This is a genomic window from Streptomyces sp. AC550_RSS872 (genome assembly GCF_019049285.1).
GTDB lineage: Bacteria > Actinomycetota > Actinomycetes > Streptomycetales > Streptomycetaceae > Streptomyces.
Map to the genome: position 1 here is coordinate 1 of NZ_JAGMUL010000026.1, position 57179 is coordinate 57179.

At 70.7% G+C, this 57179-nt stretch carries 52 protein-coding genes (1 of these 52 running past the window's edge); 23 read left to right on the forward strand and 29 right to left on the reverse strand.

Annotated features, from left to right (window positions below; translation table 11 throughout):
- Positions 1-516: aldo/keto reductase (locus KUM44_RS11755; RefSeq protein WP_217207764.1), on the reverse strand; the 516-nt coding region annotated here is incomplete at its 3' end.
- Positions 517-642: 126 nt separating this feature from the next.
- On the opposite strand from KUM44_RS11755, the gene KUM44_RS11760 reads away from it, so the two are divergent.
- Positions 643-1272: a TetR family transcriptional regulator gene (locus tag KUM44_RS11760; RefSeq protein WP_217207765.1), complete on the forward strand. Its 630-nt coding sequence runs from the start codon at positions 643-645 to the stop codon at positions 1270-1272.
- A gap of 621 nt (positions 1273-1893) precedes the next feature.
- Here KUM44_RS11760 and KUM44_RS11765 read toward each other — a convergent pair.
- The 8 genes from KUM44_RS11765 to KUM44_RS11800 form a co-directional block, all read right to left on the reverse strand.
- Positions 1894-2961, reverse strand: coding sequence for an alpha/beta hydrolase (locus KUM44_RS11765; protein ID WP_217207766.1), 1068 nt, complete (start codon positions 2959-2961; stop codon positions 1894-1896).
- A gap of 114 nt (positions 2962-3075) precedes the next feature.
- Entirely contained in the window at positions 3076-3678 is a 603-nt protein-coding gene (locus KUM44_RS11770) for an RraA family protein (RefSeq protein WP_217207767.1), read from the reverse strand.
- Entirely contained in the window at positions 3675-4379 is a 705-nt protein-coding gene (locus tag KUM44_RS11775) for an RraA family protein (protein ID WP_217207768.1), read from the reverse strand. Before KUM44_RS11775 ends, KUM44_RS11770 begins: the two co-directional genes overlap by 4 nt.
- Positions 4366-5049, reverse strand: a complete 684-nt coding sequence (locus KUM44_RS11780) for an RraA family protein (RefSeq protein ID WP_217207769.1) — start codon at positions 5047-5049, stop codon at positions 4366-4368. The genes KUM44_RS11775 and KUM44_RS11780 overlap by 14 nt, the downstream gene beginning before the upstream one ends.
- Complete coding sequence (locus KUM44_RS11785) at positions 5046-6053, reverse strand: amidohydrolase family protein (protein WP_217207770.1); 1008 nt, start codon at positions 6051-6053, stop codon at positions 5046-5048. The genes KUM44_RS11780 and KUM44_RS11785 overlap by 4 nt, the downstream gene beginning before the upstream one ends.
- 6 nt (positions 6054-6059) lie before the next feature.
- Positions 6060-6449 (reverse strand): RidA family protein, encoded by a 390-nt coding sequence (locus KUM44_RS11790; RefSeq protein ID WP_217207771.1) that lies wholly within the window; start codon positions 6447-6449, stop codon positions 6060-6062.
- Between the two features lie 37 nt (positions 6450-6486).
- Positions 6487-7467, reverse strand: a complete 981-nt coding sequence (locus KUM44_RS11795; protein ID WP_217207772.1) for a hypothetical protein — start codon at positions 7465-7467, stop codon at positions 6487-6489.
- A gap of 45 nt (positions 7468-7512) precedes the next feature.
- Positions 7513-9426 (reverse strand): FAD-dependent monooxygenase, encoded by a 1914-nt coding sequence (locus KUM44_RS11800; protein ID WP_217207773.1) that lies wholly within the window; start codon positions 9424-9426, stop codon positions 7513-7515.
- A 210-nt stretch (positions 9427-9636) separates the two neighbouring features.
- Here KUM44_RS11800 and KUM44_RS11805 point away from each other — a divergent pair, with 210 nt between their 5' ends.
- Entirely contained in the window at positions 9637-10188 is a 552-nt protein-coding gene (locus KUM44_RS11805) for a lipocalin family protein (protein ID WP_217207774.1), read from the forward strand.
- Positions 10189-10561: 373 nt separating this feature from the next.
- Positions 10562-11281 carry a GntR family transcriptional regulator gene (locus KUM44_RS11810; protein ID WP_217207775.1) on the forward strand — a complete coding sequence of 240 codons (720 nt, stop codon included), beginning with the start codon at positions 10562-10564 and terminating at the stop codon, positions 11279-11281.
- Between the two features lie 690 nt (positions 11282-11971).
- On the opposite strand, the gene KUM44_RS46755 is transcribed toward KUM44_RS11810, so the two are convergent.
- Positions 11972-12094 (reverse strand): hypothetical protein, encoded by a 123-nt coding sequence (locus KUM44_RS46755; RefSeq protein ID WP_302185990.1) that lies wholly within the window; start codon positions 12092-12094, stop codon positions 11972-11974.
- Between the two features lie 826 nt (positions 12095-12920).
- Entirely contained in the window at positions 12921-14741 is a 1821-nt protein-coding gene (locus KUM44_RS11815) for a thiamine pyrophosphate-requiring protein (protein ID WP_217207776.1), read from the reverse strand.
- A gap of 247 nt (positions 14742-14988) precedes the next feature.
- Between KUM44_RS11815 and KUM44_RS11820 the strand changes: the two genes are divergently transcribed.
- A complete protein-coding gene (locus tag KUM44_RS11820) occupies positions 14989-15777 on the forward strand; it encodes an RNA polymerase sigma factor SigF (protein ID WP_217207777.1) in 789 nt (262 codons plus the stop codon).
- 70 nt (positions 15778-15847) lie between these two features.
- On the opposite strand, the gene KUM44_RS11825 is transcribed toward KUM44_RS11820, so the two are convergent.
- Positions 15848-16975, reverse strand: a complete 1128-nt coding sequence (locus tag KUM44_RS11825) for a GAF domain-containing protein (protein WP_217207778.1) — start codon at positions 16973-16975, stop codon at positions 15848-15850.
- Positions 16976-17099: 124 nt separating this feature from the next.
- On the opposite strand from KUM44_RS11825, the gene KUM44_RS11830 reads away from it, so the two are divergent.
- The 4 genes from KUM44_RS11830 to KUM44_RS11845 all read left to right on the forward strand — a co-directional run bounded on the left by KUM44_RS11830 (position 17100) and on the right by KUM44_RS11845 (position 21297).
- Positions 17100-17816: an ANTAR domain-containing response regulator gene (locus KUM44_RS11830; protein WP_217207779.1), complete on the forward strand. Its 717-nt coding sequence runs from the start codon at positions 17100-17102 to the stop codon at positions 17814-17816.
- Between the two features lie 163 nt (positions 17817-17979).
- A complete protein-coding gene (locus KUM44_RS11835) occupies positions 17980-18870 on the forward strand; it encodes a hypothetical protein (protein WP_217207780.1) in 891 nt (296 codons plus the stop codon).
- Between the two features lie 100 nt (positions 18871-18970).
- Complete coding sequence (locus KUM44_RS11840) at positions 18971-20218, forward strand: aminotransferase class I/II-fold pyridoxal phosphate-dependent enzyme (RefSeq protein WP_217207781.1); 1248 nt, start codon at positions 18971-18973, stop codon at positions 20216-20218.
- Complete coding sequence (locus tag KUM44_RS11845; protein ID WP_217207782.1) at positions 20215-21297, forward strand: MBL fold metallo-hydrolase; 1083 nt, start codon at positions 20215-20217, stop codon at positions 21295-21297. The genes KUM44_RS11840 and KUM44_RS11845 overlap by 4 nt, the downstream gene beginning before the upstream one ends.
- Positions 21298-21392: 95 nt before the next feature.
- On the opposite strand, the gene KUM44_RS11850 is transcribed toward KUM44_RS11845, so the two are convergent.
- Both KUM44_RS11850 and KUM44_RS11855 read right to left on the reverse strand, forming a co-directional pair.
- Entirely contained in the window at positions 21393-22013 is a 621-nt protein-coding gene (locus tag KUM44_RS11850; RefSeq protein ID WP_217207783.1) for a DedA family protein, read from the reverse strand.
- On the reverse strand, positions 22010-22783 hold the full coding sequence (locus tag KUM44_RS11855; RefSeq protein ID WP_217207784.1) for an MBL fold metallo-hydrolase: 774 nt from the start codon (positions 22781-22783) through the stop codon (positions 22010-22012). The genes KUM44_RS11850 and KUM44_RS11855 overlap by 4 nt, the downstream gene beginning before the upstream one ends.
- 84 nt (positions 22784-22867) lie before the next feature.
- On the opposite strand from KUM44_RS11855, the gene KUM44_RS11860 reads away from it, so the two are divergent.
- From KUM44_RS11860 to dnaK, 4 genes are all read left to right on the forward strand, one after another.
- A complete protein-coding gene (locus KUM44_RS11860; protein ID WP_217207785.1) occupies positions 22868-23275 on the forward strand; it encodes a hypothetical protein in 408 nt (135 codons plus the stop codon).
- Between the two features lie 186 nt (positions 23276-23461).
- Positions 23462-25585, forward strand: coding sequence for a phage holin family protein (locus KUM44_RS11865; protein WP_217207786.1), 2124 nt, complete (start codon positions 23462-23464; stop codon positions 25583-25585).
- 215 nt (positions 25586-25800) lie between these two features.
- Positions 25801-26229: an OsmC family protein gene (locus KUM44_RS11870; protein WP_217207787.1), complete on the forward strand. Its 429-nt coding sequence runs from the start codon at positions 25801-25803 to the stop codon at positions 26227-26229.
- Positions 26230-26361: 132 nt separating this feature from the next.
- Positions 26362-28233: a molecular chaperone DnaK gene (dnaK, locus tag KUM44_RS11875; protein ID WP_217207788.1), complete on the forward strand. Its 1872-nt coding sequence runs from the start codon at positions 26362-26364 to the stop codon at positions 28231-28233.
- A 97-nt stretch (positions 28234-28330) separates the two neighbouring features.
- Here dnaK and narI read toward each other — a convergent pair whose 3' ends face one another.
- From narI to KUM44_RS11905, 6 genes are all read right to left on the reverse strand, one after another.
- Positions 28331-29053, reverse strand: coding sequence for a respiratory nitrate reductase subunit gamma (narI, locus tag KUM44_RS11880; RefSeq protein WP_217207789.1), 723 nt, complete (start codon positions 29051-29053; stop codon positions 28331-28333).
- Positions 29050-29544, reverse strand: a complete 495-nt coding sequence (gene narJ, locus KUM44_RS11885; protein ID WP_217207790.1) for a nitrate reductase molybdenum cofactor assembly chaperone — start codon at positions 29542-29544, stop codon at positions 29050-29052. Before narJ ends, narI begins: the two co-directional genes overlap by 4 nt.
- Positions 29544-31178: a nitrate reductase subunit beta gene (narH, locus tag KUM44_RS11890; RefSeq protein ID WP_217207791.1), complete on the reverse strand. Its 1635-nt coding sequence runs from the start codon at positions 31176-31178 to the stop codon at positions 29544-29546. The genes narJ and narH overlap by 1 nt, the downstream gene beginning before the upstream one ends.
- Positions 31178-34882, reverse strand: a complete 3705-nt coding sequence (locus tag KUM44_RS11895) for a nitrate reductase subunit alpha (protein WP_217207792.1) — start codon at positions 34880-34882, stop codon at positions 31178-31180. Before KUM44_RS11895 ends, narH begins: the two co-directional genes overlap by 1 nt.
- Before the next feature lie 84 nt (positions 34883-34966).
- The gene (locus tag KUM44_RS11900) at positions 34967-35782 is read right to left on the reverse strand and encodes an SAM-dependent methyltransferase (protein WP_217207793.1); all 816 of its coding nucleotides are present in this window, start codon (positions 35780-35782) and stop codon (positions 34967-34969) included.
- A 44-nt stretch (positions 35783-35826) separates the two neighbouring features.
- Complete coding sequence (locus KUM44_RS11905; RefSeq protein ID WP_217207794.1) at positions 35827-36690, reverse strand: helix-turn-helix transcriptional regulator; 864 nt, start codon at positions 36688-36690, stop codon at positions 35827-35829.
- Positions 36691-36956: 266 nt separating this feature from the next.
- Here KUM44_RS11905 and KUM44_RS11910 point away from each other — a divergent pair, with 266 nt between their 5' ends.
- Positions 36957-37382, forward strand: a complete 426-nt coding sequence (locus tag KUM44_RS11910; RefSeq protein WP_217207795.1) for a hypothetical protein — start codon at positions 36957-36959, stop codon at positions 37380-37382.
- On the opposite strand, the gene KUM44_RS11915 is transcribed toward KUM44_RS11910, so the two are convergent.
- On the reverse strand, positions 37364-38200 hold the full coding sequence (locus KUM44_RS11915) for a helix-turn-helix domain-containing protein (RefSeq protein ID WP_217207796.1): 837 nt from the start codon (positions 38198-38200) through the stop codon (positions 37364-37366). The genes KUM44_RS11910 and KUM44_RS11915 overlap by 19 nt on opposite strands.
- Before the next feature lie 30 nt (positions 38201-38230).
- Between KUM44_RS11915 and KUM44_RS45315 the strand changes: the two genes are divergently transcribed.
- From KUM44_RS45315 to KUM44_RS11930, 4 genes are all read left to right on the forward strand, one after another.
- Positions 38231-38395 (forward strand): ADP-ribosylglycohydrolase family protein, encoded by a 165-nt coding sequence (locus KUM44_RS45315; RefSeq protein ID WP_254389401.1) that lies wholly within the window; start codon positions 38231-38233, stop codon positions 38393-38395.
- A 473-nt stretch (positions 38396-38868) separates the two neighbouring features.
- A complete protein-coding gene (locus KUM44_RS45320) occupies positions 38869-39006 on the forward strand; it encodes a hypothetical protein (RefSeq protein WP_308402586.1) in 138 nt (45 codons plus the stop codon).
- Between the two features lie 96 nt (positions 39007-39102).
- Positions 39103-39405, forward strand: coding sequence for a 4a-hydroxytetrahydrobiopterin dehydratase (locus tag KUM44_RS11925; RefSeq protein ID WP_217207797.1), 303 nt, complete (start codon positions 39103-39105; stop codon positions 39403-39405).
- A gap of 5 nt (positions 39406-39410) precedes the next feature.
- Positions 39411-40154, forward strand: a complete 744-nt coding sequence (locus tag KUM44_RS11930; RefSeq protein ID WP_217207798.1) for a class I SAM-dependent methyltransferase — start codon at positions 39411-39413, stop codon at positions 40152-40154.
- On the opposite strand, the gene KUM44_RS11935 is transcribed toward KUM44_RS11930, so the two are convergent.
- A complete protein-coding gene (locus KUM44_RS11935; RefSeq protein ID WP_217207799.1) occupies positions 40141-40599 on the reverse strand; it encodes a hypothetical protein in 459 nt (152 codons plus the stop codon). The two genes, KUM44_RS11930 and KUM44_RS11935, sit on opposite strands and share 14 nt — an antisense overlap.
- Positions 40596-41093, reverse strand: a complete 498-nt coding sequence (locus KUM44_RS11940) for a hypothetical protein (RefSeq protein ID WP_217207800.1) — start codon at positions 41091-41093, stop codon at positions 40596-40598. The genes KUM44_RS11935 and KUM44_RS11940 overlap by 4 nt, the downstream gene beginning before the upstream one ends.
- Positions 41094-41132: 39 nt before the next feature.
- Between KUM44_RS11940 and KUM44_RS11945 the strand changes: the two genes are divergently transcribed.
- Both KUM44_RS11945 and KUM44_RS11950 read left to right on the forward strand, forming a co-directional pair.
- Positions 41133-42095 (forward strand): YafY family protein, encoded by a 963-nt coding sequence (locus tag KUM44_RS11945; protein ID WP_217207801.1) that lies wholly within the window; start codon positions 41133-41135, stop codon positions 42093-42095.
- Between the two features lie 155 nt (positions 42096-42250).
- Complete coding sequence (locus KUM44_RS11950) at positions 42251-42853, forward strand: DUF4352 domain-containing protein (RefSeq protein WP_217207802.1); 603 nt, start codon at positions 42251-42253, stop codon at positions 42851-42853.
- Between the two features lie 71 nt (positions 42854-42924).
- Here the strand turns inward: KUM44_RS11950 and KUM44_RS11955 are convergent, their stop codons facing one another.
- Positions 42925-45594 (reverse strand): cellulose binding domain-containing protein, encoded by a 2670-nt coding sequence (locus tag KUM44_RS11955; protein ID WP_217207803.1) that lies wholly within the window; start codon positions 45592-45594, stop codon positions 42925-42927.
- Positions 45595-45804: 210 nt separating this feature from the next.
- The gene (locus tag KUM44_RS11960) at positions 45805-48720 is read right to left on the reverse strand and encodes a glycoside hydrolase family 48 protein (RefSeq protein WP_217207804.1); all 2916 of its coding nucleotides are present in this window, start codon (positions 48718-48720) and stop codon (positions 45805-45807) included.
- Positions 48721-49086: 366 nt separating this feature from the next.
- Between KUM44_RS11960 and KUM44_RS11965 the strand changes: the two genes are divergently transcribed.
- On the forward strand, positions 49087-50808 hold the full coding sequence (locus tag KUM44_RS11965; RefSeq protein ID WP_217207805.1) for a glycoside hydrolase family 6 protein: 1722 nt from the start codon (positions 49087-49089) through the stop codon (positions 50806-50808).
- Between the two features lie 84 nt (positions 50809-50892).
- Here the strand turns inward: KUM44_RS11965 and KUM44_RS11970 are convergent, their stop codons facing one another.
- Positions 50893-51663 carry a phytanoyl-CoA dioxygenase family protein gene (locus KUM44_RS11970; RefSeq protein WP_217207806.1) on the reverse strand — a complete coding sequence of 257 codons (771 nt, stop codon included), beginning with the start codon at positions 51661-51663 and terminating at the stop codon, positions 50893-50895.
- Positions 51664-51809: 146 nt separating this feature from the next.
- Between KUM44_RS11970 and KUM44_RS11975 the strand changes: the two genes are divergently transcribed.
- Both KUM44_RS11975 and KUM44_RS11980 read left to right on the forward strand, forming a co-directional pair.
- Positions 51810-52709 (forward strand): trans-aconitate 2-methyltransferase, encoded by a 900-nt coding sequence (locus KUM44_RS11975; protein WP_217207807.1) that lies wholly within the window; start codon positions 51810-51812, stop codon positions 52707-52709.
- A gap of 228 nt (positions 52710-52937) precedes the next feature.
- Positions 52938-53654, forward strand: a complete 717-nt coding sequence (locus tag KUM44_RS11980) for an SDR family oxidoreductase (RefSeq protein ID WP_217207808.1) — start codon at positions 52938-52940, stop codon at positions 53652-53654.
- A gap of 4 nt (positions 53655-53658) precedes the next feature.
- Here the strand turns inward: KUM44_RS11980 and KUM44_RS11985 are convergent, their stop codons facing one another.
- A complete protein-coding gene (locus tag KUM44_RS11985; RefSeq protein WP_217207809.1) occupies positions 53659-54354 on the reverse strand; it encodes a glycoside hydrolase family 75 protein in 696 nt (231 codons plus the stop codon).
- 121 nt (positions 54355-54475) lie between these two features.
- On the opposite strand from KUM44_RS11985, the gene KUM44_RS11990 reads away from it, so the two are divergent.
- Positions 54476-55087, forward strand: a complete 612-nt coding sequence (locus KUM44_RS11990; protein WP_217207810.1) for a hypothetical protein — start codon at positions 54476-54478, stop codon at positions 55085-55087.
- An 80-nt stretch (positions 55088-55167) separates the two neighbouring features.
- On the opposite strand, the gene KUM44_RS11995 is transcribed toward KUM44_RS11990, so the two are convergent.
- Both KUM44_RS11995 and KUM44_RS12000 read right to left on the reverse strand, forming a co-directional pair.
- Positions 55168-56001 (reverse strand): aldo/keto reductase, encoded by an 834-nt coding sequence (locus tag KUM44_RS11995; RefSeq protein WP_308402588.1) that lies wholly within the window; start codon positions 55999-56001, stop codon positions 55168-55170.
- Between the two features lie 103 nt (positions 56002-56104).
- On the reverse strand, positions 56105-57179 hold the 3' portion of the coding sequence (locus KUM44_RS12000; protein WP_217207811.1) for a long-chain fatty acid--CoA ligase. 752 nt of this gene lie beyond the right edge of the window; the window shows 1075 of its 1827 coding nt (coding positions 753-1827); the start codon falls outside the window, past its right edge; the stop codon is at positions 56105-56107.

Sequence of the window (57179 nt, forward strand, 5' to 3'; positions counted from 1 at the left end):
GACCGGGGTGACGGCGTGGGCGCGGCGGATGTACTGGGGGCCGACGTTGCTCAGGCCGAAGTACTTCACCTTGCCCTCGGCGATCAGTTCGCCGACCATGCCGGCGACCTCCTCGACCGGAACGTCGGGGTCGGAGATGTGCTGGTAGAAGAGGTCGATGTGGTCGCTCTGGAGGTAGCGCAGGCTGTTCTCGGCGACCTTGCGGATGTTCTCCGGGCGGCTGTCGAAGCCGGAGCCCGGCGGCTGGGCCGTCATGTCGAAGCCGAACTTGGTGGCGAGGACCACCTCGTTGCGGAAGTCGCGGACTGCCTTGCCCAGGAGGATCTCGTTGCTGCCGGTACCGGCGCCGTACAGCTCGGCGGTGTCGAAGAAGTCGATCCCGAGTTCGTGGGCGCGGCGGATGGTCGCGATGCCCTCGTCGTCCTTCGAGGCGCCGTAGGCCATGGACATGCCCATGATCCCCAGGCCGAGTGCCGAGACGCGCAGACCCTGAGAACCCAGATTGCGGTGCTGCATGAGTTCACTCCCTCAGTGTTTTTCGCCGGCTTCACCCGCAGAGGCCAAACCGAACTGTTCTGTTTGATCCTACGCGCCGACCGCCCGGATGCCAAACCAAACGGTTCGGTGCTCTATCCTGGGGCTATGTCCCAGTCCCGCGATTCCGGCCAGACCGCAGCACTCGCAGGAGCCGCCGCGGGCGGTGACACCACGCGCGAGCGCATCCTCACCGCTGCCATGGAGGAGTTCGCCCGCCACGGCATCGCCGGCGCGCGCGTGGACCGCATCGCCAAGCTCGCCAGGACCAGCAAAGAACGCGTCTACGCCTACTTCCGCAGCAAAGACGCGCTCTATGCCGCTGTCGCTGCACGGGAGTACGTCGTCATCGCCGAGGCCACCCAGATGGACCCGTCCGACCTGCCTGGCTACGCGGGCCGCCTGTTCGACTACTTCGTCGCCCGACCGGACCACCACCGCCTGATCACCTGGGGCCGCCTCGAACTGCCGGGCACCAGAGCCGTCGCCGACGATCCCTCCCAGGCAGTGATCGCCCGCAAAATCGACCAGCTCCGCCGGGTGCAGCAGGCCGGACAACTCGACCCCGCCTGGGACCCGGCCGATGTCCTCGCCCTCGTCAACCAGATCGCCATGACCTGGGCGTCACAACCCGAACTCAGCGAGGCCGCCGCCGCACACGCCGTGGACCCCACCACCGCCGCCCGCCGCGCCGCGGTGGTGACCGCTGTCGAACGGCTTTTCCCTCGAGCACGCTGAGGTTCCCCAGACCGGCGGCAGCCCTGTCCAAACGGCGTTGGCTGCCTTTGCCGCTCACGAATGCCATGTCGCGGCCGTCGGTGAGGAGTCGGGCGATGGTGGTCTTCCCAACCCGGGCGGCCCCGCAGGAATCTCGCGGCGTTCATCGGGCTCTGGGGCGGTCGCCTCTCGGCAACTGCTCGGCGGCCAGGTCGTAGGAATCCCCGACCGCGTCGGTGATCAGCCGCTCGGTGATGCCGGGGCCCGGCGCCAGTGAGATCCAGTGGCGTTTGTCGAGGTACCTGCGTCGTAGGACTGGACGAAGGGGTCCTCGGCGCGCACGGTGCAGGAGGCGCGAACCCTCGCGGGACGCAGACCTTGACCGGTCCATACCTCGTCCGGGCGCTCGTAGCGGATCACCAGCCCGCCGTCCGGACGGCGCGCTCAATGGTGTAGATGGTGCCCGAGTCGGGGGCGTCGGCGGTCGCGGGGTGGAGGCGGGAAGTGCGCGGGCCGTGATGCCGCCGAGCGCGTGCGCGGGGACCGGCGCACCCCCACGACGGTGAACGCATCGCGCCGGAGCCCCCGTTGGATCATCCGCTCTCGGGCGCACCCTATACGCGACGGAGTCCCGTGCCGGCGTCATTTCGAGGAGCTGGTCCGCGCATTCGAGCATTGACTGTCGCCTCGCAAGAACTCGATGACGTCGTCCATCGTCGCGGCCTGGTTGAACCGGAGGTCGACGTGGCGATACCCGTCGAACACGGTGAACCGGTGATCAACTCCGATCGCGTCGAGCTTGGCGGCGAAGGCGACGCTGTGCTCGTACGGGACGACGACATCCTTGGTCCCGTGCATCAGCAGACACGGGACCGTCGTGTCTGCTCGGGCCCAGTGGACCGGACTGGCGTCACGGGCGATATCGCGACGTCGAGCCGGCGCCCCGCCGATGAGCCTGGCGCACGAACTGAGAGGCGAGCGGGGATGCCCGTCGAAGAAAACGAGACGCAGCAGCGAGAACCTCGCTCGCAGCAGCAAGTCCGTGGGGGCGTACCAGAGCACTGCCCGCTGGATCGCACTGGAGACGTCCATATTGCCGTAGCGCGCGTCCTCGAATCGCGCCACTCCGTTCGTCGTTGCGAGCATGGCTGCGAGGTGGCCGCCGGCGGATCCACCGAAGGCGAAGAAGGCGTCCGGGTCGAAGCCGAACTCCGTCGCATGCGCCCGCAACCACCGGACGGCGCCTTTGATCTGGAACCCCTGCTCGGGCCAGACAGCCTCGCTTGAAAGCGAGTAGTCGACGCTTGCGACTGCGAATCCGTGGTCGAGCAGGCGGAAAACTCCTGGCTCGATCAGCTTCTTATTACCCATCCTCCACCCGCCTCCGTGGAAGAAGATGACGAGCGGCGTCTGGTGCGAGGAACCTGATCGCGGGAGGTAGATGTCCAGCGACAGCTCCTGACCGAGGTATCGGCCGTAGACCTGGGAAATGGGATCCGGGCGTGTGGAGGGTTTCGGCCAGCCCCACCGTGGTCGCGCCATCCTCGCGATCGTCGGTAGGAACCGTCCCACGTCGAGGATGACCGCGACCGCGGCGATCGCGGCGAGGACTGACCACGGCCCGCCATGCGCACGAACGGCGTCTGCACCCATCATCCGCGCAACCACCGGGTCGGGCGCGTCGCCATGCCGAGCGGGCCCTGAGGACACGTGCGCCCCTTCTTCGCAGTAGCCATGTTCATGCCTTCGTCTTTCTGCTTGGTCGTGCACATCGTGGGTCGTCTCATGCTGAAACCGACGGGCGGTCGGGACAGGACGGTGGTGTCAGGGGAGCCGGTAGATGTCGATCGTGGACTCGCCGGCCCGCAGCCGTTCGATGTAGCCGGCCTCGGCCGCCTCACGTTCGGCGGACAGTTTGCGCACCTCGTCGATCCGGGCCTTGGGGATACAGACCACCCCGTCGGCGTCCGCAACGATCAGGTCGCCGCGGCCGATCCGCCGGCCGCCGATCTGGATCGGCTCGCCGAGCGCGCCCGGCCCGTCGGGGTCCTTGCCGGTGCCCTGGATACAGACCCGCTCGGCGAAGACCGGCCAGCCCATCTCGATCAGCCGGGCCGAGTCGCGTACCCCGCCGTCGATGACGAGGCCCGCCAGGCCGCGCGCGATGGCGGCCTCGGCGAGGATCTCGCCCCAGTAGCCGTACTCGTGGCCGCCGCCGGTGTCGACGACGAGGACCTCGCCGGGTGCTGCGGCGTAGACCGCGCGGTGGAACCAGAGGTTGTCCCCCGGCACCGCGCGGACGGGGAATGCGGCCGCCTCCAGGCGCATCCCCGGGTCCAGCGGCCTGATCGACGAGGGCAGCGCGCCGACACGGCCCGCGGCCTCGTGGACGGTGGCCGAGGTGAGCGGGACGGTGCTCACGGTCATCGGGTTCCTCCCTCGTGGTGCTGGAGGTCGTGGTAGCGGAAGCGGGTCCGCGCGTCGCGCAGCGAGCTGCCGGCCTCGACGGCCTCGCGGATGGCCTGCTCGGCCCGCTCGATCTCCTCGGCCGCGTCCAGCACCTCGTCGGCGCGGGCCGCGGGGATGGCGACCAGTCCGTCGCCGTCGCCGAGCAGCAGGTCGCCTGGCTCGACCCGGATGCCGCCCACGGAGACCGGCACCTGGACGGCCTCGACGCGTACCCGGTCCTTTCCTGTGCGCATCCAGTTGCCGCGGGAGAAGATCGGGTAGCCGAGGGTGAGGCTGCGGTCGACATCGCGGCAGACCCCGTCGATCACCGTGCCCGCGACGTGGCGGCCGTGCGCGGTAGTGGTGAGCAGGTCGCCCCAGACGGTGGCGTCGAGGCGCCCCTGGTTGTCCAGGACGACGACGTCGCCCTCGCCCAGGTCGTCGATGTAGTCGCCGACCGTGCCCCGGTCCTCGCCGACGGGCCCGTACCGCAGAGTCCAGGCCCGCCCGACGAGGCGGAAGGTCCGGTCCAGCGGGGCGATGCCCAGCGCCTGCCCGGGGATGCCGAGCTTGTCGAGGGCATCGGAGACCCCCGAGGTGGACAGCGCGGCGAGCCGTGACCGGCGCAGGGCGTCCTGGTCGGCGGCCGTCCGGCCGGCGGCGGGGTCAGTCGTCAGCATCGGTCAACTCCTCGTAGGTCTTGCCCATGACGACGGACACCGGCGTGCCCGCCTCGATCGCCTTTGCCATGGCCGCTTCGGTCGCTGCGATCCGCTCCGCGGTCGCGAGCACCTCGTCGATCCGGTCGGCGGGTACGACGACCACGCCGCCGGAGTCGGCTAGGACCAGGTCGCCGGGTGCGACGGTGACCTCGCCGATCTCGACGGGTTCGTTCCAGGCGTGCTCGACGGCGCGGCCACGGGCCGTCACGGGGGTCGGAGTGACGGCGTGCACGGGCAGGCCCGCGGCCGCCGCCTCGGCGAGGTCGCGCGCGGCGCCGTGCACGACGACGCCCTCGATCCCGCGTTCGGCGGCGGCGCGGGAGAGCAGACCGCCCCAGCCCGCGCAATCGGTGCGGCCCTGGTGGGCCACGACCACCACGTCGTCGCGGCCGGACGCGTCGACCGCGGCCGTGCCGAGGTGACGCTTCGGCAGGCCGTCACCGGGAGTGGCGGTGCCGGCGTCCTGGGCGGGCGGGCCGAGGCGTACCGTGACGGCCCGGCCCGCGAAGGCACGGTCGGCCGCCAGCGGACGCAGGCCGGGCAGCACGCCGCTGATGCCGTGGCGGTCGAGGGCGTCGGAGACGGCGCAGGTGTCCAACGCGCGCAGCCGCTCGATCGGGGTGCTCATGACGCGAGGTGCTTCTTCAGGGCCGGGAACACCGTCAGCGCGTTGTCCTCGAACACGGCCTGCCGGTCGGCGTCGGTCAGGAAGCCGAAGCCCTCGATGACCGGCCTGATGTCGTCGAAGTCCCGCCCGGTCTCCGGGTTCGGCGCGCTGCCGCTGCCCGGCTTCTCCGTGCCGAACAGCACCCGGTCGGAGCCGACCAGACGCAGCAGCAGCTCCAGGGACGGCGGGTAGTGCAGCACACTGTCGAACCAGAACCGGCGCAGCGACACCTCGAACCGCTCACTGTCGGGGGACCCGCCGAGCCCGGGGTGCAGCGTCTCTGCCTGCCAGCGCCCGATCTGGTAGGGCACCGAGCCGCCGCCGTGCGAGATCATCACCCGCAGCGACGGGAAGTCGGTGAAGACTTCGCTGCGCAGCATGGAGAGGACGGCGATGGACTCCTCCGTCACGAAGTGCTCGGAGTACGTCTCGCGCTCGGAGTAGCAGCCCGCCGAGTGGATGTGGATCGGCAGGTCGTGCTCGACGAGGCGCTCCCACAGCGGGTACCAGTAGCGGTCGCCGAGGGTGGGGGTGGCGCCGCGGCCCTCGTGCAGGTCGGGGTTGATGAGTACGCCCACGAAGCCGGCCTCGACCAGCCGGTCCACCTCGGCGAAGGCGGCGGAGACCGGCTCGTCGGGCGACAGCGGCAGCGCGCCGACCCCGGCGAACCGGGTGGGATGCAGCGCGACGGTGCGGGCGATGGTGTCGTTGTTCGCCCTGATCCACGGCTCCAGCATCCTGCTGGGCTGCATGGAGCTGCCCAGGTGGAAAGGGCGCGGCGAGAGCAGCTGGAAGTCGGTCCCGACCTTGTCCATGATCGCCACGTTGCCCGCGGCGGCCTCGGCCAAGGAGTCGTCGGAGATCCGCGGGCTGCCGGAGTGGTAACCGCCGTTGGCGAGCAGCAGGGCCCGGTAGGCGTAGAGCGTGTCGGGGGCGACAAGGTGGGCGTGTGCGTCGATGATCATGAGTGGTCAGCCTTCTCCCAGCACGGCGGTGATTTCGAGCTGGATCTGGAGCGGGTCGGGCAGGTCGATACGGAGGGTGTGGCGGGCAGGCCTGCTGTGCTCGTCGGGGAACATCTCCACCCAGTGCTTGTCGATCACCGGACGGATGGACTTGTCGCGGACGAACACCGTGCACTTGGCGACATCCGCCGGGGACCCGCCGGCGGCTTCGAGCACGCGCCGCACGTTGGCGAACACCAGCGCGACCTGCTCCTCGGTACCGGGCGGCACGGCGCCGCTGTCCGGGTCGAGGGGCGAGATGCCGCTGGAGACCAGCAGGTTGCCCACGACGCACGCCTGCGGGATGGGCAGCCCGCCGTGGTGCAGGCCGGGGACCTCAATGGAGCGTCGGGCCATGATGTGACTCCTTCCGGGCGACCGGGCCCGTCGTTTCTCACTTCCAGGACAGGAAGGCCATACCGCAGCCAGTGCCTGCGGCGGAACGGATGATGGGCACGTACTCGGACCACTCGACGTCATGTCCCTCCATGGCGCCTGCCGCGGTGATCCAGTTGCGGATTTCCGACGAACCGCTGTTGAGCAGGTTCGTGGGGAGGGAGCACAGGACGTCGGAGTCCTTGGCGTGGATGGCGTCGAGCACCTTGCGGTCCAGGCCCTCGTCGACGACGAAGTGGGAGAGGCCGCCGGAGGCCAGGATGGCGATGCGGGCGTCGACCGGCGAGGCGGCGGCCGCGGCGCGCAGCGCCCGGCCGAGTTCGAAGCAGCGCTTCGGGCTCGGCTGGTTCGGCGGGTAGTAGGTGTTGAGCATGAAGGGGATCACCGGGACCGGGTCGGGCCGCAGGAACTGGTAAATAGGGAAGCCGTAGGCGTGGCCGAAGCCCTTGCCCGCGGGCGCGTTGCTCATCCAGCCGATGTCGATGCCCTGGTCCATGAGGCCCCGGACGAGGTCCTCGGCCAGGGCCGCGTGCCCGGCGAAGGTGAACTCCTCGTTCATCAGGTAGGCCATGGCGATCTCTTTGAGGAACGCCGAGTCGTGGTCGTCGATGACGCCCGTCTTCATCTCGGCGGCGGCGGACAGCGCCATGGCGGGCTGGTTGGTGGAGTCGAACAGCTCGCGCTGGTCATCGCCGATCACAAGCACCACGTCGGGGGCGACCCGACGGAAGTCCTCGCGGAGCCGGTCGAGCGCCGTCTGGCAGCTCTTCCAGTTCTCCTGCCACACCTCCATCACCCGGCGCGCGTCGAACGTGTTCCCCGCCCGGGCGGCGAGGTCGTCGAAGCTGCGGATCACGCCGGTGCGGTCGTAGAGCTCCGGGTTGTCGCGGTCCTGGTCGGCCCGCTCCGCCCAGAGGCTGGGCGGGGCTGCCAGCAGTGGGCTGTGGGAGGTCCCGGCCCCGAACACGATCTCAGCCATTTCTTCTTTCCATTCGGTCTCGGTGGTGTGTGTGGGTGGTAGGGATCAGTCCTCGACGACGGTGAACAGCCTGGCCTCACGGGAGTGACCGACGCGTACGGCCTCGCCGGCCTCGGCGATGCCCTTCAGCCCGGCGAGCGGGTCGCCCTCGGGGAGTTCGGGTGACCGGTGCAGCAGCGTGTGCACGACGCCTTCGAGGTCGGCAGCGGGGTCGGCGGGCGCTGTGGCGGAACGCCAGGCGACGTGCCGGTCCGGACGGACCAGCAGCGCCCCGCCCGCTTCGAGCCCGCAGACGGTGTGCCACCGGCCGCCGGGATCGGCGTAATCGCCGCCGTCGCCCACTCCGACTCCGACGACGGTGATCGGGTGTCCCGTCGCCCAGGCGACGGTGCGGGCGGCCTCGTGCCACGGGCAGCCGGGGGCGCCGTCGGTGAAGAGTGTGAACCCTTCTACGGCGACGAGGTCCGAGCTGGATACGGTCCAGCCGTCCGCTGCGCGCAGCCAGACGTGGGGGACGTGGTGCCCCGGTCGGGCATTGGAGGTGAAGCCGGTGGCCGTGTCCTCCGCCGGCGGGGTCCCGTCGGAGACCAGCGCACCGGTCCGGTAGGTGAAGCCCGCCTCGATGTTGAGCTGGCTGTAGTCCTCGGCGTTGTGGGCGACGGCGGCGTCCGCGGCGGCCCGTCGCCGGGCGCCCTCCTCGGTGTCGCTCGCCCAGACCGCGATCTCGGACCAGCCCTCGTCGACCGAGAGGCCCTTGCGCAGGCCCATCGCCGAACCGATCGGCCCGTGGCGTCCGGCGTTGCGCAGAGAGTGCTCGACATTGCGGATGGCGATCTGCCGACGCTCGGGTTCGTAGCTGTCGAGCAGTTCGTCGCCCGCCTGGCCCTTGAGGACCGCCGCCAGCTTCCAGCCCAGGTTGGTGGCGTCGCCGACCGCGGTGTTCAGGCCCAGCCCGCCGGTCGGCGGGTGCCGGTGTGCGGCGTCGCCCGCGAGGAACACGGGACCGATCCTGAAGCGGTCGGCCACCACACCCTCGTACTGCCAGTGGCTGATCGCGTGGACCCGCATCTCCAGGTCGGGCAGTCCGATGAGGTCGCGCACCCGCTGGGTCAGCGCCTCGGCGTCGCGGCCGATCGGGTCGTCGGGGTGCATGTGCATCCCCATGGACCACTGCGGCGAGCGCGCACCCCACTGGTCCGGTCCCAGGGCGAGGAGGACTCCTACGGGGTTGCCCTCGCCCTGCGGCTGGATCAGGTAGGTCAGCAGGGCCTCGGGGTCGGCGTACTCGCTGAGGTCTGCGGAGAAGAACACGCTCACGAGGTCGAGCAGGGCGCGCGGCCCGGACACCTGGACGCCCAGGAGCCCCGCGCAGGTACGGCCGCCGTCGGCCGCGACCACGTAACGGGCGCGGATGCGGTAAGTGCGGTCGGCGTCCAGGTCGCGGACCGTCGCGAGGGCGCCGGTGTCGTCGACGTCCAGGCCGATCAGCTCCGTACGAGGACGGATCCCGCCGGGCCATGCCTTGTGGGCCTGTTCCCAGAGCAGCGTGTCCACTCTGAGCTGGGGAAGGTTGCCGAACCGCCGGGGGCTGGCGTCGGCGTAGCGTTCCCTGTCGGCGCCACCGCCCCACGCGGGGAGGCAGCCGATTCGGCGGCCGTGCAGCGGGGTGGGCCCCGCCAGGCTCGTGTACCAGGCCACGCGGTGCCACTGGTCCTCCGGGGGCCCCTCCGCGTAGATCCGGTCGGCGATGCCGACGTCGTGAAAGGTTTCCATGGTGCGGACGTTGAGTAGATGGGCCCGCGGGAAGTGGGTGGTGAAGTCACGGCGGTCGATGACCATGCCGTGCACGCCGCGGCGGGCCAGCTCCAGGGCCGTCGTCAGTCCTGCGGGGCCGCCGCCCACGATGAGAACGGGAGTCTCCTCGTCCGCAGCGGCGGCTCGAATCAAGTTGTCAGTCACGCGGCCTCCTTGCCGTCGGACCGGCGGGTCGCCTGAGTCCTCCCAGGCGCCATCGATAATTGCATGCAAAAATTGAATGCAAAACCCCCTGCAATGTTATTACTTTACGTAACGTTCAACTACGGAGTGCATTGCCTGCAATTTTGGGTTCCTCTTGGGATGTACTGCGGCTAGGGTCTCGGCCACAGCCAATCCCCCCGCGTTCGCCCGGTGGCAGACCGTGCCTCAAAGGACGAGGAGGCCCGCACCCTCGCGATCCGCGCCCCCCCCACGCTCGATGCCACCCGGCCTTCCGCCGGCACACTCGCCACGCGCTGGAAGGTCACCATCCCGGGCGAGCACGCCAACCTGAACGTCACCGTCGACGCCGAGGACCAGGAACTGGTGGCCGGCGGGCCCCGCTACGAAGGCAGCGCCGCCGTGACCGGCACCTACGGCCACCGCCACGTCATCGGCTCCACCTACATCGAGGTAACCGCCTCGAAGTGGCCGTCTGCGGCCGCCGAACGACGACGCGGCGACAAGCCCTCCTGCCGGCTCCCACGCACCACCCAACCGCCGGCACCGGGGCCGGTAAGCCCCCCAGCGCGTACTGCCCCGTCCGACCGCACCAGCCTCGTTGCCGCTGTTCTCGGCGCCGCCCCATACGGAGCGGCGCCGAGCCCTTGTCTGCGACAGCCCTGCTCCGGGACCGGCCGTACCGCCGTCCGCCGCCCCCAGCCAGCCGAGACGCCGTCCCGCCTCCCTCGCGGCACGCCGTAGTAGCCCTCGGACCTCCGCCTTCAGAACGGCTTGCATCAGTGACTCAAGCCGGTCGACCAGCTTCTACTACCGGCGTCGTGCCAACTCGTCGTTCGCGAGCATCTCGCGCAGTCCCCCACCTCTGCCCGCAGCGCCATGCCTGGCTCGTCCTCCACTGGCGCCGCCGGGCGCCTACCCGTCAAGCCCAGGCCGGCCACTACCGCACCCGACGTAAGTCGTGAGGTGATCTTGGTTTGTGGCGTAGCAGCACCCGGGCATCCGACTTCGCGGGGGCCTGCATGGTCGTCGCCCCGCGCCGGGCTCGGGGTGCCGCTCTGTTAACCTGCTGGGAGATTTTGCATGCGAACTTGGATTCGGATTGGGGATAGAGTCGATGGCCGAGATCGGCGACACCCCACGGAAGAAGAGGCCCGGCGCGGCCGTCGACCGAGTCATCGACATGATCGTCGGCAGGATCAGCAGCGGCGATCTCGGGCCGGGGGAGCAGTTGCGCCAGGAAGACCTCGCGGAGACGCTCGGGGTGAGCCGGGTGCCGGTGCGGGAGGCGCTGCACGCCCTGGCCGAGCAGCGGGTCCTGGTGCATCTCAAGCATCGGGGGTTCTTCGTCGCCAAGCGCAGTCCGGCCGAACTGGCACAGTTGGCCCGGCTGTTGGAAATCATCGAGAACGAGGTCCTCGAGACGATCGAGTGGCCGGACGCCGAGGTGCTTGGGCAGCTCCGAGCGCTCAACGGCCGGATGCTGGCCATCGCCGGGGACTACGACACCACCGAGACCTTCGCCCTGAACCGGCAGTTCCACTTCACGATCTTCACCCTCTCGCCGCTCAAAATCATGATCGACGAGCTGGAACGTCTGTGGCGGCTCGCGCAGCCGTTCGTCGTCGCCGAGATGATGACCAGCGACGCGCGGATACAGCGCACCGAGGAGCACGAGCGGATCATCGAGCAGTTGACGCGGCGTGATCGGCAGGCCCTGCTCGAGGTCATGATGCAGCACCGCCGTCGCTCGGGACGGCGCACCGCGACGCAGGGCAACGCCCAGGGTCGCCAGATCCCGGATCCCGGCGCACCTCTTCTCGGTACGGGCGGCTGAAACGCCGTCGGCAAAAACCCGACACCGGGGGCTACGACCAGGCAGGTCGCGGCCCCGGTGCAGCACGACACTGACGGTCCACTCCTGCGCTGCCCCTGCCGCGGCGACGGATTGCGAGTGGCGAGGCCACCTTGACCAACAGGCCGCCGACAACCCGCTGTTCTGGGCTGCATTCAAGATCACCGGAGTTGCCTGAGTCGCATCTCCACACCGCTCCCTTTCGGCATGCAGTCGAGCTCGGAGCTGCCCACGCGGGAAAGATGTCGGGAAAGACGTGTCCGATGCCCGAGCTGCAAGGGCACCATGCCGTAGTGCGCCTGCCGGTGTGTCGATGTGTGAGAACGCGGTTCCGAACACCGTGACCGTGACCTCCTCCACAGCGAGGCCACCCGGGTGTCGTGCACGCGGGCGACCGGCCGGCCCCCACCGCCGCCGTCACCCGTCGAGCGCCGGCCGACCGGGATCGGGCCATCTCGGCACTGTGAGCAGGACACGCGGTGGGTGGCATCACCCCAACGACCGGAATGTCGTGCAGGAGTTCGAGTGACGGCGCCGGTGGATCACCTCAACGGTCGGGCCGTCCCCGGTCCCGCCCTCAACTCCGCTCCCACGACCCGACCTCACAGAGGAACAGGAGGAACGCGTCGGCCCACACTGATGCTGTCGGCGTCGGTACTTCTTCGGCAGCTGCTACAGGGCGGGGCGGGCTGCTTCGATGTGGTCGGCGGTGATGTTGCTGCCCGCGTTCCCGGGCCGCAGCAGCTCGGCCACCGGCTCCCCGGACCCGCCCCGGCCGTGGTCGACGAATCCCATCAGCGGAGTACCGGTGGGCTACCGGCGAGGTGTCCGCGCAGAGCGCGGTTCCTTTTCAAGTGGCCCCCGGCCCGAACCGCCCGTGCGGCTTTCACCGCAGGCGGCTCTCCAGCGATCTTCGTGTTTCTCCGTCAGCCGTCGGCGTGGATGGAGGCGTGGCAGGACTGGCAGGTCACGAGGGACTTGCGTCGATTCCCGAGCATCGCCGTCACTCATGCCGGGCGGGGCTGACTGTGTTCGGACAGGTCTGCGACGCTGCGTGCGTGGTGGACGGTGATGCCGTCCGTCGAGCCGCAGATGTCGCAGCGACCGGCGAGGAGTCTGGAGACCAGCTCTATTCGCCGGGGGCCGTTCCGGTCGTGGACTTGTCGATGATCGGAGCGGTCCTCTGCCGTCGCAGCGGAATACCGCCGAACCGTGCGACCAGGGGCTACCTGCCGGGGCGCTCGGTGGTGAAACCGGAGGCACCTTCGGGGCCCGACCGGGGTGATGACCTTGGACCGGTACTTGCGGGCCATGAGCGACAGGGGACGTTCGGGACGGGTGACCGTTCCCGGAAACCGACGGTGGCCGCGGCAAGCGGCTCTGATCCCCCTTTTTGACTTCGGGTGTCGGGCACAGGGCGATGGCGGCGGCAGAGCCGTGTGCCCCACCGGCATCCGCGAGGATCTCCAGAAAACGGGCCCTCGGCCGGGAACTGGGCCAGTCCCAGCTGTCTCGCCTCGGTGATGTCGGCGCAACTGCCCGGCCTACGTGGGTACGGCACTGAACAGTTCATCGCGCTACTGAACTGACCACTGAACTGTTTCTTGCGCAACTGAACTCTTCAGTGCCGTTCAACATCGCCCCTCTTGTTCTTGTCCCGCCCCGGCAGGAACTCCTGCATCTTCGCCTTGAACCCCTGCCTGACCATCGACCCGCGATCCGCGTCCCCCTTCAGGATCGACGAGGCCGTGGCCTCCATCTGCTCCCAGGTGGCGTGCGGCGGGATCGGCGGTACGGCGGGGTCGGTGAGGAACTCGATCACCGCCGGGCCGTCCGCCTCCAGGCCCGCGCGCCAGCCCGCCTCGACGTCCTCGGGCTTCTCGACGCGGATGCCGGTCAGACCGAGGGAGCGGGCGAACGCGGCGTACTGCACGTCCGGGAGCTGCTGGGACGGCAGGAAGGACGGGGCGCCCTCCATGGCGCGCATCTCCCAGGTGACCTGGTTGAGGTCGTGGTTGTTCCACACGGCCACGACCAGCCGCGGGTCCTCCCACAGGTCCTTGTACTTCGCCGCCGTGATCAGCTCCGCCAGGCCGTTCATCTGCATCGCGCCGTCGCCGACCAGCGCGATGGCCGGGCGGTCCGGATGGGCGAACTTGGCACCGATCGCGTACGGCACACCGCAGCCCATCGTCGCCAGCGTCCCGGACAGCGACGAGCGCATGCCGGGCCGCATCGTCAGATGGCGGGCGTACCAGTTCGCCGCCGAACCCGAGTCGGAGGACACGATCGCGTTCTCGGGGAGCAGCGGGTCCAGGGTGCGGGCGACGTACTCCGGGTTGATGGGGTCGGCCGACAGGTTCGCCCGCCGCTCCATGACCTCACGCCAGCGCGTCACGTTGTCGCACACCGTGTCGTACCACTCGCGGCCCCGCTCCTCGGACCTGATCAGCGGGATCAGCCGCTCCAGCGTCGCCTTCGCGTCGCCGACGAGATTCACCTCGTACGGATAGCGCATCCCGACCATGTGCGGATCGATGTCGATCTGCACGCCCCGCGCCTTGTCGAAGTCCGGCAGGAACTGCGTGTACGGGAAGGACGATCCGATGGTCAGCAGCGTGTCGCAGTCCCGCATGAGCTCGTACGACGGGCGCGTGCCCAGCAGCCCGATCGAGCCGGTGACATACGGAAGTTCGTCGCTCAGGGCGTCCTTGCCGAGCAGCGCCTTGGCCACGCCGGCACCCAGCAGCTCGGCGATCCGCTCCACATCGGCCCGCGCGCCGGACGCGCCCTGGCCGACCAGGATGGCCACCTTGTCACCGGCGTTGAGGATCTCGGCCGCCCTGCGGACCGAGTCGTCCGAGGGAACCGCCGTCCAGCTGCTGCGGTCCAGGCTGGAGGGGACCATCTTGAACTCGTGCGTGGGCGGCGAGTAGTCGAGCTCCTGGACGTCGCCCGGGATGATGATCGCCGTGGGCGCGCGGCGCGCGTACGCGGTGCGGATCGCCCGGTCCAGGACGTTCGGCAGCTGCTCGGGGACCGTCACCGTCTCCACGAAGTCCGAGGCGACGTCCTTGAAGAGCGTGTGCAGGTCGACCTCCTGCTGGTACGAGCCGCCCATCGCGGTGCGATGCGTCTGGCCGACGATCGCCAGCACGGGGACGTGGTCGAGTTTGGCGTCGTACAGGCCGTTCAGGAGGTGGATCGCGCCGGGTCCGGACGTCGCCGCGCACACCCCGAGACGGCCGCTGAACTTGGCGTAACCGACCGCCTGGAACGCGGACATCTCCTCGTGCCGGGACTGGATGAAACGAGGCTGGTTGTCGGCCCGGCCCCACGCGGCGAGCAGGCCGTTGATGCCGTCGCCGGGATAGCCGAAGACATGCTCCACATCCCACTCGCGCAGGCGTTGCAGGACGTGGTCGGCGACCTTGGTGCTCATGCGGGACCTCCTGGGTCCGTGGGGGACTGCGTGGCTCCGCTCCGAGTGACCCTGCGCGCCGGTGGAAAACCTGAACGGGTGTTTGCGGGCGGGGGGCGGGGGCAGGCGAAGGAACAGTGCTTCGGACCGGAGGCACGTCCGTGGGAGCGGGGATCCCCCGCCACGGGTGTGCCCGGCTCCGGTGCGCGCCCGCACTCCCACGGTGACCGTCCAAGCCAGAGCGCAACCAAGGGAGTTGTGGCGCATCATGCCCACCTCAGTGAGCGCGAAGCACCACCCGCACGACGACGCCCCCGACACCGCCGAGGACTTCCGCAGGCTCGCCACGCTGCCCGAGGGCCAGCAGCGCGACACCCTCCGCGAGAGGATCGTCGAGGCCTGGCTGCCCATGGCCGACCGCCTCGCCGGGCGGTTCCGCAGCCGCGGCGAGAGCTTCGACGACCTGCGTCAGGTCGCCGCCCTCGGCCTGGTCAAGGCAGTCGACCGCTACGACCCCGAGCGCGGCAACGCCTTCGAGAGCTACGCCGTGCCCACCATCACCGGCGAGATCAAGCGGCACTTCCGCGACCACATGTGGACCCTGCATGTGCCGCGCCGGGTCCAGGACCTGCGCAACCGTGTCCGGTTCGCCGTCCAGGACCTCCAGACCGTCTCCGGCCGCCGGCCCACGGTCGCCGAGATCGCCGCGCACGCGGACATGAGCGAGGCCGACGTCAAGGTCGGACTGGAGGCGTTGGAGAGCTTCACCGCGCTGTCGCTGGACGCGGAGTTGCCCGGCAGTGACGACGGGTACTCGCTGAGCGACGCGCTGGGCTCCGCCGATCCCGCGCTGGACACGGTCGTGGACCGTGAGGCGGTCGCGCCCCGGCTGGCGGCCCTGCCGGAGCGTGAGCGGGCGATTCTGTACATGCGGTTCTTCGGGGACATGACGCAGAGCCGGATCGCGGAGCAGCTGGGGATCTCGCAGATGCATGTGTCCCGGCTGATCAGCCGGTGCTGTAGTCGGGTGCGGGAGCAGGTTCTCGAGGCCGGGTAGCGCCGTGGGGGTGTGGGTTGTCTGCGGGGGCGGGCCGCATGTGGCTTGTCGCGCAGTTCCCCGCGCCCCTTTAGGGCGTCCCGGTTGCCGCCAGTGATATGTGGCGGGACATGATGTCCATGGCCTGTGCCTCTGCCATTGAAAAGGCCAGGCGGGCCCCGCATCTGAACAAGGTCAACACGCCCTGTACACGAGCATCGATCGTCAGCGGTACGCACAGCAATGACGTGACGTCCGCCTGTACGAGGACTGGGCCGCGTTGGAGGTCCTGGCCGAAGGCGTGCGGGTCCGCCGGCCGGACCTGGAGGGACGGAGAGCCGGTGCGTGCCGTTTCCATGACGAGGGGGCACGTGGTCGGGGACTGGGCCGCCAGGGCGCTCGCCTCCTCGTCCGAGGGGGCCAGCACCGTCGTACGGGAGAGGCCGGTCGTGCCCGTGTCGGCGATCACCCAGTCGGCGAAGCGGCCGTGGAGGACCTCGGCCGCCTGTCGGACGACCGTGTCACGGTCGCCGCGCGGTGCGGTCAGCAGGGTCGCGGTCATCTCGTCCAGGACGTCCATCAGGGACGCGTGCCGGGTGGTCTCGGTCAGATCGGGCACCTGGGTCGTCGGGTTCTCTGCCGTGGCCGGGGAGGCGGGCGCGCGGAGGTCGTCCGGCTGGAGCACCACCAGCACGGTGGTGTGCGGCTCCCCGCTCGGGCGTACGGCGGTCAGGGTCGCGTGGACCGGCACGGAAGGACGTTGCTGGAGGTGCACGGTGAGGCTGCGGTCGCCCTCGCCGCGGGCCACCGCCGCCGCCTGGGAACGGAACGCGGCCCGGTCGGCGTGGGCGAGGAACCCGGTCAGCGGCCGGCCCGTCGCATAGCCGGCCCGGACCCCGGAGAAGGACGTCGCCGCGAAGTTCAGCCGGCGCACCACCGCCTCCCGGTCCACCAGCGCCACGGGCAGCGGAAACCGCTGGAACACCGCGCGCAGCAGATGCTGTTCCTGGCGGTCGGCCGACGTCGTACGGGGCGGTCCGGCCGAGGACAGCCGCTCGTACCACGGCCACAACTGGTCGGCGACATGGTCGAGTTCGAAGATGGCCGCGTCCAGTACGGTCGGCAGGTCCCCTCCGGTCACGGACCGCGCCGCCTTGAGTTCCGCGACGCGGCGCACGAAATCCGCGAGCTCTTCACCGAATTCGTCGGTCTTCGCCATGGGAACGAACCTAGCCGGTGGCCACGCGGCGCGGGGCGGCGGGGACTCAACCGGTTCTGCCTGTTCTTCCGCTGTTTTCCCCGCGCGGGTCCGGGAACGCGCCGGGTGAGAGGAGGAGTTGAGGATGCCCGCTCACCACCCTGTGGGTCACTGGGTACACGAGTCCGCCGAAGCGGCCCTTCCGGCGCGCAGGTTGTCCGAACTGGTCGAACAGGCCGTGCGCTGCACCGCGGACTGCTGCGGGGCGAGCAGCGTGGTCGCCGAGCCGGGAGCCGAGCGGCCCGCCGCCGTCACCCATCCCGACCTCGCCGGACTCGTCGCCGTACAGCTCCGCTCCGGGGACGGGCCCATCCCGGCCGCTCTGGAACGCGGCGAGCCCGTCGACTCGGCCGACCTGCTGCGCGACGAGCGCTGGCCGGAGTACCGCGCCATGGCACTCGACTCGGGCGTGCGCTCCAGCGTCACGCTCCCGTTCCGCCGCTCCGGGCTCACGGTGACGCTCAGCCTCTACAGCTTCCGGCCGGGCGCCCTGGAGGACGCCGCCCACGGACCCGCGCGCGCCCTCGGCGACTTCGCCGCCGGCTGCCTGGTCCGCGACCGCTCCTACCGCGCCGCGCTCACCGAGCTCGACCATCTCGGCACCGCGCTGCGCTCCCGGCCCGTCGTCGACCAGGCGAGCGGCATCGTCATGCACGTCCTCGGCTGTGACGCCGACGCCGCCTTCGGCGTGCTGCGCCGCATCTCCCAGGCCACCAACCGCAAGCTGTCGGACGTCGCCGCCGGAGTGGTCAGCAGGCGTGGGCGCGGGCTGGAGCGCGACCTGGCGGCGCTGCTGAACTGACGGGACGGGGGCAGGGGGAAGAGCCCGGGGATGTCACCCGCTCGGGCGTCCCCGTCCCGCGAATGGTGCCCGGCCGCGCGCGCCCGGACGCCGGGCGGGCTGTCATGGCTGCGGGGGCACGACCGCCGTACCCCCGCAGCCGTCGGCCGAAGGAGCCCACCCCATGCGCCGCAGAGCCCGCGCCCTGTCCGTCGCCGCCCTGGCCGGTGTCGTCCTGGGCTTCGCCGCCTCGGCCGTCTTCGCGGAACCGGCCGCCGAGGTCAGCCCCGGCAGCGTATCCCCGGGCGGCAGCGTCACCGTCTCGGTCTCCTGCGACGCTGCCGACGGCTCCGCGCCCGCCACCCTCGACGCCACCTCGCAGGCGTTCGAAGAAGGCACCGTCGAGCTGAAGCGGGTCTCCGGCAACGACGAGAAGAACGCCGGCCCCGCCTACAGCGGCACCGCCCGCATCCCCCCGGCCGAGAACTTCGAGGGCGACCCCGACGCGGCCGGACCGGACTCCGCCTGGACGGTGGACGGCACCTGCCCCGCGGCGGCCGGAGGGGAGGGCAAGCCGTGGAGCGCGACGTTCACGGTGGCCCTCGACAGCGGAGGCGGGACGGGCGGAAAGGACGCAGGCAAGGACGGCGGCAAGGACGCAGGCAAGGACGGCGACGAAGAGGGCGGCATGGGCGGAGGCACGGGCGGCTCGGACGGCGGCCACGGTGGCATCGAGGGGGGCCAGGGCGGTATGGAGAGTGACCAGGGCGGCATGGAGAGCGGGCAGGGTGGCTGGGAGGGCGGCATCGGTGGCACGGACGGCGGCGGTCAGCACTGCGCCGACCCCGGTTCGGACATGACCGAACCGGGCATGACCGGACCGGGCAAGGGCGAACCCGGCAAGGCCAAGGCGGACTGCGCCGACGAGGCGACCCACCACGGCGTGCGGGCCGGCTCGGGAGGCACCTTCACCGACTCCGTACCTGCCCTGGTCGCCGGCGGCGTCCTGATCGCGGGCGCGGCCGGCGGCGCGGTGTACCGGCTGCGCCGCAAGACGCCCACCGCTCAGGTGTGACGCACGCCGACGCTGTGAGGGGCGCAAACCCCTGCGGGCGCCCATGGGGGGCGGCACGATGGGTACTCACTGAGGCACCAGGCACAGCGCGGAGGCACGGATGCGACCGACGGACCCCGAAGGCCACGGCCCCGTCCGCTACGGTCCACCGCTGCCGGGCGACGGGCTTCCCGTGCTGCCCGAACTGGCCGCCGTGCTCGCCGCCGCGGCCGGCCGATCCGAGAGCGAGCCGATCGGAGGCGGCCACGGACTCCGTGAGGCCGCGTGCGGCTACTGGGACCGGCGTGGCCTGCCGACCGAGCCCGAGCAGGTGGTGGCCGCTCCCGGGGCGCCCGCCCTGCTGCTCGCGCTCACCGCCGCGCTCGGCGGCGACGTCCTGGTGCCACGGCCCTGCGCGGCGTGGTGGGCGCCGTACGCACGCCTGTTGGGCAGACCCGTCTTCCATGTGGCGACACCGGCCGAGAGCGGCGGTGTCCCGGACCCGTACGCCCTACTGGAGACCGTTCGCCGAGTCCGGGACGAGGGCGGTGACCCGCGGCTGCTGGTGCTGTCCGTCGCCGACGACCCCACCGCCACCGTGACCCCGCCCGAGGCACTGCACGAGACGCTGGAGGCCGCCACCGACGAGGGACTGCACCTGGTCAGCGACGAGACCTGGCGCGACACCGTGCACGCCCCGCACGACACCGTGCTGCTCAGCCCCGCCGAGATGCTGCCCGACCAGGTCACCGTTGTCACCGACCTGTCCGGCGCCCACCTGCCGCCCGGCTGGCCGGCCGCGGTCGCCCGGTTCCCCGCCCACGACGCCGGGAACGGCCTCCACGCGCGCGTGCTCGACGTGCTCACCGCGCTCGGCGCCCGGATCGCCGGCCCGGTCGCCATCGCGGCCCGGTACGCCCTGGAGGAGCCCGAGCCGGTCACCGCGCGGATCGCGGCCGCCGTACGGCTGCACGCGCGCGTGGCCGCCGCCGCGCACACCGCCGCCGTGAGGGCGGGCGCGGTGGCGCGGCCCCCGCAGGCCGGGCGGCACCTGTACGTCGACCTCGGCCCGCTGCGCGCCGGACTGTCCGCGCACGACGTGGGGGACGCACAGGACCTGGAGGACTTCCTCGCCGCCCGGCTCGGCATGCCCGCGCCCGGCGGGCACCGCTTCGGCGACGACCTCGGCGCGCTGCGCGTGCGGCTGTCCACCGGAGCGCTGCTGGCCGGCACCGAGGAGGAACGCGCGGAATGCGTCACTTCACCCTCGCCGTTGGAACTGCCGCACGTGCACCGCGCGTTGATCCACTTGAAGTCGGTCTTCGACGACCTCCGTGACGAAGCTCAGCGATGGGAGCCTCCTCGATGACGCAGCAGTCCGAGTCAGCCACGTCGACCACGCCGCGTACGCCCACCCGGGAAGCCGACGCGCCGCCGGCCCCGTCCCGCTTCGCGCCTGCGCCCCCGTTTCCCCCGCTCGCCGCACCTCGCCCACTGGGCGAACGCCGGGTGTGGCCGCGGACCTTCCACGACCGTCTGACCGCCCCGCTGCCCGGCTTCAAGACCCTCGCCCGCTTCGCCCGCGAGGGTTCCGTACGGCCCGGCCCGGAGGGCCTCGCGGACATCCCGCGCCTGCCCTTCGAGCCGGGCCCGGTACCCCGCGCGGACGCCCGCACGGTCGCCGTCTCCTGGGCGGGGCACGCCAGTTGGGTCGTGCAGATCGGCGGACTGACCGTCCTCACCGACCCCGTCTGGTCCCGCCGCATCCTCGGCACCCCGGCTCGCATCACCCCCGTCGGCATCGCCTGGAGCACCCTGCCGCGCGTCGACGCGGTCGTCATCAGCCACAACCACTACGACCACCTGGACGCCCCGACGCTGCGCCGACTCCCGCGCCATACCCCCGTGTTCGTACCGGCCGGCCTCGCCCCATGGTTCCGTCGCCGCCGCTTCACCCAGGTCACCGAGCTGGACTGGTGGGAGGCGGCCGAACTGTCCGGCGTCCGCTTCGACTTCGTCCCCGCCCACCACTGGTCCAAGCGCACCCTCACCGACACCTGCCGCAGCCTGTGGGGCGGCTGGGTCCTCACCGCCCCCGACGGACAGCGCGTCCACTTCGCGGGCGACACCGGCTACGGCCACTGGTTCACCCGCATCGGCGAGCGCTACCCCGGTATCGACCTCGCCCTGCTCCCCATCGGCGCCTACGACCCCCGCTGGTGGCTCAGCGACGTCCACTGCGACCCGGAGGAGGCGGTCCGAGCGGCCCAGGATCTCGGCGCGCGGCGAATGGCGCCGATGCACTGGGCCACGTTTGTGTTGTCGGCGGAGCCGGTCCTGGAACCGCTCACGCGGGTGCGGGTGGCGTGGGAGAAGGCGGGACTGGACCGGGAGGACCTGTGGGACATGCCGGTTGGTGCCTCACGGGTGCTTGAAATCGCCGGGTAAGGGGCACGCCCCAGGGGCGCGGGGCTGTATCGATATGCGGCTCCGCCGCGTGGGCGCGACCAGCCACAACGAAGCCCGCACCCCGCAACGAAACATCACCCGGCAGATCGAACCCGCCGCCACACACTCGGCGCCACGCTGATCACCAACGTCAACGCAACCGCCGCCACAACCCCCTCCCACGGCTCACTGAACAACGACCCCCCAAGAATCCCGATCAACTGGTACGTCACAGCCCAAGCCAGGCAGGCCGGCAAGTTGCCGCGGGCGAACCTCCGCATGGGCCACTTCGCCAGCAGACACGCCAACATCACCGGCAACCGCCCCGCCGGCACCAGCCGCGACAACACCAGCACGGCCACCCCATGCGCGGCGAGCTTCTCCTGCGCCCGCGCAAGCCGCTCCTCCGGCGCCCGCGACCGGATCGCCTCCAGCCAGCGCGACCCGTTCTTCGAGCCCATCCCACGCCGCCCGAGCCAGTACAACGTCGCATCGCCCAGGAACGCGGCCGTCGACGCCGTCACGAACACCAGCGCCAGCGAGAACGGTGCCGTCTGGTGAAACGCCACCACCGCCGCCGAACTCACCAGCGCACCCGTCGGGACCACCGGCACCAGCGCCCCGATCAGCACCAGCAGGAACAGGGACGGATAGCCGATCGCCTGCTGAGTCGACGCGGTCGGCACCACCGTCGTGGTGGCGGCCAGCACCGTCACCTGGTCACCTCCGGGCGCACGCGCTCCCCGTGCGCGAGCCGGTGCACCGAAACGCCGGGGGCACGCGCCGCCGCGAGTCGCACGAACTCCTCGCCGGGCGCATGGAATTCATGGGGGCGCACGGCGTCCATGCCGATCGGCCAGTACGTGCCGTAATGCACCGGCACCGCACTGCGCGGCGCGAGCCGGGCCAGTGCCTCGGCCGCCCGTCCCGCGTCCAGATGGCCCTCCCCGAGATACGGTCCCCAGCCGCCGACCGGCAGCAACGCCACGTCGACCGGACCGACCTCCTTCGCCATCGCGTCGAACAGCCCGGTGTCCCCGGCGAAGTACGTCCTTGCCTCGCCCTCGATGACATAGCCGAGGGCGGGCGAGCGACGCGGGCCGACCGGCAGCCGCCGTCCGTCGTGCCGCGCGGGCACGGCCCGTACGGCCAGAGCGCCGACCGTCGTCACGTCCCCCGGCGTCATCTCGCTCACCTGGAGATGCGCGAGCCGGCGCAGACCCGGTACCGCACGGAGTGCGCCCCGGGGCACGAGCAGGCGGGTGCCCTGCCCCAGTCTGGCCAGGGACGGAACATGCAGATGGTCGGCGTGCAGGTGGGAGACCACGGCGACGTCCGCGCGCCAGGCGCCGGGCGGCGGCAGTGCGCCCCGGCGGCGGCGCAGGTGTGCGAGCCGGCGTGCGAACAAGGGGTCTGTCAGGACGCGCACGTTCGAATCCTCGACCGTGCAGGTGGCGTGACCCCACCACGTGATCTCCACGGCCACCTTCTTTGCCTCCTTCGCGCGACTCCCCGAAGCGTACGGGCTGGAGTAGGGTCGGCGGCGAAACCCGGAGGTGAGGGGGACGCCATGGGGTCATCCGTAGTGCGCGTGACGGCGATCGCCAGTCTTACGCCGCTCGAACAGCTGGACGCCGACCCCTTCCTGGTGGACTCCCGCAGCCAGCACGCGATGTGCGCGCGCTGGGCCGCCGAACACGGGTACGTCGTCGCGCGCGAGCTGCTCGTACGCCGGCTGCGCGCGGACCACACCGTCCTGTGGGAGGGCGTCCGCCCCGGCCTCGACCTGTTCGTGGCACCCAGCCGAAGAGTGCTGGAGAGCGCGCTGTCCTGCGTCGAGGAGTTCACCGCGCAGTGCGCGCGGCGGGGGGTGCGGGTGGAGATCGTGGGGCGCGCCGAGCCCTTGTACGACGCGCAGATGAAGGCCCGGGTGCACCGAAGACTCTCGATGCCGACGGCGGGTTACGACGGCCGTTGAACGACGCGGCGCCGTTGTGGCAGGTCGCGCCCACGCGGCGGAGCCGCATGTCGATACAGCCCCGCGCCCCTTAGGGCGCATTTCAGCCTGTCCGGCGTTTGAGGACGAGGCCCGGAGGGCCGACAGCGGGGGTCTGGGGGCGCGGCCCCCAGGGACGGGACGGGTAGGGGCGGCGGGGGCGGGAGAATGGGGACCGGGAGGTGGGCTGTGCGTGATGGGCGTTGGCGACGCGTCGCCAGTCAGGTAGGGCGGAGCGTCACCGTGTGGGCGGTCTCCACTGTCACCATGCTCGTGCTCGCCGGCGTCCTCCCCGACTTCCAGCTCCAGTCCGCCGACGGCGACAGCGCCACCAGCATCGCCATGACCGCGGCCCTCGGCGCCGGCGCCTTCGGCCTGCTGTCCGCCCTCGTCTGGCCCCTTCTCGTACGGCTCCTGCTCCTCGTGCCCGCCCTGGTGCTCGGCCTGCTGGTGTTCTTCCTCAACGGCTCCCTGCTCATCGTCGCCCTGCGCCTCGTCCCCTCCGGTGACAGCGAGGCCGCCCCCGAGACCGCCGTCATCGTCGCCGCCGTGATGTCCGCCGTCGCCTCGGCCACCGGCGCCGCCCTGGCCGTACGGGACGACGACGCCTACCGACGCCGGCTGTACCGCCTCGCCGACCGCCGCCGCAGAGCCCTGCCACCCGGCCCGTCCAGCCCCGGCACCGTCTTCGTACAGCTCGACGGCGTCGGCCACGACGTCCTCCTCGCCGCCGTCGGCAAGGACCTGATGCCCACCGTCGCCCGCTGGCTGGGAGAGGGAGCCCAAGACCCCGCCGGCCTCGGCCGACCCGCCCGCCCCACCCACCGGCTCACCCCCTGGCGCACCGACTGGTCCAGCCAGACCGGCGCCAGCCAGCTCGGCATCCTGCACGGCAGCAACCAAGACGTTCCCGCCTTCCGCTGGTACGAGAAAGCCGGCCGCGAGGTGATGGTCTGCAACCGCCCCGCCAACGCCGCCGAACTCCAGCGCCGCGCCATCGACCGCACCGGCGACGGCGGACTCCTTGCCGCCGACGGCGCCAGCCGCGGCAACCTCTTCAGCGGCGGCGCCGGCGAGCAGGCCCTCGTGCTGTCCATCGCCACCAGACGGCGCGGCCGTGAGAACCGCTCCCGCGCGGGCTACTTCGCCTACTTCTCCGACCCGGCCAACGCCGTACGCACCGCCCTGTCCTTCGTCGCCGAGGTCGGCCGCGAGATCGGCCAGTCCACCCGCACCCGCGCCCGCAAGGTCCGCCCGCGTGTCTCCCGCGGCGGCCTCTACCCGTTCGTCCGGGCCTTCGCGACCGTCGTCGAACGGGATGTCGTCGTCGCCGCGGTGATGGGCGACATGCTCGCCGGCCGCACCGCCGTCTACGCCGACCTGGTGGCGTACGACGAGGTGGCGCACCACTCCGGTCCGGGCAGCCGCGACGCCGAGAAGGTCCTCGCCCGCCTCGACCGGTCCCTCGCGTTGATCGAGAACGTCGCCGAGCACGCGCCGCGGCCGTACCGGATCGTCGTGCTCTCGGACCACGGCCAGAGCCCCGGCGAGACCTTCCGGTCCCGGTACGGCCTTGGCCTCGGCGACCTGGTGCGGGCCGGCAGCGGGCTGGCCGTGTCGCGCAGGGCGCGGCGCACCCACAGCGGCGCGGAGGCCCGCGCGGCCGTGCGTGCCGCGCTGCGCCGGCCCGTCGAGGAGGGCGGTGAACAGCGTCGCCCGTCCCGTCGCTCGGAGCCGATCGTGCTCGCCTCCGGCAACCTCGGCCTGGTCTCCTTCCCGGACGTGCCGCACCGGATGACCAGGGAGGAGATCGACGCCCGCCACCCGGCCCTGCTCACCACCCTCGCCAACCACCCCGGCGTCGGCTTCCTGCTCGTCCGCAGCGAGGAGCACGGCGGTCTGGTGCTCGGCGCGTACGGCGCCGAGATCCCGCTGGGCCGACTGGACGAGGATCCGGGGCCGTTGAAGGTCTTCGGGCCGGGCGCCGCCGACGCCGTGCGCCGTACGCACTCCTTCCCGAACGCCGCCGACATCATGGTCAACTCCGCGTACGACCCGGCCGAGGGCGGCGAGGTGCTCGCCTTCGAGGAGCAGATCGGCTCGCACGGCGGACTGGGCGGGGCGCAGGGCAAGCCGTTCCTGCTGTCGCCGCTCGCCTTCTCCGTGCCGGTCGGCGACGGCGAGGACCTCGTCGGCGCCGAGCACGTGCACCGCGTGCTGCGCCGCTGGCTGCGGGAATCGAACGGCCCTCAGGTGCCCTTGGCGGCGGAGCCGGAGGAACGGGCCGCCTGAGCCCCGGGGTTGTCAGCGGGGGGCGTGCAAGAAGTCGAGAGCGGCGCCGGTTCAGGCGCAAAGAGGCGAGCCCCTGCTGTGCGGGCAGCCGATTCCGCGGGGCCGTCGCCCGCCGTTCACCTCCCGTGGGCCGGTCTTCCGGGTGCAGTGAGCCGGAGTGTGATCGGATGGGGGCACGGACCCAGGAAACGGGCCCCCACGCGAAAGGAAGAACCGTGGCTACCACGCGCTCCGCACACACCGTCTGGGAAGGCAACCTGCTCGAGGGCAACGGTGTCGTCAACTTCGACTCATCCGGTGCCATCGCCGCGCAGCCGGTCACGTGGGCCTCGCGGTCCCAGGAGGCGAACGGCAAGACCAGCCCCGAGGAACTGATCGCCGCCGCGCACTCCAGCTGCTTCTCCATGGCGCTCTCGCACGCCCTGGCGGGAGCCGGGACGCCGCCCACCAAGCTCGTCACCTCGGCCGACGTGAGTTTCCAGCCGGGGGAGGGCATCACCGGGATCCACCTCACCGTCGAGGGGACGGTGCCCGGTATCGACAACGACGCGTTCGTCGCGGCGGCGGAGGACGCCAAGAAGAACTGCCCGGTCAGTCAGGCGCTGACGGGCACGACGATCACGCTGTCCGCGAAGCTGGCGTAACCGTTCGCCCACGCTGAGCGAGCGCTCAGCTCCCGTTTGGCACCCCTCCCACCGGTCACCCGTCCCATTGACAAGAACCCACTCAAGTTTTGTGCTGGAGTTCAAAGGGTGCCCTGGCGGAAGGGGACGGCGATGGCACGCGCGGTCGGGATCGATCTCGGGACCACGAACTCGGTGGTCGCCGTTCTGGAGGGCGGCGAACCCACGGTCGTCGCCAACGCGGAGGGGGCCAGGACCACACCGTCGGTCGTGGCCTTCGCCAAGAACGGCGAGGTGCTCGTGGGGGAGGTGGCCAAACGGCAGGCGGTGACGAACATCGAGCGCACCGCCCGATCGGTGAAGCGGCACATGGGCGACGGGAGCTGGCGCTTCCCGGACCAGGGCGACATCGACGGCACCCGCTACCGGGCGCAGGAGCTGTCCGCCCGGGTGCTTCAGAAGCTGAAGCGGGACGCCGAGTCCTATCTGGGCGAGGACGTCACCGACGCGGTGATCACCGTCCCGGCCTACTTCGACGACTCCCAGCGGCAGGCTACGAAGGAGGCCGGGGAGATCGCGGGCCTGAAGGTCCTGCGGATCATCAACGAGCCCACCGCCGCCGCCCTCGCCTACGGCCTGGACCGGGGCGAGGAGCAGACGGTGCTGGTCTTCGACCTCGGCGGCGGCACCTTCGACGTCTCGCTGCTGGAGATCGGCGACGGCGTCATCGAGGTCAAGGCCACCAACGGTGACACGCATCTGGGCGGCGACGACTGGGACCAGCGGGTCGTCGAGCACCTCGTGAAGAAGTTCAAGGGGCAGAACGGCATCGACCTCGCGGGCGACAAGATGGCGGTGCAGCGGCTGCGCGAGGGCGCCGAGAAGGCCAAGATCGAGCTGTCCTCCTCGTCCGAGACGACGATCAACCTGCCCTACATCACCGCCTCCGCCGAGGGCCCCCTCCACCTCGACGAGAAGCTGACCCGCGCCCAGTTCCAGGAGCTCACCGCCGATCTCCTCGACCGCTGCAAGACCCCCTTCCACCAGGCGGTCAAGGACGCCGGCATCAAGCTCTCCGCCGTCGACCACGTCATCCTCGTCGGCGGCTCCACCCGCATGCCCGCCGTCACCGACCTCGTGAAGGAACTCACCGGCAAGGACCCGCACAAGGGCGTCAACCCCGACGAGGTCGTGGCCGTGGGCGCCGCTCTCCAGGCGGGCGTCATCCGCGGTGACGTCAAGGACGTCCTGCTGCTCGACGTCACCCCGCTGTCCCTCGGCATCGAGACCAAGGGCGGCATCATGACCAAGCTCATCGAACGCAACACGACCATCCCCACCCGGCGTTCGGAGATCTTCACCACGGCCACCGACAACCAGCCCTCGGTCGGCATCCAGGTCTACCAGGGCGAACGCGAGATCGCGGCGTACAACAAGAAGCTCGGCGTCTTCGATCTCACCGGTCTGCCGCCCGCCCCGCGCGGTGTCCCGCAGATCGAGGTGGCCTTCGACATCGACGCCAACGGGATCATGCACGTCTCCGCGAAGGACATGGCGACCGGCCGCGAGCAGAAGATGACGGTGACGGGCGGCTCGGCCCTCCCGAAGGACGACATCGACCGCATGATGCGGGACGCCGAGGAGTACGCCGAGGAGGACCGCAAGCGCCGCGAGGCGGCCGAGACGCGGAACCAGGCCGAGCAACTCGTCTACCAGACCGAGAAGTTCGTCCGCGACAACGAGGACAAGGTCCCCGCGGACACCAGGTCGGAGGTCGAGTCGGCGGCGGCCGAACTGAAGCGGCTCCTGGAAGAGAACGCCGAGACGAGCGCCCTGCGCACCGGCATCGAGAAACTCGCCACGGTGAGCCAGCAGATGGGACAGGCGATGTACGCCCAGACCCAGCAGTCACCGACCGACGCCGATGCCACCGGCTCGGAACGGGCCGCACCGCAGGACGACGACGGTGTGGTGGACGCCGAGATCGTCGACGAGGACCGGGATACGAAGGGCGGGGCGGCCTGAGCAGATCAGGCCTTGAAGGGGCGCGGGGAACTGCGCGACCAGCCACGATGGCGCCGCAGACGAGGCCCGGCACATCGCGGCATCCCCAGCGGAGCGATCACGCATCCGTCTTCTCCCAGCCCCGCCGCTCCGGTCGGGGTCCCAACTGCCTGGGGTCCCGGCTGCGGTACACCACGTACGGCCGGAACAGGTACTGCACCGGCGCGCTGAACATGTGCACCAGCCGGGTGTACGGCACCAGCGCGATCAGTGCCATGCCGACCACCGCGTGGATCTGGTACAGGACGGGGACGCCCGCCATCAGACCGGTGTCCGGGGTGAGGGTGAACAGACTGCGGGCCCAAGGAGCGATGGACTGGCGGTAGTCGTAGCCGTCGCCGGAGGCATGGGTCAGTTTGGCGACCATGCCCATCACGATCGCCGCGACCATCACCAGATACATCACCTTGTCGTTGGCGGTGGTCGCCCGGAACACCGGTGCCCGGGTGCGGCGGCGGTAGACCAGCAGCGCGATCCCGCCGACCGTGACGAGGCCGGCCGCCGTACCGCCGTACAGGGAGAACAGGTGGTAGGTGTGCTCGCTCACGCCGACGGCGTCCGTCCAGGACTCGGGGATGAACAGCCCGGCGACGTGGCCGACCAGCACGAAGAGGATGCCGTAGTGGAAGGCGGGCGAGGCGGTGTTCAGGAGCCTCGACTCGTACATCTGGGACGAGCGGGTGGTCCAGCCGAAGCGGTCGTAGCGGTGCCGCCAGAACAGGCCGGCGACGAGCAGGGCGAAGGTGACGTAGGGCAGGACGCCCCAGAGCAGTGTGGTCATGGGCGCGTCCCCGTCTGTGCGGTCGGCAGGGTGGCGCACACGGCGGCCAGGACGGACGCGTACGGTGTGCCGAAGTCGGTGAGCCGGGTGCGGAGTTGGTCCAGGCAGTCCCGGTGCTCCAGCAGGAGGTCGGTGTTGCCGGTGCGGGCCGCGAACTCCAGGACCGCGGGCAGGAAGTCGGGCAGCTCCTCGCCGGTGAACTCCAGGCCGTGGGCGCGGTAGAGGCCCTTGAAGCGGACCAGCGACATGCCGCGCCGCCGGGTGTCCCCGTCACGCCACCAGCTCAGGTAGAGGCTGTGGCGGTTCTCGAGGTCGAAGACCTCGACGTAGTGCGCGGCCAGTTCGCCGGGCGGCGTCACGGCCGCGTGGTCGGTGAACTCCCGCAGCTGCGGGGCCGCCTCGCGCAGCAGCGGCAGACGGGCGCGGAAATCCTCGTCGGGGTAGGTCAGGCAGAGCGCGGCCGCCTGGTAGAACACCTCGAAGGACGGCATCAGGCCTCCTCGCGGTCGGCTGTGGGATCGGCTGTGGGGGTGGTGTCGGCCGCGTCGTCCGCGGTCTGGCGGCGGCGCAGGAGGTGGAAGTTCTCCACCGGGACGAGCGGCAGCAGCTTGCGGCCCGAGTCCTGGCCGAAGGGCCCGTCCCCGCCCATCCCGGGCCCGCCGTCGTAGTCGAGGCTGCACCCCTCGGGCAGCGCCGACTCCTCCAGGCGCCGGGCGTCCGCGACGGCCGCCGTCGGAATCACGTACCGGTCCTCGTACTTGGCGACGGCCAGCAGCCGGTACATCTCCTCGATCTCCCGCGCCTCCATACCCACGGCGTCCGGCACCGAGGGATCCGGCTCCTCGCCCAGGTTGATCGCCCGCATGTGGGAGCGCATCGCCGCCAGCTTCTCCAGCGAGGCCCGGACCGGGCCGATCTCACCTGCCGTGAACATCTCCGCCAGGTACTCCAGCGGAATGCGCAGGCTGTCGATCGCCCCGAACAGGTTCCCGGCGTCCTCGCCGTCGTGCCCGGTCTCGCTCAGCGCGTCCACCACCGGGGACAGCGGCGGGATGTACCAGACCATGGGCATCGTCCGGTACTCCGGGTGCAGCGGGAGCGCCACCCGGTACTTGCTGATCAGCGCGTGCACGGGCGAGCGGCGGGCCGCCTCCACCCAGTCGTACGGGATCCCCGCCTCGTCGGCCGCCCGCTGCACGGCACGGTCCTCGGGGTCGAGGAACACCCCCAACTGCGCCTCGTACAGGTCCCGTTCGCTGCGCACGGACGCGGCGGCCGTGACCCTGTCGGCGTCGTAGAGCACGACCCCGAGATAGCGCAGCCGGCCCACGCAGGTCTCCGAGCAGACCGTGGGCAGACCGACCTCGATCCGCGGATAGCACAGCGTGCACTTCTCCGCCTTGCCGGTGCGGTGGTTGAAGTACACCTTCTTGTACGGGCATCCCGTCACGCACATCCGCCAGCCCCGGCACCGGTCCTGGTCGACGAGGACGATGCCGTCCTCCGCCCGCTTGTACATCGCGCCCGACGGACAGGACGCCACGCAGGACGGGTTGAGGCAGTGCTCGCAGATGCGCGGCAGATAGAACATGAAGGTCTGCTCGAACTCGAACCGCACCTTGTCCGAGGCCTGTCTGCGCGCCTGCTCCACCATCGGGTCGAAGTCGCCGTGGGCGGGCGCGCCGGCGAGGTTGTCGTCCCAGTTCGACGACCACTCGATCTTCATCGGCTTGCCGTCGAGCTGCGAGATCGGCTGCGCCACCGGGTAGTCGTCGCCGAGCGGAGCGTCCGTGAGGTTCTTGTAGTCGTACGTCCAGGGCTCGTAGTAGTCCTTGATCTCGGGGAGTTCGGGGTTGGAGAAGATCCCGGCCAGCTTGCGGATCCGGCCGCCCGCCTTGAGCTTCAGCGCGCCGCGCCGGTTCAGCTCCCAGCCGCCGCGCCAGCGCTCCTGGTCCTCGTAGCGGCGTGGATAGCCCTGGCCGGGGCGGGTCTCGACGTTGTTGAACCAGACGTACTCCATGCCCCGACGGTTGGTCCACGCCTGCTTGCAGGTGACCGAGCAGGTGTGGCAGCCGATGCACTTGTCGAGGTTCATGACCATCGCGATCTGGGCCATCGGGCGCATCAGTACTCGACCTCCTGGCTGCGGCGGCGGATCACCGTCACCTCGTCGCGCTGGTTGCCCGTCGGGCCCAGGTAGTTGAACGCCCAGGAGAGCTGGGCGTAGCCGCCGACGAGATGGGACGGTTTGAGGATCAGCCGGGTGAGTGAGTTGTGGATGCCGCCGCGCCTGCCGGTGGTCTCGGACTTCGGGACGGCGACCGTGCGTTCCTGCGCGTGGTGCATGTAGACGGTGCCGGCCGGCATCCGGTGCGAGACGACGGCCCGGGCGACGACCACTCCGTTGCGGTTGACCGCCTCCACCCAGTCGTTGTCGACGACGCCGATCGCTTCGGCGTCCTGCGGGGACATCCAGATGTTCTGGCCGCCGCGGGAGAGGGCCAGCATGAAGAGGTTGTCCTGGTACTCGGAGTGGATGGACCACTTGTTGTGCGGGGTGAGATAGCGGACCGTCACCTCCCGCTGCCCGTCCGGGCCCAGGCGCTGCTCGCCGAACAGCTGGTTCATGTCCAGCGGCGGCCGGTACACGGGGAGCGCCTCGCCGAGCTCGTGGATCCAGTCGTGGTCCAGGAAGAAGTGCTGGCGGCCGGTGAGCGTGTGCCAGGGCTTGAGATGCTCGGTGTTGAGGATGAACGCGGTGTAGCGCCGCCCGCCCGACTCGCTGCCCGACCACTCCGGCGACGTGATCACCGGCACGGGCGCGGCCTGCGTGTCCGCATACGTGACCCGCCTGCCCTCGTGCTCGGCCGCGAGATGCGCCATCTCCTGCCCGGTGTGGGCCTGAAGCGTGCGGAAGCCCTGGGTGGCGAGGCGGCCGTTGGTGGTGCCGGAGAGGGCGAGGATGGTGTTCGCGGCCTTCACGGCCGTGTCGAGGGAGGGGCGGCCGTCGGGGGTGACGCCGTTCAGGTGCCGGAGATCCTCGACCTCCTCGTCCGGCTTGAGCGTGATTCCCTTCGCGGGCAGGCCGAGCTGCTCGACCAGCGGCCCCAGCGCGGCGAAATTGGCACCGATCGCCGTGTAGTCCCGCTCCACGACGGTCAGTTGAGGCATCGTCCTCCCGGGCACCGGATCGCACTCCCCGCGCCGCCAGTCCAGGACGACCCCGCCCGGCTGGGCGATCTCGCCCGGGGTGTCGTGCTGGAGCGGGGTCGCCACCAGGTCCTTGCGCACCCCCAGATGGTCGACGGCGAGTTCACTCAGCCGCTCGGCCAGCGCCTTGAACGTGTCGAAGTCGGTGCGCGCCTGCCACGGCGGATCCACTGCCGGGGTGAAGGAGCGGACGTAGGGATGCATGTCCGTGCTGGACAGGTCGTGCTTCTCGTACCAGGTCGCGGCGGGCAGTACGACGTCCGACAGCAGAGTGGACGACGTCTGCCGGAAGTCCAGCGACAGCAGCAGGTCGAGCTTGCCCTCGGGCGCCTCGTCGTGCCAGGTCACGTCCTTGGGCCGGACGTCCTCGGGGGCCTCCTCGGCCTGGAGGGACGAGTGTGTGCCCAGCAGGTGCCGGGTGAAGTACTCGGCGCCCTTCGCCGACGAGCCGAGCAGGTTGGCCCGCCACAGCGTCAGCACCCGCGGCCAGTTCTCCGGCGCGTCCGGGTCCTCGCAGGCGAACTTCAGGGTGCCCGCCCGCAGTTCGGCCACCACCCTCGACACCGGATCGCCGAACGTCTCGCCCAGCTCCAGCGGGTTGCGGTCGAACGTCGGGTACGACGGCATCCACCCCACCCGCGCCGACAGCGCCAGACAGTCCGCGCCCGTCATCCCCCGGAAGCGGCCCGTGCCGAGCGGCGAGGCCAGCACGTCGGCCGTGAAGCGGTCGTAGCGCCACTGGTCGGTGTTGAGGAACCAGTACGCCGTGCCGATCATCTGCCGTGGCGGCCGAGACCAGTCCGACGCCGCCGCGAGCGTCGCCCAGCCGGTCACCGGACGGCACTTCTCCTGGCCCACGTAGTGCGCCCAGCCGCCGCCGTTGCGGCCCTGGCAGCCGGTGAGCTGGAGCAGGGCGAGGAAGGAGCGGTAGATGGTCTCGGAGTGGAACCAGTGGTTGGTGCCGGCACCCATCAGGATCATGCAGCGGCCCTTCGAGCGCTCGGCCGTCCGCGCGAACTCCCGTGCGATCCGTATGCACTTGGCCGCCGGGACGGAGGTGTGGGCCTGCTGCCAGCCGGGCGTGCCGGGCGCGTCCGCATCCTCGTACGACGCCGGCCAGCGGCCCGGCAGCCCCTGCCGCCCCACCCCGTACTGGGCGAGCAGCAGATCGAAGACCGTCGTCACCAGCGGGCCGTTCGCGCCGCCGAGCTTCGTCGCCGGGACGCCACGCCGGACGACGTCCCCGCGCCCCTGCCCGTGCGCCCCGCCCTCGGTGTCGAAGCGCGGCAGCAGCACCTCGACACCCACGGCGACCTCACTGCCGTGAAGGCTCAACTGCGGCCGTATGTCACCGAGTTCGAGGTTCCACTGACCCCGGCCCGACTCGGACCAGCGAAAGCCGAGCGAGCCGTTCGGGGCGACCGCGCGGCCCGACGCCTCGTCGAGCACGACCGTCTTCCACTCGGCGCTCCCGCCCTCCTGACCCAGGTCCGAGGCGCGCAGGAACTTCGCCGGGACGTGGGCGCCGTCCCGTTCCTCCAGGGTGACCAGGAAGGGCAGGTCGGTGAACTGCCGTACGTAGTCCGCGAAGAACGGTGTCTCGCGGTCGACGAAGAACTCCTTGAGGATCACGTGGCCCATCGCGAGGGCCAGCGCGCCGTCCGTCCCGGGGTGCGGGTGCAGCCACTCGTCGGCGAACTTGGCGTTGTCGGCGTAGTCGGGGGCGACGACCACGACCTTCTGGCCCCGGTATCGGGCCTCCGCCATCCAGTGGGCGTCCGGGGTGCGGGTGACGGGGACGTTCGAGCCCCACATCATCAGATACGCGGCGTCCCACCAGTCGCCCGACTCCGGGACGTCGGTCTGGTCGCCGAAGACCTGCGGGGAGGCGACCGGCAGATCGGCGTACCAGTCGTAGAAGGACAGCATGGGGGCGCCGATCAGGGAGTGGAAGCGCGCGCCCGCCGCGTGCGACACCATCGACATCGCGGGGATGGGGGAGAAACCGGCGATGCGGTCGGGGCCGTACGTCCTGATGGTGTGCACGTGGGCCGCCGCGACCAGCTCGACCGCCTCGTCCCAACTCGCCCGCACCAGGCCGCCCTTGCCGCGTGCCCGCTGGTAGCGGCGGCGGCGCTCGGGGTCGCTCTGGAGGTCCGCCCAGGCCAGGACGGGATCCCGCAGGCGCTCCTTCGCCTCCCGGTACATCTCCAGGAGGACCCCGCGGACGTACGGGTGGCGAACCCGGGTGGGGGAGTAGGTGTACCAGGAGAAGGCGGCGCCGCGAGGGCAGCCGCGGGGCTCGTACTCGGGGCGGTCGGGGCCGACGCTCGGATAGTCGGTCTGCTGGGTCTCCCAGGTGATGATGCCGTCCTTGACGTACACCTTCCAGCGGCAGGAGCCGGTGCAGTTCACGCCGTGCGTGGAGTTCACGACCTTGTCGTGGCTCCAGCGGTCCCGGTAGAAGGCGTCCGCCTCGCGCCCGCCGGTCAGCGCGACACTGTGCAGATCGGGCGCGGGCGTGCCCGGCCGGAAGAACCTGCCCGCCTTGAGCAGCGCCGCGCCCGGCTCCGGGGGTGGCTCGGCGGGCGGGGTGGGCGGTATCTCCGTGTCGGTCACAGGCGCTCCCTTGGTTGCCCTGGTCCCTGATCACGAACCTAGGGCGGCGCGCGGGAGCGCACCCCTTCACCGCACCCGTACGGGTCAGACCTTGCGGGCCACCCCCGCGTACACGGGCACGATGCCCTCCGCCTGGGCCGCCACGTCCTGAGGCCCCGGACGCCAGCCGGACACCGGGATCACACCGGGGCCGAGCAGCTCCAGGCCCTCGAAGAAGCGGGAGAACTCGGGGAGCGAGCGGGGGTGGAAGGGGGTGCCGCTGCGCCGGAAGTGCTCGGCGGCCCTGTCGATCGCGGCGGGGTTCAGATCGGGGGTGACCTGCGACAGGATCAGATGACTGCCGGGGGCGAGCGCGGCCACGTACTGCGCCAGGAGGCCGTAGACGTCGTCGCCGTCCGGCTCGGCGCCCAGATAGTGGGTCAGCGCGACCAGGGACAACCCGACGGGCGCTTCGAAGTCCAGGGACTCGGCGGCCCGGGCCAGCAGCGCGTCGACGTCGCGGACGTCCGCGTGCACATAGGCGGTGGTGCCCTCGGCGGAGCCGTGCAGCAGGGCCTGCGCGTGGCGCAGGACGATCGGGTCGTTGTCGGCGTACACCACCTTGGCCTCCGGCGCGACGCCCTGTGCCACCTGGTGCAGATTGGGTTCGGTGGGGATGCCCGTGCCGATGTCCAGGAACTGGCGGACGCCTGCCTCGGCGACGGTGGCGACGGCCCGGTGCATGAACCGGCGGTTGGCGCGCGCCCCGCGCACCGCGCTGCTGTCCACGGCGAGGATCCTGCGGGCGAGCTCCTCGTCCACCGGGTAGTTGTCCTTGCCGCCCAGCCACCAGTCGTACACGCGGGCCGGATGCGGGCGGCTGGTGTCGACACGGGCGGGCGCGGACTCGGATCCGGTCATGCCGGGTGCTCTCCTCGGGGTCGGGTCCGACAGGGCCTGATGACTCAGCAGCCCTCGCGGAACTCCCGCAGGAGCTTCTTCGTGTGCTCGGCCGACGCGGCGCCCGTCGACATGTGGTCGAGGACCTCCAGATGCGTGGCGACCTCCGTGCGGGAGTCCAGATACAGGGCGCCGGTCAGATACTCCGTGTAGACCATGTCGGGCAGCTCGGGCTCGGCGAACCGGAACAGGCTGAAAGGCGCGTACGTCCCCGGGTGCGGGCCGGCGGCGAACTCGGCGATCTGCAACGTGACACGGTCGCGCTCGGCGAACTCCAGGAGCTTGTCCACCTGGTCGCGCATCACCTCGCCACGGACGCTCACCGGACGCCGCAGCACCGTCTCGTCCATGATCACCCACAGGTGCGGCGGGTCCGGGCGCTCCAGCAGCCGCTGCCGTTCCATGCGCAACGACACATGCCGCTCTATGGTCTCCGGCCCCGTCTGCCCTACCGTCCCGGCCTCCAGTACGGCACGGGCGTAGTCCTCGGTCTGGAGCAGGCCCGGCACGAAGTGCGGCTCGTAGGAGCGGACGATGCGGGCGGCGCCCTCCAGGCTGACGTACAGGCTGAACCAGTCCGGCAGCACGTCGTGGAAGCGCTGCCACCAACCGGGCTGGTTGGCCTCTTCGGCCAGGGTGACGAAGGCCGTCGCCTCGTCCTGAGGTACGCCGTACGTCTCCAGCAGCACCTGCACGTACGGGATCTTCAGGGCGACCTCGGCCGTCTCCATCCGGCGTACGGTCGCCGGGGCCACGCGCAGCACGCGTGCGGCTTCGTCGCGCCCCAGGTTCGCCGCTTCGCGCAGCTCCTGTAGGCGCTTGCCGAGCACCACTTGGCCCACGGTGGGCGCGGGCCGCCGTTCACTCACGCCACGCCTCCCCTACGCGCCGAAAAGTACGTCGAGCAGTGTGCCAGGCTTTGATGCGGGGATCCATTGCCATGGTCACTGCGGTCGACCGACTGCACGGCCGTCGTGGCTGGTCGCGCCCGCGCGGCGGAGCCGCACGTCGACACGGCCCCGCGCCCCTGGGGCGTTGTCGTCGGCCCGCATTACCTCGCGGGTAATCGACCCCCTTGTTCATTCGCGAGACCGTTGGGTCACCGCAATCCGACCTCGACGGAAGGTGATCCACCATGTCCGCCACCTCGCTCGCCGCGCTCGCCCGGACCTCCGACCCGCAGTCCGTGCTGCGCCGCTTCCTGGCCCTGGACGCCGTGGTGACCGGGGCGAACGGGCTCGCCTACCTCGCCGCTTCCGGGCCGCTGGGGCGGCTGCTCGGGATCGACCGGGGGCTCCTGCTCGGGCTCGGGGCCTTTCTCACCGTGTATGCCGCCGGCGTCGGGCTCCTCGCCTCCCGCGCCCGTCCCGCCGCACTCCCCGTACGGGCCGTGATCGAGGCCAACCTCGCCTGGAGCGCGCTGAGTTGCGTCGCCCTCGCGCTGTGGCTGTCGCCGACCACGGCGGGTGCGGTGTGGACCGTGCTCCAGGCACTCACCGTCGCCGGGTTCGCCGCGCTCCAGTACGTGGCGCTGAAGGGCCTTCAGGGCAGCAGCGACTGAAGGTACTTGACGGTCGCCGGGTCGGCCGGGAGGAGGGTTTCGATGGCCAGCTCGGCGACGGTCACGTCCATGGGGGTGTTGAAGGTGGAGATGGAGGAGATGAAGGACAGGACGCGGCCCTCGTGCTCGATCCGCAACGGCAGCGCGAAGTACGGGACGGGCGCGGCCGGTTCGGCGGTCCCGGACGGTTCCTCCTCCGGCACCGGGTACGCCGCCACCTCCTCGTACAGCCGGCGCAGTCGAACGGAGCGGCGCAGTGCGATCTGCCGGTCCATCTGGGCCAGCAGATGGCCGCGCCACTCCCGCAGGTTGCGGATGCGCGGGGCGAGGCCCTCCGGGTGCAGGGTCAGGCGCATCGCGTTCAGCGGGGGTGCGAGAAGGTGCTCGGGGATGCCGTCGAGCAGCATCAGGATGCCGCGGTTGGCCGCGTGGACGTCGTACATCGCGTCGACCACGAGGGCCGGGTAGGGCTCGTAGCCGTGGATCAGCTGCTCCATGCCCGCGCGGAGTGCGGCCAGCGCCGGGTCGTCCAGCGGGGTCTCCGGATAGTGCGGGGCGTAGCCGGCGGCCAGCAGCAGCGCGTTGCGCTCGCGCACCGGCACGTCCAGGTGCTCGGCCAGCCGCAGCACCATCTCCTCGCTCGGCCGGGAACGGCCCGTCTCGATGAAGCTGATGTGCCGCGCCGAGGAGTCGGCCCGCAGCGCCAACTCCAGCTGACTGACCCGCCGTTGCTCCCGCCAGGCCCGCAGCAACGGGCCGAGGCCCGGGCCGGTGGGGGCGGTGGCGGGCTCAGTGCTGCCGGACGAGACAATGGCCATGAGTACGACCGTAGTCGAGGACCGCGCCGAATGAACGAGCCGTGGACGCCGTCCCTGGCGGGCGAGACCGTGTACCGCGCCCGGGTGCCTGGCTGTCTGCTCGGCGGGGCCCTCGGGGACGCGCTCGGCCATCCGGTCGAGTTCAGCTCGCTGGAGCGGATCGGCGCGGCCCAGCGACGTCGCCCGGATCAGTGACGACACGCAGATGACCCTGTTCACCGCCGAGGCGCTCATCCAGGCCCATCGGCGCGAGCGGCTCAAGGCATCGGCGGGGGTGGGCCCTGCTGGTGCGCTGGGCGTACGAGCGCTGGCCGGAGACCCAGCGGCACCCGTGACCCGGCATGCCACACCGCCGCAGAGCGGCGCCCCCGAGGGCGGGCTCATCACCCAGGGCTGGCTGTACTCCCCCGGGGCGCCCCCAGTCGGGCTCCCGGCAACGCGTGCGTGTCCGGGGTGGCCCAGATGTACGCACCCGATCCGGGGCCTGCGCTCGACGGCAAGCCCGGCGAGGTCACCCCCGACTCCAAGGGCTGCGGCGCGGTCCTGCCCTCGGCGCCCTTCGGCCTGGTGAACTCCGCTGACGGCACCTTCGCCATGGCCGCCCGCGCCGCCCAGTCACCCACGGTCACCCCACCGGCTACTACTCCGCCGGCGCGCCGGCCGCCGTCGTGGCACACGCCGTCGGCGGCGAGTCCCTGGAAGGCGCCGTCCTGCGCACCCTGCGCCTGCTGCGGCGCCACCCCGGCCACGAGGAGACCTCCGCCGCGCTCGCCGACGACCTCGCGGCCGAAAGCGTCCGTCGCTGACCCGCCGGCCACCCGTCTGACCAGGGCCGCCGCGCCCCGGCTGTGGCAGTCTGAAGACGACCCCCATAGCCCTCCCGTTCAGGAAGGAGCGAGGCCATGCCCCTCGAACCGCTGTCGCAGAAGGAGATCGAGGACCGGCTCGCGGAGCTGCCCGGCTGGTCGCTGGACGGCGACCGCATCGCCCGCTCCTACCGGCTCCCCTCGCACTTCGCGGCCACGGCGATGGTCGTGCACATCGCCCAGGTCCAGGAGGAGCTCGACCACCACTCCGACCTCACCCTGGGCTACAACACCGTCTCCCTTACCGTGCACACCCACACCGTGAGCGCCGTGACCGAGCGGGACTTCGCACTCGCCCGCAGGATCGAGGATCTCGCCCCTGGTCACGGGGCAGACTGAAGGATGTGCTGGACTACGACAAGGAAGCGGAGCGGTACGACGCCTCGCGCGGCGGTGAGCCCAGGGCGGCGGCCGCGGCGGAGGCGGTGCTGGGACTCCTGCCGGCCGGGACGCGGCGCCTGCTCGACGTGGCATGCGGCACCGGCATCGTCACCCGGCGGCTCGCCGCCGCACGCGACGGCCTGAGCGTGACCGGCGTCGATCTCGCACCCGCCATGGCCCGGCAGGCCGCGGCCCGCCTCCCCGGCTCGGTCGTGCTCGCCGACAGCCGCCGGCTGCCGTTCGCAGACGAAGGGTTCGACGCCGTCAGCAGCGTGTGGCTGCTGCACCTGGGCCGGACGGACGACGACGTGCGGACCACCGTGGGGGAGTGTGCCCGGGTCCTGCGGCCCGGCGGGGTGTACATCACCACGGTCGACAAGGCCGCCGCCCACAACGTCGGCAGTGACATCGACGCCGTCCTGGCCTCCCGCCCGCGCCGCCCGGCCCGGGACGAGGCGACGCTCGTGGCGTCGTACGCCCTCGCCCACGGCCTGGTCCCGGCCGGGCAGGCCCGTTTCGCGGGCCGCGGTCAGGGTCGCAGCCCCCGGCGCACGGTCGCCGACCTGCGCCGCGGCTGGTTCGTCACCCTGCCGCCGGGAGGCGCGCTCGCCGACGGCTTCGCCGCCCGCCTCGCACAACTCCCGGACCAGGACCGGCCCCGACCGGACCCGGTGTTCAGCCTGCGGGCGTTCCTCAAGCCCGAGTGAACTCCATGGTCCAGTTCGGCAGCCAGGACTGCCCGTCGTCGACGGAGAACGCCTGCTCCCAGCGGGCCGACGTCGCGGAGACGCCCGACCAGACGAATCGGACCCGTACGTCCTTCCCGTCGTACGTGTCGTCGCCGTGGAACTCCCCCCGTCCGCCCTCGAACTGGCCGATGACCGGCGGGAACAGCGTCCCGCTGACACTGGAGGCCCAGTTCAGCGACCACCGCTCGGTCTCCCGGTCGAAGAGCCGCAGGGTCGCGCCCTTCGCCGACAGGCGCGGCATGTCGATCTCGTCGAGGTTCGCGGCCCCGTCGAACAGCGGCCAGCAGCGGCTGGTCGCCGGGAACTCCTCCCAGCCGCTGTCCGGGTCGAGGAAGTCGGCGCGGCGGCGGTTGAGGACATGCCAGTCGCCGTGGAAGAAGTCGAAGTCGTGCGGGCTGCTCATGTGCGGTCTCCCGTGGTTCCTTCGGGCAGGGGATCGGCCAAGTAGGCCGTCAGGTCCGGGACTTCGGGCGTGAGCATGTGCCGTACCCAGGCGTCCCTTTCGTGTTGGATCGGCGGCAGTTCCCAGACACAGCCGATCCACGGCAGGTCGGGCGCGATGAAGTGCGTGGGGTCGCGGTCCGGACAGCCCAGCACCGGCTGACCCGCCGCGGCGCCCTTGAAGTGCAGGACGTTGTCCCACACCCAGCTGTAGGCGTTCAGATAGGCGCCGTCGTCGCCGCCGCGGTGCAGCACGACGAACGTCGCCGGAGGCGTGCCGTCCGGCTCCGGCAGCAGTTCCGGCAGGATCGCGTACGCCGCCTGCTCCACCTCGGGTGCGATGCCCGCGGGGTCGGCCGTGACGTGGTAGCGCTTGATCCACCGTCCGGCCACCTCGATCGGCGGCGGTACGGTCAGCAGTTTCTCGGCGAAGGCCGGTGTCTCGGTGAGGGCCATGACGCGACGCTATGGCCACTTCACTGACATCCTGTGTCAGTGAAGTCCAGCCGACTCGTCTCCATCCTCCTGCTGCTCCAGACCCGCGGCCGGATGACCGCCGCCCAGCTGGCCGAGGAGCTGGAGGTGTCGGTGCGCACGGTGTACCGGGACGTGGAGGCGCTGGGCGCGGCGGGCGTCCCGCTCTACGGCGACGCGGGCCACGCCGGTGGCTACCGCCTCCTCGACGGCTACCGCACCCGTCTCACCGGACTCAACGCCGACGAGGCCGAGGCCCTCTTCCTCGCCGGTGCCCCCGGCCCGGCCGCCCAGCTCGGCCTCGGCTCCGTCCTGGCCGCCGCCCAGCTCAAGGTTCGCGCCGCCCTGCCGGCGGAGCTGCGCGGCCACGCCGACCGGATCAGCGGCCGCTTCCACCTCGACGCCCCCGGCTGGTACGCCGACGGCGACGAGACGCCGTACCTCCCGGCGGTCGCCGACGCGGTCTGGAACAGCCGCGCCCTGCATGTCCTGTACCGCCGCTGGCGTGAACCCACCGACGTGGAGCGCCGCCTGGAGCCGTACGGTCTCGTCCTCAAGGCGGGCCGCTGGTACGTCGTCGCGGGCCCCGGCCCGCGCACCTTCCGCGTCGACCAGATCCTCCAACTCACCCCCGCCGACGAGGAGTTCACACGCCCCCACGACTTCGATCTCGCCGCGTACTGGAGGGCGTACCAGCGCGACTTCCACGACCGGCTGTACCGCCGCGAGGCGGTGGTGCGGCTGGCCCCCGGCGTGACCCTCGACCGCGCGACCGACCACCGTACGCACCAGGACGGTTGGACGACGGCCACCGTCCCCATCGAGTCGGTCGACCACGCCCACGCCGAGTTCCTGCGCCTGGGCGCCGGCATCGAGGTGCTCGAACCGCCCGAACTGCGCGACCGGATCGCCCGGACGGTGGCCGAACTGGCCGAGAGGTACGGCATGACCACGGCACCTCGGCCGAGCGTCTTCACGCCCTGAGGGCAGAGGACCGACCGCCCGACCGGCCCGGCAGCCCCGACGTCACATCGGGCTGCCGGGTTGCTTCTTGTCCCCGGAATTTTTCGGTGAGCCGTACAACCATGCAGATTCTTCACGGGTCCTTCACATGCGTACCGCCGAAACCTGGGGAGAACATGGTCCACCACACCCGCATACGTCTCGCCGCCACCGCGGCTGTCGCTGTCGCCGCGCTCGGTCTGACGGCCTGTGGTTCCGGCTCCGGCGACGAGGTCGTCGACAAGCCGAAGGCGAAGGCCTCCGCCACGACGGAGGGCGGCGGCGGGAAAGAGGCCGCTGCCGAGGAGAGCAGCGCCGCGCCCGAGGTCGCCAAGGTCGGCGACACGTTGGCGCTCAAGGGCATGGAGGCCGGCAGCGGACTCGACGTCACCGTCGTGAAGGTCGCCGACAACGCCAAGTCCGGCGACGAGTTCTTCGCGCCGGAGTCCGGCAACCGGTGGATCGGCGTGCAGTTCCAGCTGGTCAACACCGGCACCAAGGTCTACTCCGACGCTCCCGTGAACGGGGCGAAGATGGCCGACGACCAGGGCCAGCAGTTCGGGACCGTGCTCGCCGACATCACGGCCGGCCCGTCGATGTCGTCGGACGTCCGGCTGAAGCCCGGCGCGAAGACGCTCGGCTGGGTCGTGTTCGAGGTACCGAAGGCGTCGAAGGCGGCCACCGTCACGTTCGGGATGGACTCCGGCTTCGCGGAGCAGATCGGGGAGTGGAAGCTGTAGGAGACGGCTCCGGGGGCGCGTGCCAACCGAGCGCACACGCCCCCGGACTCGCTCAGTTCCGTTCAGTTCCGTCAACTCACCGTGCAGGTCTGGTCGCCCAGCTTGAACATCGTCGGCTTGGCGTTCGTCCCCGACGAGCTTCCCGTGAAGCCGAAGCTCACGGACGACCCGGCCGCCACATTGCCGTTCCAGCCCACGTTCTTCGCGGTCACCGCCGAACCGGACTGTGTGTGCTCGGCGTTCCAGACCTGAGCGATCCGCTGCCCGTCCGCGAAGGACCAGCCGAGGGACCAGCCGCTCCAGGCACCTGAACCCGTGTTGGACAGCTGTACGTCGGCCTGGAAACCGCCCGACCACTGGTTGGTGACCTTGTACGTCACCGCGCAGGCCCCGGTCGGCGTGGGGTCCGGATCAGGGTCAGGGTCGGGGCCGGGATCCGTCGTGCCGCCGTCGGCCGTCTCGCCGTAGACGACGCCGCGCCCGTTCGTCGCCACGTACACCCGCCCGTAGACCCGGGGGTCACCCGTGATCGCCGCGCCCGTCCAACCCCACTGGTGGGCGCCGTCGTTGATGCGGGTCCAGGTCGCGCCCTTGTCGGCGGAGCGGAAGATACCGCGTACGCCGGCGATCTTCGCGCTGGTGTACAGGGTCTGGTACGACGCTCCCGGCGCCGCCCTGCCGAAGCCGATCGCGTCGGCCTGCTCGACGTTCGAGAGCTTGGTGAAGCTCGCGCCGCCGTCCGTGGAGTGCCACAGACCGTACGCCCCGTCCGTCGCACCACCCGCCAGCCACACGTCGCCCGTCACACCGGGCAGCGCCTTGAAGCGCACACTGTCCCCGCCCGGCAGCCCGGATGCCGAGGATGCCGTGAAGGTCGCGCCGCCGTCCGTACTGACGTAGAACCTCCCGGACTTGAAGCCGTAGAAGGTCTTCGGGTCGACCCGGTCCGACTCGACGATCGCCCCGGCCGGGATCCCGCTCGACGCCTGCCACGAGTTGCCGAAGCCCGCCGTGTACTGCACGCCCGTACCGGCCGGGCTCCACACGAACCGGCTGCCGTCCGCCGCCGCGGCGACCGTGCCGCCGCCGCTGACGCCCGAAGGGTCGGTCCCCGCGAACCAGTTGGCGCCGTTGTCCGTCGAAAAGGCGATGTGCGGGCCGGAGTCGAGATCGCCGACCCGTACGACGGTGTTCGGGTGGGACTCGGCGTAGTCCAGGCTCGTGGTCGAGGTGAAGTTCGGCTGGGTGAACATCATCGACGGCACCTTGGTGAGGTCCGTGTGCCGGAAGCCGCCGATGTCGCCGAGAGCGCTGAGCAGCGGGGCGCCCGAAGGCGGCGAGGCGAGGTCGTTGACGGCCGTCTCCTCCAGGCCCTGCACCATCGGCCTGATGGTGAACTGGCTCCCGCTGTCCCACTTCGTCAGGTCCTCGGTGCCGTAGATCGTCGCGCCCGTCCCGTACATCATCCGGTCCGAGTCGAACGGGTCGATCTCCAGCGCCTCGGTCATCCAGCCCAGCTTCGGCGTCTGCTCCGGCGGGGAAGGATTCGCACCCCACGTCAGCCACGGCGCCGACGAGACGTCCATCGTGTAGCGGTTGGCGCGGTCGGGATACGACGTGTAGTCCCACGCCTTCGTCCAGGTGCCGCCACTGTCCGTCGAGCGGAAGATCTGGGTGTCCGGCCACCAGGAGCTGTACGCCGTCGCCATCACCGTGCCGGGCTTCTGCCGGTCGACGGTCAGGCCGGCGAAGCCGTAGTAGGTGTCGCCCTCGGCGACCGGGCTGATGTCCGTCCACGTGCCGGTCCCCGTGGCGTACCGCCACAGCTGGCCCTTGCCGCCGTCGTACGGCCCGCCCTTGTCGCTGTAGGCGAGATAGAGGTAGCCGTTCTTCGCGTCCAGGACACCCTTGTGGGCCAGGTATCCCGTCGGCTGCCCGGCGACCCGCGACCAGGTCGCGCCCGCGTCCGTCGACCGGTACACGGCGTTGTCCTTGTCGGCGACCCCCACGTAGATGGTCCTGGTCGCGTTCCCGGACGTCCCCGTGGACTCGTCGAAGGTGACCCAGACGATGCCCTGGTTGTCGCTGGCGTATCCGCTGGTGTCGCTCGGATCCTGCACGTAGTTGCCGACGTTGGGGAAGTTCGCCACCTGCGACCAGGTCACACCGGAGTCCGTCGACCGCCACAGCCCCTTGCCGCTGGGCGCGCCCAGATACAGCACGCTGTTCTTGTTCGGATCGACCGCCAGCCGCTCGCCCATGCCACGGCCCGGCATGTTGCCGCCCAGCTTGAACGGCAGGTCCGCCTTCTGCCAGCTCGCGCCCCGGTCCGAGGAGCGCATCACCGCGCCGTTCGTCGGATCCCAGCTGTTGGTGTACGTCCCGACCGCCGCGTACACCCGGTCCGGGGCCACGGGGTCCGACGCCAGGCTCACCACCCCCGTGTGCCCCCAGTCGTCCCACCCGACCGAGTCCAGCAACGGCGTCCACGTCTTCGACGACTGCTGCCAACGGTAGGCTCCTCCGATGTCGGTACGGGCGTAGGCGAGGTTCTTCTCCTTGCGGTTGAAGACGATGCCGGGCACGAAACCGCCGCCGTCGATACGGGCGTTCTTCCAGGTGTAGGTGTCGGCGCTGATCGAGACGTCCTGCGCGGCAGGAGCGGCGAGTGCGGGCGGGGTGCCGGCGAGCAGCCCGGCGGCCAGTGCGAGTACGGCCGTGAGGATGCGGGTTCTTCGCACAGTGGGGGTCCTCTCCGGGGGATGGAGGTGATGTGGGGGGGCAAGCGCTTTCCAATGGAGGTGAAGATGGCCGGGCGATCCCCAGTGCGGGTGGGGACCGCCCGGCCAACGGGCCGGGGACGCCCTAGGGGCGCGGGGAACTGCGCGACCAGCTACAACGGACCCGCAGTCGAACACGGCCCAACACGCGGAGCGCCTGGCGGGGGCTGGTTATTCGAGCAGCTCCGCGTAAGAACCCATGGCCAACGCAATGTCCGCCTGGGCCCAGAACCGGTGATACGTGAACGACGGCGCCGCCCCGCCCGCGAGATACGCCTCGATCTTCGACCAGGCCGGATCGTCCTCGTAGAACGACCGGATCGAGTCGAAGGTCGACGACGAGTTGATCGCGTCGCCGTTCGGCATGGTGCCGGTCCAGCCGCTCGGGATGTAGACCGTGTCGTCGAAGCGGTTGTAGTCGGCGCGGGTCTCCGGGACGGCGATACCGAGATCGTCCTGGTAGTTGTCCCACATGCCGTCCAGCAAGGCCTTCGCCGTCGTCGCGGCGGCCGTGTCACCGGAGCGGTCGGCGTAGTACGTCAGGGTCTTGGCGTACGCGGCCGCCACGCCGACGTCATTGGTGTAGTCGGCGACGGTGACATGAAGTCCGTTGTTGGCACCCGGACTTGAGGCGTTCCAGGTGTCGGGCTGCCCCGACCACTGAAGCGTCGACGGGATCCGGAACGTACCGTCCGGGTTGACGGTCGTCTCGGACAGCGCCCAGTCCACCCACTTGTCGAGGACGGCCTTCGCTGCCGCGTTCCCCGTCTGCTGGTAGTACTCGGCCACCCGCTCCATCGACCAGGCCTGGAAACCGAACCACTGGTTGGACGGCGGGTCGTGGTACACAGGCTTCTCGTCGTAGTACATGCCGTAGAACGTCGACTTCCCGGCCGGCGGCGTCGCGTACCGGCCCGCCCAGCTGTTGGTCGCACCGCCCGCGATCGCGCCCTCGCTGGACTGCAACCAGCGGTAGAACTCGACCTGCCGCTCGAGGGACTTGGCCCAGTCCGCCTGCCCTGTCGCCGACTTGGGCTTCAGGTCGGCGTAGTTGGACAGGGCGTACGCGGCCATCGGGTTCTGGTAGCCGCCGTGCGCGTGGCTGGAGCCGATGCGCCAGGCCCAGCCCGCCGAGGTGTCGGTGGCGCCGCCCCAGGCGTAGTACCAGGACAGCAGGTACATCGAGGCGTCCTTGCCGGTGCCGGCCGGGCAGGACGAGGCGCCCACACAGTTGCCGACCTTCTTGAAGTACTTGTCGTACATCGCGTAGCGCAGGTAGTCGCCCATCTTCGCGGCCTTGGCCACGGTCGCGGAGATCTGGCCGCCCTTGCCCTGCTCGTCGGCCCACTTGTCGGCCCAGTACGCCGCCTGCACCGCACGGGCGTCGGCGTCCGGGGCGTTGGTGAACTTCCACTGCTTGGCGTAGGAGGCGTCACCGGTGAACAGGTCCAGGTACCCGTTCTTGCCGCCGTACTTGAAGGCGTCGCAGGTCGGCTGCGGCACCGTCTCCCACACCGACTCCTGCGCGCCGCGCTGGAAGGTGTTGATGTACGACGGCCCCGTGTCGGTCGGCCCCGCCTCGCACTTGCCCGGCGAGTTGCCATAGCCGTAGACGTTGTCGACGTCCTGGAGCCAGTGCATGCCGTAGACGTCGTCCGTGCCGTACGCGCTCTTCAGCTCACCGGCGATCGGGTCCGAACCGACCGATACCGACGCGTCGAGCTTCGCCGGGTACTCGCCCGGCGTGTCCAGCTCGGGCGCGTACGTCGCCGGCTTCGAGGCGTTGTAGAAGGAGCTGGTCGGCTGGTCGGCGTGGGTCGGGATCATGTACTTCTCCATGATCTCCCAGGCCCCGTTGAACTTGGTCCAGTCGCCCGTGACCTTGCCGTACATGGCTTGCAGCCAGAGAAGGTAGCTGTAGGCCTCCGACGTGGTCTCGTGACCGTGGTCCGGCGCCTCGACGATCAGCGTCTCCACCGAGTGGTAGGGAATGCCCTCGGGCGAGAAGTAGCCGTTCGCCGGGTTGGTGATCTTGCCGTACAGCTCCAGGAAGCGGGCGTCGTACGCCTTCGCCGCCGCGATCTGGGTCACCGTGACCGACGCCTTCGCGTGCCCGTTGGCCGTCGACTCGAAGGTCGCCGCGCCGGTGCCGGAGGAGTCGGCGGTGATGGTCACCTGCTGAGCGGTGTTCCAGTTCGAGGGGGTGAAGGTGAGCGAGGCTCCGCCGGTCACCGACAGGCCCGAGTTGCCGCCCGTGCGGGCGGTGGTGACGGTCACGTTGGACGATGGCTGGGTCGACAGCTTGACGTCGTACGAGGCCGACTTGCCCTGCTGGACGGGGAGTTGGGTCTGCGAGCTCACCACGGCCGGACCCGAGGCGACCGTGACGCCGACCGGCGTGGACTCCGCGGACGCGCCCAGGCTGTCGTACGCCTTCGCGAGCAGCGAATGACTGCCCACGGTCAAGCTGGAGACCGAGAGCGAGTACGGCGCCGTGGTGTCGGTGCCCAGCAGCGTGGTGTTGTCGTAGAACTCGACCTTGCTGACGGTGGCGTTGTCCGCGGCCGCGGCGGTGGCCGCGAGCGGGACGGCGTCGCCCTGGGTGTAGACGGCACCGGCCGCCGGGCTGGTCAGTACGGTGATGGGGGGTTGGTGGGCGCCGGTGCAACTGGTGCCGTTGATCGCGAAGTTCGCGGGAGCGGCGTTGCTGCCGCTGTAGCTGAACTGCGCGCCCGTGGTGACCGCGGCCCCGGCGGCGATCCGCGCGTTGTGGCCGGCGTTCTTCACGGTGATCGACTGACCGGACTGGGACCAGGTGCCGTTCCAGCCGTTGCCGAGCTTCTGGTTGCCCGCGTAGCTGTACGTCAGCGTCCAGCCGTCGACGACATCCGTACCGCGGTTGGTGATCGTCAGATCCGTGGTGAAGCCGGAGCCCCAGTCGTTGGTCCGGTAATCGACACTGCACTGAACGGCGGCCGCCTGGGCCGGTGTTGAACCCGTGCCCAGCATGGTCAAGGGGAGTGCCAGGGCTGCTACGGCGGCGGTCCACAGCCGTCGTACCGTTCTGCGTCTGCGTGGGGGATGCACGTGCTGGTTCCTCCTTGCGGCTCGGAGAAGTCAAGGCTTGAACCAGTGGGAGCGCTCCCATAGTGGGGAAGGGGGTGCGAGGGGTCAAGGCGCTTGAAGAGTCGAAAAGATTCGACGGATTCAGCTGAGGGAAAGTCAGCAACTCCTCTGTCCTTTAACGTCACTTGGCGCTAGCTTCATTGACACCAGTGGGAGCGATTCCATCAGTCGACGCGTCCGTAACGGCGCGCTGATCTGCAAGGAGTCGCTCATGCGACACCCCCCGCGTTCAGTACTTCCAGCCGTCGCCGGCATCTCCTCCTTGCCTCTTGCGCGCTCTGCACGGACGAACCGTCAGCACCCGCGACCAAGAAGGAACCCGCACTCATGAGTCGTACCAGAACTGCGATGCTCGCCGCCCTGGCGCTGGTCGCCGGGGCCTCGGGAACCGCGCTCGCCGCGGCCGCCCCCGAGGACATCGGCACGGCGGCGGTCCCCTGCACCGTCGACTACAAGGTGCAGAACCAGTGGGACACCGGCTTCACCGCCGCCGTGACGGTCACCAACCAGGGCTCCGCCAAGTCCAACTGGTCGGTGAAGTGGTCGTATGCCGGCAACCAGAAGGTCACCAGCGGCTGGAACGCGAAGGTCAGCCAGAGCGGCGCCGACGTCACCGCCACCAACGAGACCTACAACGGGACGCTGTCGACCGGCGGTTCGGTCAGCTTCGGCTTCCAGGGCTCCCACAGCGGCACCAACGCCGTCCCCGGCACCTTCACCCTCGACGGCGTGACCTGCAACGTCGACGACGGCAGCGGCGGCCCGACGGATCCGCCGGACCCGGACCCGACCGGCCCCAAGGTCGACAACCCGTACTCCGGCGCCAAGGTGTACGTGAACCCGGAGTGGTCCGCGAACGCCGCCGCCGAGCCGGGCGGCAGCCGGATCTCCAACCAGCCCACCGGCGTGTGGCTGGACCGGACCGCGGCCATCAACGGCGTGAACGGCCGCATGGGCCTGCGGGCCCACCTCGACGAGGCCCTGAAGCAGAAGGGCTCCGGCGAGCTCGTCGTCCAGCTGGTGATCTACAACCTGCCGGGCCGTGACTGCTCCGCCCTCGCCTCCAACGGCGAACTCGGCCCGACCGACATCGACAAGTACAAGACGCAGTACATCGACCCGATCGCCGCGATCCTCGCCGACCCCAAGTACGCCTCACTGCGGATCGTCAACACGGTCGAGCTCGACTCGCTGCCGAACCTGATCACCAACGTCACGCCGCGGCCCACCGCCACCCCGAACTGCGACACGATGAAGGCCAACGGCAACTACGTCAAGGGCGTCGGCTACGCGCTGAACAAGCTCGGTGACGTCGCCAACGTCTACAACTACGTGGACGCCGGCCACCACGGCTGGCTCGGCTGGGACGACAACTTCCCGGCCACCGTCCAGATCATCAAGCAGGCCGCGACCGCCGAGGGCGCGACCGTGAGCGATGTGGCCGGGTTCATCACCAACACGGCCAACTTCAGTGCGCTGAAGGAGCAGTACTTCACCATCAACGACTCCGTGAACGGCAAGTCCGTGCGCGAGTCGAAGTGGGTGGACTGGAACCGGTACGTCGACGAGCTCTCCTACGCCCAGACCTTCCGCCAGGAGGCCGTGAGCCAGGGCTTCCCCTCGGGCGTCGGCATGCTGATCGACACCTCCCGCAACGGCTGGGGCGGCACCGCCCGGCCGACCGGTCCCGGCGCGATGACGGACGTGGACACGTACGTCAACGGCGGCCGCATCGACCGGCGCATCCACGTCGGCAACTGGTGCAACCAGTCCGGGGCCGGGCTGGGGGAGCGGCCGCAGGCCAATCCGGCAGCCGGGATCGACGCGTACGTGTGGATGAAACCGCCGGGGGAGTCCGACGGGGCGAGCCGGGAGATCCCGAACGACGAGGGCAAGGGGTTCGACCGGATGTGCGACCCGACGTACACCGGTAACCCGCGCAACGGCAACAACATGTCCGGTGCGCTGCCGGACGCTCCGCTGTCGGGGCACTGGTTCTCCGCGCAGTTCCGGCAGTTGATGCAGAACGCGTATCCGCCGTTGTCGTGATGCGGTGACTTCGGCTGCGGGTTCGCTGTGGCTGGTCGCGCAGTTCCCCGCGCCCCTGAGGGCGTGACAGGCCGCCGGGGTTGGTCAGTTCTCTCTGGCCAGACCCCGGCGGATTGCGAACTCCACCGCCGAGTAGTTGCCGTCTGACCGCTCCAGCTCCTGTGGCACCGCCGGATGCAGGGGTGGCTGGGCCATGAATCTGGGGCGGGTGCCGTGGTGGGGCTGGGCCGCGTGGACCAGGAAGGGGTGGCAGAGGTAGACGTCGCCCCGGTTGCCGGTGGCGTGGGTGAGGGGGCGGTGCGCGGAGGCCTCGGCGACCTTCGGGCCCAGCTCCAGGAAGGAGGCGCCGGTCTCGCCGTACGGTTCCAGGACCTGCGGTACGTCGAGATGCGAGCCGATCCGGATGCGGGTCGGGGCGTCGGCCTCGGTGACCTCGCTGAACAGGAACAGCATCAGCAGCGCGCGGTCCTTGGAGCGCAGGTTCGTGTGCGGGTGCTCGGCGCCGTCGGGTGTGTAGCTCGCCTCGATGTGCCAGCCCGCGTCGTCCGGTTCCTCCTCGTGCGGGAACCGCAGCGGGAAGCTCCCCAGCGAGTAGCGCGACTGCCAGCGGTCCTCACCCACGAGCGCATCGAAGGCCTCGTGCAGGACGGGCGTGTTGACGGCCGCCGCGAACGGACCCTGCGCCATGTCGTACACCCAGTGCACGGGGTCCTTCCAGGTGCCCGGGTCCTCCGGGTCGTACCCCGTCTCCCGCCACAGCAGCCGCGCGCAGTGCTCGGCGACGCGGGGCGGAAAGGCCCCCTCGATCTTCACGAACCCGTCCTCGAGGAAGCGCTCCACCATCTCGTCGTTCATCCGGCCATCGTGGGCGACGGACGCCCGGGGCCGCGCCTCATTTTTCTTTGCCCTGTTTTTGCCGCTACGGCAAGGACAGTGGCCCCGGGGCCATGCGTCGGAGCACCCTTGCGGCATCCGGACGCGAGGACGAGAGGCGGACCACCATGGCGCACGACCACCACGGCCATCACCAGCAGCACGCGCACCCTCACCACGACCACACGGACATCGACTGGGAGGAGATGGGCCCGCTCCTGGAGACGCAGGCGGAGCTGTTCACGCCCCTGTACGAGCACGCCATGGCGTGGCTCGCCAAGCGGCAGACCGAGCCGGGGCTGGTCGTCGACGTCGGCAGCGGGCCCGGCGTCGTGGCCTGTCTGCTCGCCGACACCTTCCCCGGCGCCCGGATCGTCGCCGTCGACGGATCCGCGCCGCTCCTGGCGCGGGCCCAGGCGCGCGCCGAGCGGCTCGGCGTCGCCGACCGCTTCGGCACCCTCGCCGGTGAACTCCCCGATGTTCTGGACGAGTTGGACTACCCAGCCGATCTGCTGTGGGCCGGCCGCAGTCTGCACCATCTCGGTGACCAGCGCGCCGCCCTCGCCGCGTTCGCCGACCGCCTCACGCACGGCGGCACGCTGGCCCTCCAGGAAGGCGGCCTGTCGGCCCGGTACCTCCCGCGCGACCTCGGCTTCGGACGGCCCGGGCTCCAGGCGCGGCTCGACGCACTGGAGGCGGAGTGGTTCGCCGCGATGCGCGCGGACCTGCCCGGCTCGGTCACCGAGACCGAGGACTGGCCGGCCCTGCTCACCGCGGCGGGCCTGCGCCCCAGCGGCACCCGCACCTTCCTCCTCGACCTGCCCGCCCCCACCACGGACCGCGCCCGCGCCTATGTCGTCGCCTCCCTGACCCGCATCCGCGAGGGCGTCGGCGAGCGCCTCGACGCCGACGACCGCGCGACCCTCGACCGGCTCCTCGACCCGGACGACAAGGCGAGCGTGCATCACCGCCCGGATGTCTTCATCCTCGCGGCGCAGACCGTGTACACGGCGGTACGGACACGGTGATGCCGGTCAGCGGCACGCGATCAGCGACCTGCCGGCGGTAACGCTTCCGGTCGGCGACGCTCCTGTTCTCTCCCTCGCGTTCACGGCAGCGGTCGACCGGGCCTTGACTTCGAGAGCTCTCCAAGTGATGGACTCCCCGTCGTCCGAATCGTCGTCCGAATCGTCGTCCGAATCGTCGTCCGAATCGTCGTCCGGACCGTCGTCCGAACGGAACACAGGGGGATCACCATGACCAGCTCCATCGCGACCGAATCTCCGGTCGCGCTCATCACCGGCGGCGGCAGCGGCATCGGTGCCGCCGTGGCTCGGCAGTTGCTGGACGCCGGGTACCGGGTCACCGTCACCGGTCGCGGTGCGGCGCGACTGCGTGCCTTCGCCGCGGAACTCGGCGATCCCGAAAGGCTGTTGACGATCGTCGGGAACGCGGCCGAGTACGGCGACATCCAGGTGGCCGTGGACACCACGCTCAAGGCGTTCGGCCGACTGGACACGGTCGTCGCCAACGCCGGTTTCGCCACCCACGACTCGGTCGCCGAGGGTGACCCGGCCGGCTGGACCGAGATGGTGCTGACCAACGTCCTCGGCCCGGCCCTGCTGATCCGCGCCTCCGTCGACGCCCTCAAGGAGACCCGCGGCCGGATCGTCCTCGTCGGCAGCGTCGCGGGGTTCGTGCCCGGGCCGGGCAACATCTACGGGGCGACGAAGTGGGCGGTGACCGGGCTCGCCGAGAACACCCGGCGACAGGTGACCGAGTGGGGCATCGGCGTGACCCACATCGCGCCGGGCCGCGTGGAGACACCGTTCTGGGACAGCTACGGCAGCCTGCCCCCCGGCCATCTGCTGACCGCCGACCAGATCGCCGACTCCGTGGTGTGGGCCGTCCGGCAGCCCGACGGCGTGGACGTCAACACCGTCGTCGTACGGCCGATCGGACAGCCCAACTGACGGCTCAGCCGTTCTGAACGAACTCCCTCGCCAGCCTCTCGCCCAGCGAGACCGCCGCCTCGTGGCTCTCGATGGGCGAGACGCGGGAGCCCTTGAACAGGATGTACGTCACGCCTGAGGCGGTGCCGCCGGTGGTGGGGTCGGGGTCGATGCCGAGGGCCTCGGCGGCGGCGTAGGAGGCCTCGCCGATGATCCGCTGCGGGCCGGTGTCGCCGACGACGGCGTACAGGACCCGGTCTTCGTGGACGACGGCGACCACACCGCCACCCTGGATACCTGCCGCGGAGTGGTCCCAGATGCCGCTGACGGCGGGGACGACGACGAACGGCAGGCTGTCGGACCGCAGCGGCTCGCCGTCGGACTGGTGGAACGCCGTGTCGGGCTGGAACCACGGGTCGGTGGCCTCGTTGCACCTGGCGGTGCGCCGGCCGTCGCAGTCGATGTCCATGTCGGCCTTCCAGAAGACGGCGTCGCGCGCGCCGCACACGGGAACGGTGGCCGCGCTCGTCCCGTCCGTGCGGTACAGGCCGTTCGAGACCTGCTCGCAGGACGCCACCTTCGCCAGCAGTTCGGCCGCGCCGACCGCCTCCTCCTGTGCGAACGGCGGGTCCGGAATGCCGGACGCGACGGCGGGGAGCAGTCCGGCGGCGAGAAACGCGGCACCGCAGGCCGCGGTCAGGGTGAGGGATCGGATGCGCACGGGATGGACCCTCCTGGGTAGGAAAGTTTCCTTACTGACGCTGATTGCGGCGCCATCACCCCAGTAGAAGACTGGACACACCGAAGCTTTCGGATATCTGCCCGAGCTTCTGGGAGGTCTCATGTTCGTACGCGCCATCTACACGACCGGCGATCCCACGAAGATCGACACGGCCATCAGGGCATTGAACACACAAGGGCGGGAACTGCTGGAGGACCGTCCGGGATACCGCGGAGCCAGTGTCTTCGTGGACCGCACACTCGGCAAACTGCTCGCGGCGAGCTGGTGGGAGTCGGAGCAGGCCCGGCAGAACAGCGACGAGGTGCTGCGCGAGCGGCGCACGGCCATGCTGGAGCCGTTCCTGGGGACGGTGGCGGTCGACAACTACGAGGCGTTGGTCTTCCACCAGGTCCGGCAGCCGGAGGCGGGAGGCGGACTGCGGGTCACCAGGCTGGAGTTCGACCCGATGGACACGGATCTGCTCGCCGACACGTTCCGGGCGACCGTGGTGCCCAGGCTCGACACCCTCGCCGGGCTGGCCAGGGCGTCCCTGCTGGTCGACCGGGAACGGGGGCGCGGGCTGGTCGGCGTGGTCTTCGTCGACCAGGCGTCCCTGGCGGCGTCCCGCGCGGGCCAGGCCGCGGCCCGGCATGAAGGCGCGGCCAAGGCCCATGTGACCGTGACCGGGCTGGAGGAGTTCGAGGTCGTCCTCTCCGACGTGCGGGGCGACTGAATCGACCCGAACGCCCGCGCGACGACCTCCGCCCGCCGCTCACGGAACCGAGCGGCGGGCGGACTGCCGTGTCACGGGGGTCAGTCCTGGAGCGTCGCCGGGTCCGGGCCGAGCCGCCGGTCCTCGTTCAGCGCGCTGATCGCCGCGAGGTCCTCGTCGTCCAGGCTGAAGTCGAAGACCTCGATGTTCTCCTTGATCCGCGAGGGCGTCACCGACTTCGGGATCACGACGTTGCCCAGCTGGAGGTGCCAGCGCAGCACCACCTGGGCCGGGGTGCGCCCGTGCTTCTGCGCGACGGCGACGATCGCCGGGACCTCCAGCAGCCCCTTGCCCTGGCCGAGCGGCGACCAGGCCTCGGTGGCGATGCCCTGCTCGGCGTGGAACTCGCGGGAGGCACGCTGCTGAAGGTGCGGGTGCAACTCGATCTGGTTGACCGCCGGGACGATGGACGTCTCGCCGAGCAGCCGCTCCAGGTGCTCCGGAAGGAAGTTGGAGACGCCGATCGCACGGACACGGCCGTCGGCGTGCAGCTTCTCGAAGGCCTTGTACGTGTCCACGTAGGTGCCCCGGGCGGGCAGCGGCCAGTGGATGAGGTACAGGTCGATGTAGTCCAGGCCCAGCTTCGCCAGCGAGGCGTCGAACGCGCGCAGCGTGGAGTCGTATCCCTGGTCGCTGTTCCAGAGCTTGGTGGTGACGAAGACGTCCTCGCGGGGCAGGCCGACGGCGGCGATGGCCTTGCCGGTGCCCTCCTCGTTGCCGTAGATCGCCGCTGTGTCGATGCTGCGGTACCCGGCCTCCAACGCGGTGGCGACCGCCCGCTCCGCCTCGTCGTCCGGCACCTGCCAGACGCCGAAGCCCAGCTGGGGCATCTCGACGCCGTTGTTGAGGATGATCGGGGGGACCTTGCTGCTCACGAGCTCTTGATCCTTACGGTTGTCGTCAGGTGGTACTGACATCGTCAACGATCACGAGGCGTGATGCATTCCGGACCGGAGAATCCGTGGCGATCGGTCGGCCTCAGGCCCGGTACAGCGCCTCGACCTCGTTGGCATACGCGTTCTCGATCGCCTTGCGCTTCAGCTTCAGCGACGGGGTGAGCAGTCCGTGCTCCTCGGTGAACGGCTGGGCGAGGATGCGGAAGGTGCGGATCGACTCGGCCTGCGAGACCAGGGTGTTGGCGGCGACGACCGCGCGTCGCACCTCGGTCTCCAGGTCGGCGTCGCGGACCAGTTGGGCCGGGGTCATCTGAGGCTTGTCGCGCATCATCAGCCAGTGCTCGACGGCCTCCTGGTCGAGGGTGACCAGGGCCGCGATGTACGGACGGTCATTGCCCACGACGATGCACTGGGCGACCAGGGGATGGTCCCGGACGCGCTCCTCCAGCACGCCCGGCGAGACGCTCTTGCCGCCGGAGGTGACCAGGATCTCCTTCTTGCGGCCGGTGATGGTGAGGTAGCCGTCCTCGTCGAGGGAGCCCAGGTCACCGGTGGCGAGCCAGCCGTCGTGCAGGGTTTCGTCCGTGGCCTTCTGGTTGTTGAGGTAGCCCTGGAAGACGTTGTCGCCGTGCAGCCAGATCTCGCCGTCGTCGGCGATGTGCACGGTCATCCCCGGGATGGGCTGGCCGACGGTGCCGTAGCGGGTGCGGTAGGGCGGGTTGGCGGTGGCGGCCGCCGTGGACTCGGTGAGGCCGTACCCCTCGTAGACATGGACGCCGGCGCCCGCGAAGAACAGACCGAGCCGGCGGTCCATCCCCGAACCACCGGTCATCGCCTGCTTGATGCGGCCGCCCATCGCCGCCCGCATCTTGGAGTACACGAGCTTGTCGAAGAGCTGGTGCTGCATCCGCAGACCCGCCGACGGGCCGGGACCGATGCCCCACGCCTTGGCCTCCATGGCGTCCGCGTACTTCACGGCGACCTCGACGGCCTTCTCGAAGGCGCCCGACCTGCCCTCCTTCTCGGCCTTGCGACGGGCGGCGTTGAAGACCTTCTCGAAGATGTACGGCACGGCCAGGAAGAACGTCGGCCTGAACGCGGCGAGGTCCGGCAGCAGCGCGGCCGCGTTCATCTGCGGCTGGTGGCCGAAGCGGACC

Bases quoted from the DNA above. Each gene is read 5' to 3' on its own strand.
- KUM44_RS11760 (WP_217207765.1), top strand. From the start codon at position 643: ATGTCCCAGTCCCGCGATTCCGGCCAGACCGCAGCACTCGCAGGAGCC.
- KUM44_RS11770 (WP_217207767.1), bottom strand. From the start codon at position 3,678: ATGACCGTGAGCACCGTCCCGCTCACCTCGGCCACCGTCCACGAGGCC.
- KUM44_RS11775 (WP_217207768.1), bottom strand. From the start codon at position 4,379: ATGCTGACGACTGACCCCGCCGCCGGCCGGACGGCCGCCGACCAGGAC.
- KUM44_RS11780 (WP_217207769.1), bottom strand. From the start codon at position 5,049: ATGAGCACCCCGATCGAGCGGCTGCGCGCGTTGGACACCTGCGCCGTC.
- KUM44_RS11785 (WP_217207770.1), bottom strand. From the start codon at position 6,053: ATGATCATCGACGCACACGCCCACCTTGTCGCCCCCGACACGCTCTAC.
- KUM44_RS11790 (WP_217207771.1), bottom strand. From the start codon at position 6,449: ATGGCCCGACGCTCCATTGAGGTCCCCGGCCTGCACCACGGCGGGCTG.
- KUM44_RS11795 (WP_217207772.1), bottom strand. From the start codon at position 7,467: ATGGCTGAGATCGTGTTCGGGGCCGGGACCTCCCACAGCCCACTGCTG.
- KUM44_RS11810 (WP_217207775.1), top strand. From the start codon at position 10,562: ATGGCCGAGATCGGCGACACCCCACGGAAGAAGAGGCCCGGCGCGGCC.
- KUM44_RS46755 (WP_302185990.1), bottom strand. From the start codon at position 12,094: ATGGGATTCGTCGACCACGGCCGGGGCGGGTCCGGGGAGCCGGTGGCC.
- KUM44_RS11815 (WP_217207776.1), bottom strand. From the start codon at position 14,741: ATGAGCACCAAGGTCGCCGACCACGTCCTGCAACGCCTGCGCGAGTGG.
- KUM44_RS11820 (WP_217207777.1), top strand. From the start codon at position 14,989: ATGCCCACCTCAGTGAGCGCGAAGCACCACCCGCACGACGACGCCCCC.
- KUM44_RS11825 (WP_217207778.1), bottom strand. From the start codon at position 16,975: ATGGCGAAGACCGACGAATTCGGTGAAGAGCTCGCGGATTTCGTGCGC.
- KUM44_RS11830 (WP_217207779.1), top strand. From the start codon at position 17,100: ATGCCCGCTCACCACCCTGTGGGTCACTGGGTACACGAGTCCGCCGAA.
- KUM44_RS11835 (WP_217207780.1), top strand. From the start codon at position 17,980: ATGCGCCGCAGAGCCCGCGCCCTGTCCGTCGCCGCCCTGGCCGGTGTC.
- KUM44_RS11840 (WP_217207781.1), top strand. From the start codon at position 18,971: ATGCGACCGACGGACCCCGAAGGCCACGGCCCCGTCCGCTACGGTCCA.
- KUM44_RS11845 (WP_217207782.1), top strand. From the start codon at position 20,215: ATGACGCAGCAGTCCGAGTCAGCCACGTCGACCACGCCGCGTACGCCC.
- KUM44_RS11860 (WP_217207785.1), top strand. From the start codon at position 22,868: ATGGGGTCATCCGTAGTGCGCGTGACGGCGATCGCCAGTCTTACGCCG.
- KUM44_RS11865 (WP_217207786.1), top strand. From the start codon at position 23,462: ATGGGGACCGGGAGGTGGGCTGTGCGTGATGGGCGTTGGCGACGCGTC.
- dnaK (WP_217207788.1), top strand. From the start codon at position 26,362: ATGGCACGCGCGGTCGGGATCGATCTCGGGACCACGAACTCGGTGGTC.
- narI (WP_217207789.1), bottom strand. From the start codon at position 29,053: ATGACCACACTGCTCTGGGGCGTCCTGCCCTACGTCACCTTCGCCCTG.
- narJ (WP_217207790.1), bottom strand. From the start codon at position 29,544: ATGCCGTCCTTCGAGGTGTTCTACCAGGCGGCCGCGCTCTGCCTGACC.
- narH (WP_217207791.1), bottom strand. From the start codon at position 31,178: ATGCGCCCGATGGCCCAGATCGCGATGGTCATGAACCTCGACAAGTGC.
- KUM44_RS11900 (WP_217207793.1), bottom strand. From the start codon at position 35,782: ATGACCGGATCCGAGTCCGCGCCCGCCCGTGTCGACACCAGCCGCCCG.
- KUM44_RS11910 (WP_217207795.1), top strand. From the start codon at position 36,957: ATGTCCGCCACCTCGCTCGCCGCGCTCGCCCGGACCTCCGACCCGCAG.
- KUM44_RS11915 (WP_217207796.1), bottom strand. From the start codon at position 38,200: ATGGCCATTGTCTCGTCCGGCAGCACTGAGCCCGCCACCGCCCCCACC.
- KUM44_RS45315 (WP_254389401.1), top strand. From the start codon at position 38,231: ATGAACGAGCCGTGGACGCCGTCCCTGGCGGGCGAGACCGTGTACCGC.
- KUM44_RS11925 (WP_217207797.1), top strand. From the start codon at position 39,103: ATGCCCCTCGAACCGCTGTCGCAGAAGGAGATCGAGGACCGGCTCGCG.
- KUM44_RS11935 (WP_217207799.1), bottom strand. From the start codon at position 40,599: ATGAGCAGCCCGCACGACTTCGACTTCTTCCACGGCGACTGGCATGTC.
- KUM44_RS11940 (WP_217207800.1), bottom strand. From the start codon at position 41,093: ATGGCCCTCACCGAGACACCGGCCTTCGCCGAGAAACTGCTGACCGTA.
- KUM44_RS11950 (WP_217207802.1), top strand. From the start codon at position 42,251: ATGGTCCACCACACCCGCATACGTCTCGCCGCCACCGCGGCTGTCGCT.
- KUM44_RS11965 (WP_217207805.1), top strand. From the start codon at position 49,087: ATGAGTCGTACCAGAACTGCGATGCTCGCCGCCCTGGCGCTGGTCGCC.
- KUM44_RS11970 (WP_217207806.1), bottom strand. From the start codon at position 51,663: ATGAACGACGAGATGGTGGAGCGCTTCCTCGAGGACGGGTTCGTGAAG.
- KUM44_RS11975 (WP_217207807.1), top strand. From the start codon at position 51,810: ATGGCGCACGACCACCACGGCCATCACCAGCAGCACGCGCACCCTCAC.
- KUM44_RS11980 (WP_217207808.1), top strand. From the start codon at position 52,938: ATGACCAGCTCCATCGCGACCGAATCTCCGGTCGCGCTCATCACCGGC.
- KUM44_RS11990 (WP_217207810.1), top strand. From the start codon at position 54,476: ATGTTCGTACGCGCCATCTACACGACCGGCGATCCCACGAAGATCGAC.